Raw genomic sequence first — 54963 nt, forward strand, 5'->3', positions numbered from 1 at the left:
GGTGAGAGAAAACGCCGGAGAGGGAGAACGAGTGGGCGTGAGGCCTCTGCGAAGGCACGAAGGACGCGGGGGGGGGTCGGCAGGAGGGGGGGCCCCCACCCCTGTGGGGGGCCGTCCCACGCCCTTTTGCTATTCGAGCTCCGGGTGGAGCCGGTGGGGGCCGGCGGCCGGGTCGGCGCGGAGCTTGTCCTGGAGGTACCGGCTCGTCTCGGTGAGCCTCGGGGGGCCGCTCAGCGGCGGGACGCCGGAGACGCTGGCGCCGGGGGCGACCGGGGGCTCGTAATGGTCCGGGGCGGTGACGGTGGTGTACCCCGTCGAGGCGGCGATGACCGCGGTCAGGACGAGCGCGGCCCGCGCCAGCCGCCGGGCCCGGTGTTCGCTGACCGCGCGGACGGTTGCCGCGGGGCGCGGCTCCAGGGACACGGCGGGCCGCACCGCGCCGAGCCGCTCGCGCAGCATGGCCGACCGCCGTTCGGGCGTCACCCCGGCCAGCAGGGGGATCCGGCGGGCGAGTTCGGCGTGCGCGCGCAGCAGGCGGTGCCCGGTGGCCGGGGTGCTGGCCTCGGTCTCGGCGGCGGTGTCGGGCAGGTCGAGGCCGACGCCGTCGTAGAGCAGCACCGTCCGGCGGTGTACGGGCGGCAGCGCGAGGAGGGCCTCCAGCAGGATCCGGTCGGCGGTGTCGGCCGGGGGCTTGTCGGGGCGGCGGTGGGCCCGGCGGAACCGGTGCCAGGGGGAGAGGGCGTACTCGTGCGAGGCCGAGCGCACCCAGCCGACGGGGTCCCGGTCGGTGGCCACCTCGGGCCAGCGGCCCCAGGCCTGGCGGAACGCCACCTCGACGGAGTGCAGGGCGAGGGAACGGCGGCCGGTGAGCAGGTAGGCCTGGCGGACGAGCGCGGCCGCGGCGTGGGCGTAGAGGGCGTCGAAGGCTTCGACGGCGTCCCGCGGGGGTCTCGGACGGGGCCCGTACGGCCGTCCCGGCGGGGCGGCGGGCTCCTCCGTCGGGGCAGGGGGGTGCGCCGCGGCCTGCCGAAACGGTTCATCGGGGCTGGCTGCGGGGTGCCCGTCGGGGGCCGGAGCGGCCTGAAGAAACGGTTCCTCATGGGCGGGGTCGAGGGCGGGGGCCTGGGCGGCGGGGGTTCCGCCGGGGTCCGCGGGCGTGTCGGGGGTCGGCTCGGGCTCCGTCCGGGCGGGATCCGGGGCGGCGGGCCCGGTGGCGCGGGGTGCGGGGGTTTCGCCGGGGTCCTCGGGGGCGGTGGCCGGGGAGGCCGGGGCTTCGGTGTCGCGGCCGGGGGCCGGGTGGGGGCGGCCGGGGGGTTCGCCGTGGGCGGTGGCGTCCGTGACGGGCCGCCCGGCCGCCCGGACCGTGGTGGCGCCGTCGCCCGGCGCCGGACCGGCGGGGGCGCCCGGGCGGAACGGGTCGCCCGGGAGCCGCCTGCCCGGGGCCGGGCCGTCCGGGGCGGAGTTGCCCGGGGCCGGGTCGCCCGCGGCGGTGGCGGGTGCCGCGGCGGGGGAGGCGTGGAGGGGGGCCGGCTCGGCCGGGGGCGGGGGTGCCGGTTTCGCGGAGCGCTTGGCGGTGGTCCGGGGTCGGTGGGTGGGCGGGCCCGCCGCCACTGGCCGTACCGGCGCGGCGGACCCGGCGGCCGCGAGCCGGTCCAGCAGTGCCGCGTACGCCTCGCGCGTGCGCCCGCGGGGCTCGGTGCGGCCGCACTCCCAGGAGCGGACGGTGGTCGCGGTCACGCCGACCTCCGCCGCGACCTCCTCGTACGTCAGCCCGCCCGACTCGCGCAGCCACCGGCGCTCCTTGGGGGACGGGAGGCCCAGCTCCGAACCGGAGGACGCTTCGACGTCTTGTGTCATGCCACTCTCCCCGCGACACGGCTGCTCTGGGCAATAAAGTACATAAACGTATCTTGGACGACACAGCGGATAATCGGTCGTTACCGGGACATAGCGCGTGTCGAGGGCACCATGGCCACGTGACCCAAGTGACCGAACGCGGGACGCCGTTGCAGGACTCCCCGCGGCACGCGGCCCCGCGGCGCCGTTCACCGGCGGCCGCCGCCTGCGTGCTGGGCGGCGCCGTCGCCGCCGGACTGGGGCTCGGCTTCCTCGCCGTGCTCGTGATCGTGCTGTGGATCAGTTCCCCCTACCCCGACAGCGGACCCGGCGGCGCGCTGCACCTCGCCGCCGGGCTGTGGCTGATGGCCCACGGCACCGAACTCGTCCGCTACGAGACCCTCTCCGGGGTGCCCGCCCCCGTCGGCCTGGTCCCGCTGCTGCTCGTGGCGCTGCCCGTGCTGCTCATGCGGCGCGCGGCCCGGCTGGGCAGTGCCTCGGGGGACGCCGCCGGGGCCGAGGGGGACGAGGTGCTGCCGGCCGGCGCCGTGTTCTCCGCAGTGACCTGCGGCTACCTGACGGTCGGCGCGTTCGCCACCGTGTACGCGGCCGGCGGGCCGATGCCGGCGGACCCGCTCAGCGCGGCCTGGCACGTGCCGCTGGTGGCCGTGCTCGCCGCCGCCGGCGGGGTGTGGGCGGCCAAGGGCAAGCAGTCGGGGCCTCTGCCGGAGTGGGTTCCGGGGAGCGTACGCCGGGCCGTGGCCCGCCCCCGTTACGCGCTGGCGCTGCGCTCCGGCGCGGCCGGGGTGCTCGTCCTGCTGGGCGGCGGAGCCCTGCTCGTCGGGATCTCGCTGGCCTGGCACGGGCCGGAGGTGCAGAACTCCTTCCTGGCGCTGACCGGGGTGTGGTCGGGGCGGTTCGCGGTGCTGCTCCTCGCGCTGGCGCTGATCCCGAACGCCATGGTGTGGGGTGCGGCGTACGGGCTCGGCCCCGGGTTCGTGCTCGGCGCCGGGGCGGTGGCCACCCCGCTCGGGCTGGAGGGGCACGCGGCGCTGCCGAGGTTCCCGCTGCTGGCGGCGCTGCCGGCGCCGGGGCCGGGGAGCCCGCTGACGTGGGCGGCGCTGGGGCTGCCGGTGGCGGCGGGGCTGGTGGTGGGGTGGTTCGCGGTGCGGCGGGCGCGGGAGGTCTCGTACGGGGAGACCGCGCTGACGGCGGCACTGGGCGCGCTGGTGTGCGGGCTGGCGATGGCCGGCCTCGCGGCGGCTTCGGCGGGGCCGCTGGGGTCGCGGATGCTGGCGGGCGTCGGGCCGGTGTGGTGGGCGGTGGGTGCTGCGGCGGCGGGGTGGACGCTGGTGCTGGCGGTGCCGTTGGCGGTGGGGGTGCAGGTGTGGCGGACCCGGCCGGTCCGCTCCGCGGCGGGCGGGGTGGAGGGGGACGCGTGGCACGACTCGGGGGTGCGGGAGCTTCGGTGGGAGGCGTTGCGGAGGGCGGCCGAGCCGTTGGTTGCTCCCGCGGTGGAGGTGCCGGTGGCTCCGCCGGTGGTTGTTGCTCCGGTGGAGCCGGTGCCGGTGCTGCCCGTGGCGGTGGTGGGGGCCCGGGTGCTCGCGCGGCGGCGTCCGGAGTCCTGACGGGGGCGCCGCTGCGCGGGGCGGGTCCCCTACCCGCCCTTCACCCGTTCTCGCCTCAAAGGCCGGCGGGGCTGAAAGAGCCGGGCGCTGCGCGCCCGGTGCGCTCAAACGCCGCGCGGGCTGGATGTATCCAGCCTCGCCGGCGTTTGAGGCGCGGGGGTCTGGGGGCGGAGCCCCCAGGGGGTCCGGGGCAGCGCCCCGGGGAACGGGCGAAGGGTGGGGCGGGGAGTAGCCCGCGCAGCGGTCGGCCGCGCCCCCCCGGGAGGGGTCAGCGTTGGACTCGGAGGATCTTGCCGATCGTGTTGTCCGGGAGGAGGGTGTTGCACTTCAGTTCCGCCGTGCGGGTCAGCGCGTCGTCGCGGCAGACGTAGAAGTCCTTGTACGCCAGCTGCAGCGCGTACGACCCCGCCGCCAGCATCAGCGCCAGCGTGGCCGTGACCAGGCCGCCCACCGCCGCCGCGCGCTGGGGGCGGGCCGCCGGGCCGAGGGCGGACAGGCCGCCGGGGTCCGCGCCGGACGCCGGGCGGCCGCGGAGGGCGCTGATGCCCCAGTACATGGCCAGCGCGCCCAGCAGCAGCCCGACCGACGGGATGCCGAAGATGCCGAAGAAGAAGCCCCACATGCCCGAGAGGAGCGCGTAGCGGGCGCGCCGCTGGACCGGGTCCATGGGGTCCCAGCGGGCCGGGCCGCCCTCGCCGGGGTCGCCCGGGCCGCCGCCCGGGCCGCCCGAACCGCCGCCGTCCTGCGGCCGCTGCGGCTGCCGGGGCTGCCACGGCTGGTCGGGCCGGTCCTCCGGCGGTGCCGCGAAGGGGTTGTCGTCGGTCGAGGGGTCGGGCTGGCGGCGGTCCGGCATCGAGTGTGTGACTTCCCCTGTGTCGTGCGCGGGCGCGCCCCGCGTACGAGGGCGCGTTCCGCGGCGTTCGCGGCTTGTACGCCAGACGCTACCGCCCGGCCGTCCCCCCGTCCCTCGGGGGCGGTCCGGTGTGCCGGTATCGTTGCAGGCGGTCGGTGGCTTCGTATGGTTCCCCGTATATCGGTACCCCGAAGTTTCGTATGACCGCACAAGACGAATGTCGCAAATCCTGTGAGAAAGGGCCTCCCATGGCCGCCTCCCGCCTGGTCGTGCTGGTTTCCGGCTCCGGCACCAACCTCCAGGCCCTGCTCGACGCCATCGAGGCCCACCCCGGCGGAGCCGAGGGTTTCGGGGCCGAGGTCGTCGCCGTCGGCGCCGACCGCGACAACATCGCCGGTCTGGAGCGGGCGGAGAAGGCGGGGATCCCCACCTTCGTGTGTCCGGTGAAGGCCTACGCCAGCCGTGAGGAGTGGGACGCCGCGCTCACCGAGGCGACCGATGCCCACGCGCCGGACCTGGTGGTCTCCGCCGGCTTCATGAAGATCGTCGGGAAGAGCTTCATCGACCGCTTCGGCGGCCGGTTCGTCAACACCCACCCCGCCCTCCTCCCGGCCTTCCCCGGAGCGCACGGGGTGCGCGACGCCCTCGCGTACGGGGCGAAGGTCACCGGCTGCACGGTCCACTTCGTGGACAGCGGCGTGGACACCGGTCCGATCATCGCCCAGGGTGTCGTGGAGATCCGGGACGGGGAGGACGAAGCCGCGCTCCATGAGCGCATCAAGGAAGTCGAGCGCCAGCTGCTCGTCGACGTCGTGGGGCGCCTGGCCCGGCACGGCTACCGCATTGAGGGACGAAAGGTAACAATCCAGTGACCGCCAACGAAACGACGACGGCTACGACCCAGCGGCCGATCCGCCGCGCGCTCGTGAGTGTCTACGACAAGACGGGACTGGAAGAGCTGGCCCGCGGCCTGCACGAGGCGGGCGTCGCGCTCGTCTCGACGGGCTCCACCGCCTCGAAGATCGCCGCCGCCGGGGTCCCCGTCACCAAGGTCGAGGAGCTCACCGGCTTCCCCGAGTGCCTCGACGGCCGCGTCAAGACCCTCCACCCCCGCGTGCACGCCGGCATCCTCGCCGACCTGCGCCTGGAGGACCACCGCAACCAGCTCGCCGAGCTGGGCGTGGAGCCCTTCGACCTGGTGATCGTCAACCTGTACCCGTTCCGGGAGACCGTCGCCTCCGGCGCCACCCCCGACGAGTGCGTCGAGCAGATCGACATCGGCGGTCCCTCGATGGTCCGCGCCGCCGCCAAGAACCACCCCTCGGTCGCGGTCGTCACCAGCCCGGCCCGCTACGCCGACGTCCTCGCGGCCGCCCAGGGCGGCGGCTTCGACCTGGCCGCCCGCAAGCGGCTCGCGGCCGAGGCCTTCCAGCACACCGCCGCCTACGACGTGGCCGTGGCCTCCTGGTTCGCCGACGACTACGCCGCCGCGGACGACTCCGGCTTCCCCGACTTCCTGGGCGCCACGTACGCGCGGAAGAACGTGCTGCGCTACGGCGAGAACCCGCACCAGGGCGCGGCGCTCTACGTCGACGGCACCGGAGGCCTGGCCGAGGCGGAGCAGCTGCACGGCAAGGAGATGTCGTACAACAACTTCACGGACACCGACGCCGCGCGCCGGGCCGCGTACGACCACGCCGACCCCTGCGTCGCGATCATCAAGCACGCCAACCCGTGCGGCATCGCGACCGGTGCCGACGTCGCCGAGGCGCACCGCAAGGCGCACGCCTGCGACCCGCTCTCCGCGTTCGGCGGCGTCATCGCCGTCAACCGCCCGGTGACGGTGGAGCTGGCCGAGCAGGTCGCGGAGATCTTCACCGAGGTCATCGTGGCCCCGGCGTACGAGGACGGCGCCGTCGAGGTGCTGGCCCGCAAGAAGAACATCCGCGTGCTGCGCGCCGAGGGCGCCCCGGCCAACCCGGTCGAGGTCAAGCCGATCGACGGCGGTGCGCTGCTCCAGGTCACCGACCGCCTCCAGGCCGAGGGCGACGACCCGGCGAACTGGACGCTGGCCACCGGCGAGGCGCTGTCCGCCGGGGAGCTCGCCGAGCTCGCCTTCGCGTGGAAGGCCTGCCGCGCCGTCAAGTCCAACGCGATCCTCCTCGCGAAGGACGGCGCCTCGGTCGGCGTCGGCATGGGCCAGGTCAACCGCGTCGACTCGGCGAAGCTCGCCGTCGAGCGGGCGGGCGCCGAGCGCGCGCAGGGCTCGTACGCGGCCTCGGACGCCTTCTTCCCCTTCCCCGACGGGCTGGAGATCCTGACCGCCGCCGGTGTCAAGGCCGTGGTCCAGCCGGGCGGTTCGGTCCGCGACGAGCAGGTCGTCGAGGCGGCGAAGAAGGCCGGCGTGACGATGTACTTCACCGGTACCCGCCACTTCTTCCACTGAGCCGTAGGGCAGCAACGGCGAAGGCCGCGTCCCGCAGTGCGGGACGCGGCCTTCGCCGTGAGCGGTGTGTACTGCCTGCTGCTTACTTCTTGACGACGATCGTGCCGGCGGCACGGTCGTGCCAGCCCTGGAGCTTGCCCGAGTTGTCGAAGAAGGGGGAGAGGTAGACCAGGAGCTGGCCGATGCCGCAGAGGACGGAGCCGACCATCGGGATGATCCAGCGGATGAAGCCGCCGCCGATGCCGGGGACCTGGCCCGTGTTCTCCTTGACGACCTTCAGGCCGAGGGCCATCTTGCCGACGGTGGCGCCGACGAAGGCGATCATCAGCCATTCGTAGAGCAGGGTGGCGAGGCCGAGGATCAGCAGACCGCCGAAGAAGGCCGCGAAGATGCCGCCCGCGGCCTCGCCGGCCTGGGCCGACGCCTCGTTGAGGCAGGTGCTGTACTCGGGGGACAGCGGGTCGATGCCCGAGCAGTCCTTGATGTCGCTGGCCGCACCGAAGGCGCCCGCGAACACGACGGAGCTCAGGATGAAGTACAGGACACCGATGATCAGACCGTCGATCACGCGGGCGCCGAAGCGGCGGCCCATCGTGGCGACCTGGACGGTGCCGAGGCCCGCGACGTTGATGTAGCCGTTGTTGGCCTGGAGGGTACCCGGCGCCTGGGGCGGGACACCGTAGGGCTGCTGGCCCTGCTGCGGGTAGCCGTAACCGGGCTGGCCCTGCGGCGGGACGCCCTGCGGGGCCTGCTGCGGGTAGCCGTAGCCGGGCTGGCCCTGCGGCGGCTGCTGAGGCTGCTGCCCGTAGGGGTTGTTCGGGTCGCCGAAGCTCATCTGGGTCTTTCCTCCGTGAAGTGCGGGGACGCACGGCACGCTGGAGGACACTTGCTTCTGCGGTACGCCCCCCGGCACTGCCCGCGGCACTCTTTCCGATCGTCTTGCTGCCCGTCATCGTGGTGGGCCCGTACCGGGCTTGTCCAGCCAGTTGCCGGGGCGGGCCAGACTTGTTGTGCAAGTGCAATCAAGAGCGCGATCCGGCCGAGGTCCGATTGGAACCCGGGTCGCCCCATCCGGGAGGATGCCCCCATGACCGCCCAGATTCTCGATGGCAAGGCCACCGCGGCCGCGATCAAATCCGAACTGAAGGCCCGCGTGGAGCAGCTGAAGGCCCGGGGCGTCACCCCCGGCCTCGGCACCCTCCTGGTCGGTGACGACCCGGGCAGCCGCTGGTACGTCAACGGCAAGCACAAGGACTGCGCCGAGGTCGGCATCACCTCCATCCGCCGCGAACTGCCCGCCACGGCCTCCCAGGAGGACATCGAGGCGGTCGTGCGCGAGCTGAACGAGGACCCCGACTGCACGGGCTACATCGTCCAACTCCCGCTCCCCAAGGGAATCGACACCAACCGCGTCCTGGAGCTGATGGATCCGGCCAAGGACGCCGACGGCCTGCACCCGATGTCGCTGGGCCGGCTGGTCCTGAACGAGCAGGGCCCGCTGCCCTGTACCCCGTACGGGATCGTCGAGCTGCTGCGCCACCACGGGGTCGAGATCAACGGCGCGCACGTCGTCGTACTCGGACGGGGCATCACCGTCGGCCGCTCCATCGGGCTGCTGCTCACCCGCAAGTCCGAGAACGCCACCGTGACGCTGTGCCACACCGGTACGCGCGACCTGGCCGGGCTGCTGCGCCAGGCGGACGTCGTCGTCGCGGCGGCGGGCGTCCCGCACCTGGTGAAGCCGGAGGACGTCAAGCCGGGCGCGGCGGTGCTCGACGTCGGCGTCAGCCGCGACGAGGACGGCAAGATCGTCGGGGACGTCCACCCGGGCGTCGCCGAGGTGGCGGGCTGGCTCTCCCCGAACCCGGGCGGTGTCGGCCCGATGACGCGGGCGCAGCTGCTGGTGAACGTCGTCGAGGCGGCGGAGCGGACCACCAGTGCGGGCTGAGCACGACGTGAGCGGTACGGGCGGGGCACCCGGCGAGGCGCCCCGCCCGCAGGACGGGGCTCCGGGCTCCGGCGCGGCGTCGGGTGCCGGCGAGAAGCCCGGTCCCGGCGAGGCGTCGGGCCCCGGTAAGGCCGCCGGTCCCGGGCAGGCGGCGGCGGAGCGGCCCGCGGCGCCGGCGGTCGCGCGGTCGCGGCGGTTCCCCACCGTCACCCAGGACACGGCCCGCCCCGAGGGCGGCGGCCGCGCGATCCCGGGGGCGGTGTCCACGCCGGCCCGTCAGTGGCCGATGCTCAGCGTCCTCGCCGCCACCGCGGTGGGGCTGCTGACCACGGCGATGGGACAGGCGCGGGTCGGCTGCCTGGTGATCGGCGTCGCGCTGATCGCGGCGGCGGTGATGCGGCGCGTCCTGCCCTCGGTGGGCATGCTCGCGGTGCGCTCCCGCTTCACGGACATGATCACGTACGGGGTGCTGGGCGTGGCCATCACGCTGCTCGCGCTGGTCATGGAACCCTCGCCGTGGCTGAAGATCCCGTTCCTGGAGAGCGCCGTCCGCTTCACCGTCCGCTGACGACCTCCCGCAGGGCGCCCAGGGCCGCGGCGACCGCCGGCCGGGTCTCCGTGCCGGCCCGGACCAGCGCCTGGAGGATCCGCCCCCGGCCCGGCAGCTCCACCACCGCCGTGCCGGGCGGCGGCGCGTCGCACAGCAGCTTCGGCAGCACCGACGCGGCCCGCCCGGCGGCGACCAGCCACAGCCCGGCCCGCAGGTCGGAGCACTCGTGCGCGATGCGCGGGGTGAACCCGGCGTTGCGGCAGGTGTGCACGAGCATCTCCCGGCAGCTGCTCGGGGCGGGCGCCGAGACCCAGTCGGCCTCGCGCAGCGCCGCCGGCCCCTCCCGCTCGTAGGCCGGCAGCAGCGCCTCGGGCAGCGCCAGGCACAGCGAGTCGTCGAACAGGGGGACGGCGGTGGTCCCGCTCGCGGGCGCGGCGCCGAGCAGCGGGTACGCGTACGTCACCGCGAGGTCCAGGCGCCGCCCGCGCAGCTGCGGCACGGCCTCCTCGGGGTCGGCCTGGACCACGCGCGGCCGCAGCCCGGGATGGCGCCGGGCCAGCAGGGCGACGAGCGGCGCGGCCACCGTCGCCAGGGCGCTCGGGGCGCAGCCGACGTACAGCTCGCCGGCCGGGCCGGTGTCCAGGGCCCGTACCGCCCCCTCGGCCCGCTCCAGGGCGGCCAGCACCGGTTCGCAGGCGGCCGCCAGGGCCGCACCGGCCGGGGTGAGCCGCAGGCCGCGCCCCTCCCGCTCGACGAGGGCGGCCCCGGCCTCGGCCTCCAGGGCGCGCAGCTGCTGGGAGACCGCGGAGGGGGTCACCCGGTGCAGCTCGGCGACCGCGGTCACCCTCCCGTGCTCGGCGAGGTCCCGCAGGATGACCATCCGCTTCACATCAAGCATGAGCTCAGCTTAACGATGGGTGTAGCCGAAGTAGCTGGACTTCACGATGGGGCGCGGCGGATGCTCCTCGTATGAACGCTCCCCTGAAGGTGCTCCTGGTCGGAGCCAACGGAACCCTCGGCAGCGCGGTCCGCACGGCCCTGCGCGAGCGCGGCCACGAGGTGGTCACCGCCTCCCGCAAGGGCGCGGACGTGTACGTGGACATCACCGACCCCGAGTCCATCCGGGCGATGTACGACGCGGCCGGCCCCGTCGACGCGGTGGCGAGCGCCGCCGGCAGCGTCCCGTGGCGCCCGCTGTCCGAGCTGAGCACCGCCGACGTCCGCGAGGGCCTGGAGGGCAAGGCCGTCAGCCAGGTCGAACTGGTCCGCCAGGGCGCCCCCCGGCTCCCCGCGCACGCCTCCTTCACCCTGGTCACCGGCATCCTCGCGCGTGAACCTCTGCTCACCGGCTCGGTCGCCGCCCTCGCCAACGGCGCAGTCGAGGCCTTCGTACGGGCCGCCGCCATCGAACTCCCCGGCCGCCAGCGGATCAACGCCGTCAGCCCGACCGTCTTCACCGAGTCCCTCGACGCGTACGGGGACGCCTTCGCCGGATTCGACCCGGTACCGGTCGCCCGCGCCGCGAACGCCTACGTCAAGTCCGTCGAGGGACACCGGACGGGCGAGGTCTTCCGGGTGGAGTGACGGCCGGGAACGGGGGCGTACACCCGTCCGGACCTTCGAAACCTCCGCACCCGGGTACCCGTGTGCCGTGGACCACAGGGTCCGGGGGATTGGGGGCCCCGCGGGTCGGATAGCCTGACCGCGGATGTCTCTTCACGTCAAGATTCACAGGACAGGGAAGCGGCGTCCTCCCCAGTCATTGGGGTCCAGCACATGGGGCGGGGACGCCCCACCGCCAGCTGTCTAACGGAGAAGGCCATGACCCGCACTCCCGTGAATGTCACTGTCACCGGCGCCGCCGGCCAGATCGGCTACGCGCTGCTCTTCCGCATCGCGTCCGGCCACCTGCTCGGCGCGGACGTGCCGGTCAAGCTCCGCCTCCTGGAGATCCCCCAGGGCATGAAGGCCGCCGAGGGCACCGCCATGGAGCTCGACGACTGCGCCTTCCCGCTGCTCAAGGGCATCGACATCTTCGACGACCCGAACAAGGGCTTCGAGGGCGCCAACGTCGCGCTGCTCGTGGGCGCCCGCCCGCGCACGGCCGGCATGGAGCGCGGTGACCTGCTCTCCGCCAACGGCGGCATCTTCAAGCCGCAGGGCAAGGCCATCAACGACCACGCCGCGGACGACATCAAGGTCCTGGTCGTGGGCAACCCGGCCAACACCAACGCGCTCATCGCGCAGGCCGCCGCCCCGGACGTACCGGCCGAGCGCTTCACCGCGATGACCCGCCTGGACCACAACCGCGCGCTCACGCAGCTGGCCAAGAAGACCGGCTCGGACGTCACCGACATCAAGCGCCTCACCATCTGGGGCAACCACTCGGCGACCCAGTACCCGGACATCTTCCACGCGGAGATCGCCGGCAAGAACGCCGCCGAGGTCGTCAACGACGAGGTGTGGCTCGCCGACACCTTCATCCCGACCGTCGCCAAGCGCGGCGCCGCGATCATCGACGCCCGTGGCGCCTCCTCGGCCGCCTCGGCCGCCAACGCCGCCATCGACCACGTGCACACCTGGGTCAACGGCACCGCCGCGGGCGACTGGGCCTCGATGGGCATCCCGTCGGACGGCTCCTACGGCGTCCCGGAGGGCATCATCTCCTCCTTCCCCGTCACCACCAAGGACGGCAAGTACGAGATCGTCCAGGGCCTGGACATCAACGAGTTCTCCCGTGCGCGCATCGACGCGTCCGTGAAGGAGCTCGTCGAGGAGCGCGACGCCGTCCGCGCCCTCGGCCTGATCTGATCCACCCGTCCTGAGCAGGCCCTTCACCCGAAGGCCTGACCGGTACGAATTCCGAAGCGCCCCGTCCAAACCCGGCCGGGGCGCTTTGGCGTGAAAGCACCTGTCCAACCATGTAGGTGGAAAATAAGGTCGCCCGGTGACCGACCACCTGATTCCCCCTCAGTCCGGCGGCGGTGACGCCGGAGCGGACCCGCACGGCGGCCGTCCGCCGGTACACCCCTCCGTCAGCGAAGCCGGCCGCCTCCTGTGCGCCGGGACCTACCTCGACTCCGCGTACCGCGATCGGGTGATCGACGAGCTCTTCGTCCACGAGGAGCGCATCGCCGCCCCCTCCTACGGCTTCGACGCCTCCCGCGTCCTCGCCCACGCGCTGCGCGCCCGCCGCATCGAGCTCGCCTGGGCCGCCGGGGTCATCGGCGCCTGGTTCGTCGGATCCCTGCTGACCGGCTGGCAGCTCACCCTGCTGCTCATCCCCTTCCTCCAGCTGAGCCTCGCCAACTGGCTGGGCGCCCGGCGCAACCGGGTGGTCCGCTTCCTGGGCCTGGTCCTGCGCATCTACACCTGGGTGTGGCTGGTCTTCATCGTCCTGGCGGTCTGGACGGCCATGACCGGCAGCTTCACCGCGCTCGCCGCGCTCCTCGACGTCTTCTCCTTCTTCTCCGACGCCGCCGCCTACGCCGCCGCCGACCTGTCGAGGCCCGGCACGAGCGGTTCCCTGAGGGCGTGGCTGATGCCGCTCGTCTTCGCGGCCCTCGTCACCGTCGTCGGCCTCCAGCGCGGCCACGCCGCCCGCATCGTCCTGCGGGAACTCTCCCCGTCCCGGTACGCCGACCACGCGGGCGACCCCGCCGAGTCCTCGCAGAGCCCCCGCTTCGCCCGGGTCCGCGCCCGGATCCGGCGCGAACAGCACGCCCCGCTGGTCATGTACGGCATCAACGCCCCGTTCACCGGGGCGGGCGAGGCCTTCCGGCCCTGGCAGCTCTCCGTGGAACTGCGCCCCCGCGACGACCTCGGCCCCGGCCGCAAGCCGCAGCCCGTCACCAACGCGCACATCGTCGGACGCATCACCCCGCTGCTGCACGCCCTGCGCGTGCCCTCCCCGCACGGCTCCCGGGAGGCCCAGGAAGCCGTACTGGACCGGCTGCGCGAGCTGGCCGTCGACGAGTGCGTGTTCCTGCCCGCCGTCGGCCTCCCGCACCGCGACGCGGCCCCGCTCTCCCCCGAGCAGTTCGCCGGGCACCGCCTCGGAGCCGTGGAGGAGGGCGGCGAGCGGCGCCGGCACTTCCTGCGCATCCGGGTCGGCGGCTGGGACGAGAACCTCGTCGTCACCGTCTTCGTACGGGTCCACACCCAGGGCGGCATGCTGATGCTGGAAGTGGCCCCGCACGTGCTGCTCCCCGTACGCGCCGGGTTCCAGAACGCCGACGCGGCCGCCCAGCGGCTGCTGAACAACAACTGGCTCGGCAAGGCCGCCGACGCGCTCACCGCGACCCCCGGCTCGTTCGCCGCGTCCGTCGCCACCCTGGGCCGCGGATACCTCAGCTGGAGCCGGATCGCCACCGGCGGCCACGGCGGCGCCCGCCCCGAGGGGCCGGGGCTGTCGGTGCGGGAACTCGCATCGATGGACGACGGCTCCCTCTTCCACCTCATGGACCTCGACCGGTATCTGAAAACGATTCAGGACAGGGTGGTCGGCGGGGTTACCGTCGCCCTGCACGAAGCGGGCTGGCACACCGAGGAGTTCGCACGGCGCGCGGTCACCGTCGCCGAGGGCGGGGTCTACATCCAGTCGATGAACAACAGCGCGGCCAGCTTCGGCGGCAACAACAACACCAACACCATCGGTACGAGCGGCAAGGGGAGCAGCGGTGGCAAGTAACGACGACGCGCGCGGGATCCGGATCGGCGACGTCCACGGCAGCGCCTTCAGCATCGGCGGCAGCAACAACACCAACACCGTCCACAACGGAGGCGGTGCGCAGGACCGGGCGCCCAGCGCCGAGGAGCTGCTGGAAGGCGTACGCGAACTGCGCGCCGCCCTCGTACGGCTGCCCCGCAGCCCCGAGCGCGCGCAGCTCGACGCCGAACTCGACGAGGCGGCCGGGGAGCTGGAGGAGGCCGAGGAGATCCGGCCCGGCCTGCCCGCGCGGCTGCGCGGGGCACTGGAGCGGTGGGCGCCGCTGGTGGAGACGCTGAGCGCGGCCACCGCGCTGGGCGGGCTGCTCGCCTCGCTGGGAGGCTGACCGGTGTCCTCGTCCGACGGCGCCCGCTGGGACCCGCAGTCGCAGCGGTGGGAGTGGGGGCCGGCTCCGGCGCGGGGGGCGGGGCAGCCGTCCCCGCCGCCCGCGCAGCCCCCGGCCTCCCCGCCCCCGGCCTCCCCGCAGCCGCCGACCGCGCCGCCGACCGCGGCGTCCCCGCTGCCCGCGACGCCCCCGCCGACCGCCCCCGGGTACCACGAGCCCTGGCCCCCGATGCCGTCCGCGCCCCTGCCCCCGCCTCCGCCGCCACCCCCGTCGGGCGGCGGGCAGCAGTGGCGTACCCCGGTGCTGGTCGGGCTGGCGGCGGCCGTCGTGGGCGGCGCCGCCGTCGCGGCGTGGATGCTGCTCGGCGCCGAGGACGGTACGGGCGGGGACGCACGGCCGCCCGCGTCCCCCTCGGGGCAGCAGACGGCCCCGGAGCCCGGCCCCTCCTCGCCCGGGCCGACGAGCCCGTCGCCGACGCCGACGACGCCGAGCCCGTCGCCGAGCACCGGCGGCGACCACACCGTGGTGCACAACGAGAAGGGCTTCTCCGTCGCGGTCCCCAAGGGCTGGGAGCCCAGCACCGACGAGACGGGCAGCGGCTCCTTCTACCGCCGGCCCGGGGACCGCAGCGCCCTGCTCCAGATCTTCCGGGTCACGGAGAGCAGCTCCATGGGCTCGTGCACCCTGCTCCAGCTCTCCTCGGACCAGCTGAAGGCGAACCCCGGCTACCGCCAGGTCTCCATCGACCCGACCGCGGGGACCGGCTGCGAGCTGGTCTACGAGTACGACAGCTCGGAGTCCAACGGCCGCCGCCGGGGCATCGAGCGGATCGTCACCACCCCGGGCGGCGGGCGCTGGGCGCTGCTGGCGGCCGGACCGGCCGCCGACGCCGCGACGACCCGCGCGAACCTGACGGCGGCCCTGGAGTCCTTCCGGCCGGACTGATCAGGCCTTCTTGGCCGTCGGCGGGGTGTAGTGGCCCGGGACCATGCGGGTGGTGACGCCGATCCGGTTCCAGACGTTGATCGTCGCGATGACGGCGATCAGCTGGGCCAGCTCGGCCTCCTCGAAGTGCTTCGCGGCCCGCGCGTACACCTCGTCCGGCACGAAGCCGTCCGTAAGGACGGTGACGGCCTCGGTCAGCTCGATCGCGGCGAGCTCCTTCTCGGTGTAGAAGTGCCGCGACTCCTCCCAGGCGCCCAGCAGCAGGATCCGCTCGACGCTCTCACCGGCGGCGAGCGCGTCCTTGCTGTGCATGTCCATGCAGAAGGCGCAGTGGTTGAGCTGCGAGGCGCGGAGCTTGACGAGTTCGACGAGGCTCGGGTCCAGGCCCTTCTTCGCCGCGATCTCCAGCCCGATGACGGCCTTGTAGACCTCGGGGGCGACCTTGGCGTACTGCATGCGGGGCGCGTGCTCGGCGGCGAGTTCGGCGGTGTGGGCGTGGGTGCCGGTCTGGTTGCTCATGTGTCCAACGTAGGGGCGGGGCGGCCCGCCGGTATGGTCCATTTGCATGACCGGTTCGTGGGCCACTTTCGGAGCCGACCTGCACGTGGACCTCGCCGCGGCGGCGGGCGGCCGGGGCCTGCGGGCCGCGCTGACGGAGGCGCTGCGGGAGGCCGCGCGCAGCGGGCGGCTCGCGCCCGGGACCCGGCTGCCGTCCTCGCGGTCCTTCGCCGCCGACCTGGGGATCGCCCGCAACACCGTCGCGGAGGCGTACGCGGAGCTCGTCGCCGAGGGCTGGCTGACGGCCCGGCAGGGCTCGGGCACCCGGGTCGCGGAGCGGGCCGCGGTACGCCGGGCCGCGGGTGCCCCGCCGGTACGCCGCCCCGCGCGCCGGGGGCCCGCGTACAGCCTGGTCCCCGGCACCCCTGACCTGGGCGGCTTCCCGCGCGGGGCGTGGCTGGCGGCGGCCCGCCGGGCCCTGACCGCCGCCCCGAACGAGGCCTTCGGGTACGCGGTGGACGTGCGCGGCCGGGTGGAGCTGCGGGAGGCGCTCGCCGGGTACCTGGCGCGGGCCCGCGGGGTGTACGCGGACCCGGACCGGATCGTGCTGTGCGCCGGCTTCGCGCACGCGCTCCAGCTCCTCGGGCGGGTGCTGAAGGAGCGCCGCGTGCGGGAGGTGGCGGTGGAGGGATACAGCCTCGACGTGCACCGGGACCTGCTGGCCGGGGCCGGGCTGACCACCCGCCCGCTGTGGGTGGACGGGGCCGGGGCCCGCACCCCGGACCTGGCCGGGCTGGGCCCCCGCACGGGTGCGGTGCTGCTGACGCCGGCGCACCAGTTCCCGACGGGCGCGGCCCTCACCCCCGAGCGGCGGGCGGCGGCCGTGGACTGGGCGCGGAGCACGGGCGGGCTGATCCTGGAGGACGACTACGACGGGGAGTTCCGCTACGACCGCCAGCCGGTCGGGGCGCTCCAGGGGCTGGACCCGGACCGGGTGGTGTACGTGGGCACCGCCAGCAAGTCCCTGGCCCCGGGGCTGCGGATGGGCTGGATGGTGCTCCCGCCGGACCTGCTGGAGGAGGTCCTGGCGGCGAAGGGCGAGGTCGACTGGACGTCCAGCGCGCTGGACCAGCTGACCCTGGCGGAGTTCATCACCTCCGGGGCGTACGACCGCCACGTGCGCGGCATGCGCCTGCGGTACCGGCGCCGCCGGGACGAGCTGGTCGCCGCGGTGGCGGGACGCGTCCCGGTGTCCGGCATCGCGGCCGGGCTGCACGCCGTACTGGACCTCCCGCCGGGCACGGAGCGGTCCATCGTCCAGGCCGCCGCCTGGCAGGACCTCGCCCTGGAGGGCCTGGCCCGCTTCCGCCACCCGGACTCGGAGATGCCGCCGCGCGAAGCCCTGGTCGTCGGCTACGGCACCCCGCCGAGCGGCGCCTGGACCCCCGCCCTGGCGGCGCTCACGGCCGCCCTGCCGTAGCGGCCGCCGGCCGCCGCCGCTTGGCCACCTCGGCCCAGACGGTCTTGCCGACCACCCGCCCGGTGACGCCCCAGGCGTCGCAGAGCTCGTCGACGATCCGCAGCCCGTAGCCGTGGCCGTCCCCGGCGGGTCGGAGGTCGGGCCGCTTCCCGGCGTGCGCGTCGGACACCTCCACCCGCAGCACCCCGTCCAGCTCCCGCAGCCGCAGCTCGAAGTCCCGCCCCGGCACGCAGCCGTGGGTCACGGCGTTGGCCGCCAGCTCGGCGACGACCTGCGCGACCCGCCCGGACTCCTCCCCGCCGAGCGGGAAGTCCCACCGGCACAGCTCGAGCTCGGCCAGATGCCGGGCGAGGCGGGCGCCCCGTCGGGTGCTGCTGAACCGCTGCCGCCATTCGTTTCCCGCGTTGGGCATGACACCGCTCCGCTCCGTAACCGTTCCGCTACTGGGGAGGTTCAGGGTGACCGCTGGCAGGGAAGCATTCAACGTGCCAGGGGAGGACAGGAAGTTGGTGGGAGCCCTGTGAACATCAAGGAGCTGAACCCGGAGAGTTCGCCGCAGGCCGCGTTCGGTGCGCGCTTGCGCAGCTTGCGGGTGACGCGCGGCTGGCGGCAGGACGAGCTGGGCGAGCGGATGGGGTATTCGAGCACCCATGTATCGGGCGTGGAAACTGGTCGCAAAGTGCCGACCTTGCCGTTCGCGCGTAACGCGGACAGGGCGCTCGGCACCGGAGACGTGTTCGAGCGGGAGTGGCGGGAAATGCGGCAGGGGAGCCTGCTGGAGGGGTTCCCGGAGTTCGTGGAGTACGAGAGTCGGGCGGCGGAGATCCGGTTGTACGAGGTCGGAGTCATCCCGGGGCTGTTGCAGACGCCGGAGTACGCGACGGTCCTCGCCGAATCGGCCGTCCGGCGTGGTGCGATCACGCCGGACCAGGCGGCCGAGCGGATCGCGCTGGTGGCGGAACGGCAGTCCTCCCTCGTGCGGCGCCTGCTGCCCCTGGTCTTCGTGGTGCTGGACGAGAGCTGCCTGCGCAGGCCGATCGGCGGATCCGCCGTCATGGACGCGCAGTTGGAGCGGCTGACCGAGTTCGCGGACCTGCCGAACACCGTGCTCCAGGTCGCGCCGTTCGACATGGGGGAGCGGCGGCCGTTTGACCTGCCGGTGACCGTCCTCACCCAGCCGGACCGCACGCTTATGTCGTATGCCGAGTCCGCCCAACGGGGCTATCTTGAGCGGGAAAGCACTGCGGTGCTGCCGATCTTGACGGCCTATCATCAGCTCCAGGCAGAGGCGCTGTCCCAGGCGGCTTCCGTGGCCATGATCAGCACGTTGCGAAAGGGCACCCCGTGACGACCTCGACCGAATCCCCTCGTTGGTTCACGTCCTCCTACAGCAACAACGGCGGCCAGTGCGTGGAAGTCGCCCTCAACCTGCCCGGCACCGTCCCCGTCCGGGACTCGAAGACCCCCGGCGGCCCGGTGCTGAACTTCCAGGCCCCGGCATTCGCCACGTTCGTGGCGGGTATCAAGGCACCGTGACGACCTCCAACGACGCACCCCGCTGGCGCAAGTCCTCCTACAGCGCCAACGGCGGTGACTGCGTCGAGGTCGCCACCAACCTGCCTGGCATCGTCCCCGTCCGGGACTCGAAGACCCCCGGCGGCCCGGTACTGGAGCTCAGCGCCCCGGCGTTCGCGGCGTTCCTGGACGGGGTCAAGGCGGCCGGCTAGGCCTCCGGTTCGCCAAAGCGGGACAGGGCCAGGGAGCCGGCCACCGCCACCGCGAAGCCGGCCACCGCCAGCCAGGTCAGGCCCTCGCGGGTGCGGTCGCCGAGCCAGGCCACGCCCACCGCCGCCGGGCCGATCGTCTCGCCCAGGACCAGGCCCGCCGTCGCCGCCGTCACCGAGCCGCGCTGCAGGGCGGAGGTGAGCAGCAGGAACGCCGCCGCCCCGCCCAGCAGTAGCGCGTACAGCGCCGGGTTGCGCAGCTCCCTCAGCGAGACGGAGTCGACGAGGCGGACGGCCACCTCCACCACCCCGAAGCCCGTCCCCGCCGCCAGCCCCAGCACCAGCGCGCGCGAGCCGTCCGGCAGCCGCCCCGCCGCCGCGCCGACGAGCAGCACCAACCCCACCACCGCGAGCAGACCCCACGCCAGCGCGAGCGACCCGGTTCCCGAGCCCTCCTCGCCGGAGGCCAGCCCGAGCATCAGCAGCCCCGCGCACACCACCCCCACCGCACCCCATTCCAGCCGCGACAGCCGCACCCGCAGCAGCCGGGCGGCGACCACCGCCGTCACCGCCAGGCTCGCGGCCAGCGCGGCCCCCACCACGTAGATCGGGACGTGCCGCAGGGCGATGATCTGGAGCACGAAACCGACCGCGTCCAGCCCGAGCCCCGCCAGGTACCGCCACTGCCGCACCGCCCTCAGGAACAGCGCCGCGTCCACCCCCGAAGCATCGCCCGGCCCCGCCGCGGCCCGGGCCGCCACGGCCTGGAGCACGGTCGCCGTACCGAAACAGACCGCCGCACCCAGCGCGCAAACCATCCCAATCAGCACGAAGCGACTGTAAGTCACCCGTCGTGACAAGGGTGTGACGACGGCCGGATTCCATCCCCCCGCGCCCCCGCTCTAGGGTGCAGGCCATGGATACCGGCAACACGACCAGACGACGCATGCGCTCCGGCGCGGTCGCCCTCGGCGGCATGGGCCTGCTCGCCGCCACCCTGGTGGCGTGCGGGAGCAGCGACGAGCCCGACAAGCGCTGCGCCTCCCGCTCGACGCTGGACCACCTGAACATGAAGGAGTGCAAGAGCGGCGGCACCGGCTCGTACTACTACGGCGGCAGGGTCAGCAACGGCAAGGTGACCGGCGGCAGCTTCGACAAGTCGGCCGTCACCCGCGGCGGCATCGGCGGCCACAGCAGCTCCGGCTCCTCCGGCGGCTGAGCGCACATGCAGCGGCACACCATCGAACCGCGCCCCGACTGGCAGAAGACCGTCGAGGAGCAGGGGCTGATCTACCCCCTCACCCGCTACCCCGACGACTCCCTGCGCCCCTACTGGGACGAGAGCGCGTACTACTCCTTCTCGCTCCCCGAGGTCGAGGCGCTGGAGGAGGTCGTCGAGGAGCTGCACGCCATGTGCCTGGCCGCGGCCGCGCACATCGTCGACAACGACCGCTTCGAGGACCTCGGCATCACCGACGCGAAGCTGGCCGCGCGGATCGCCGAGTCCTGGCGCCGGCGCGCCGAACAGCCCTCCCTCTACGGCCGGTTCGACCTGCGCTACGACGGCGCCGGCGAGCCCGCCAAGCTGCTGGAGTACAACGCCGACACGCCCACCTCCCTGGTGGAGGCCGCGAGCCCGCAGTGGTTCTGGATGGAGGAACGCTTCCCCGGCGCCGACCAGTGGAACTCCCTCCACGAGCGGCTCGTCGAGGCCTGGCGCCGCCAGGCCGAGCTGCTGCCGCCCGGCCCGGTGCACTTCGCGCACTCCGAGACCGACGAGCTCGGCGAGGACCTGATGACGGTCGCCTACCTCCAGGAGACCGCCGAGCAGGCCGGACTGGAGACGCACGCGCTGTCGGTGGAGACGATCGGCTGGGACAGCCTCTCGGGCCGGTTCGTGGACGAGAAGCTCCGCTTCATCCGCAGCTGCTTCAAGCTCTACCCGTGGGAGTGGCTGGCCACCGACGAGTTCGGCCCGCAGGTGCTGGGCACCTACGACCACGGCGGCGGCTCGGGCACCACCGCCTGGATCGAGCCGCTGTGGAAGATGCTCCTCGCGAACAAGGCGCTGCTGGCGATCCTGTGGGAGCTCTTCCCCGAGCACCCCAACCTGCTGCCCGCCTACCTCGACGGTCCCCGCGAGCTGGCCGACACCGGCGGGTACGTGGCCAAGCCGCTGCTGGGCCGCGAGGGCGCCGGGGTCACGCTGCACGAGGCGGGCGAGGGCGGCGAGCCCTTCGTCCCGGCCGAGGGGGAGACGTACGTCTTCCAGGCGCTGGCCCCGCTGCCCGACTTCGACGGCAACCGCGTGGTGCTCGGGGCATGGGTCGTCGAGGAGGAGGCGGCGGGGCTGGGCATCCGGGAGTCGGCGGGGCCGGTCACGGACGAGTACGCCCGCTTCCTGCCCCACGTCATCCTGTAGAGCCGAGCGGTCCGCCGTCGGAGCCGACCGGGCCGCCGTCCGAGCTGTCGTAGCACCACTTGTCGAAGGCGGCCTGGGCGCCGGCCGTCCAGCCGTTCCAGTAGGACTCGGAGCGCTGCTTGCTCTTGTCCGGCTGGGCCGGTTCGTCGCAGTCCGTGCGGGCCGCCTTGCGGCCGGCCCACAGGCCCTCCCGGTAACCCTTGTCGTAGTCCTTCTTGTTGACGCCGGTCCCGGGCTTCTGGCCGGTCGCGTCCGTGCAGTTCTTGAAGGGGAAGTTCTGGCCCTCCTTGGCCGCCAGGACGACGTAGTCGGCGTTCTTCGGCCGTTCCACCCGGAACGTGCCGTCGGCGTTGATGGTCAGGGGCACGGTGGTCTGGCCGTCGTTGAGGTTGCGCGGGGCGGTGAAGCCCTCGCCGGTGATGACGACCCCCTCGCCCGTCGGGTTCTTGGTGACGGTGCAGCTGGTGGCGGGCACCGCCGTCGGCGCGGCCGCCGCGGCCGGTACGGCGAGGGCGGCGCCGCCGAGGGCGACGGAGGACGCCAGGGCGGCGCACAGCAGGGTGTGTCGGTTGCGTCGGTGCATGGGGGGACTCCCATCGGAGGGTCGGCCCGGGAAGACCGGGGACGCGCACCCGTACGGGTCCTCCCATCGTCCGGCGGCCCCCTCCCCGTGTCCACCGCAGCGGCGGGCACGGCCGGGAAGCGGCCGCACCCGCCTCCGGGACCGCTACGCGGAGAGGACCGACCGCAGCTGGTCGAGCCCCCAGTCCAGGTCCTCCTTGGAGATCACCAGCGGCGGCGCGATCCGGATCGTCGACCCGTGGGTGTCCTTCACCAGGACGCCGAGCTCCATCAGCTTCTCGGAGACCTCGCGGCCCGTCCCGAGCGCCGGGGCGACGTCCACGCCCGCCCACAGCCCGCGCCCGCGCACGGCGGTCACCGCGCCGCCGCCGACCAGCAGGTTCAGCTCCCGGTGCAGGTGGTCGCCGAGTTCCGCGGCCCGCTGCTGGTACTCGCCGGTGCGCAGCATCGCGATCACCTCCAGCGCGACGGCGCAGGCGAGCGGGTTCCCGCCGAAGGTGGAGCCGTGCTCGCCGGGGCGGAACACCCCGAGCACGTCCCGGTCGGCGACCACGGCCGACACGGGCACGACCCCGCCGCCGAGCGCCTTGCCGAGGATGTACACGTCGGGCACGACGCCCTCGTGCTCGCACGCGAAGGTCCGGCCGGTGCGGCCCAGGCCCGACTGGATCTCGTCCGCCATGAACAGCACGTTCCGCCGGCGCGTCAGTTCCCGTACGCCCGCCAGGTATCCGGCCGGCGGGACGAGCACCCCGGCCTCTCCCTGGACGGGCTCCAGCAGCACGGCCACGGTGTTGGCGGTGACGGCGGCGTCGAGGGCGGTCAGGTCCCCGTACGGGACGATCTCGAAGCCGGGCGTGTAGGGGCCGTAGTGGTCGCGGGCCTCGTGGTCGGTGGAGAAGGACACGATGGTCGTCGTACGGCCGTGGAAGTTGTTCGCGGCGACGACGATCTTGGCCTGGCCGTCCGGGACGCCCTTGACCTCGTACCCCCACTTGCGGGCCGTCTTGACCGCCGTCTCCACCGCCTCCGCGCCCGTGTTCATGGGCAGCACCATCTCCTTGCCGCACAGCGCCGCGAGTTCGGTGCAGAAGTCGGCGAAGCGGTCGTGGTGGAAGGCGCGGGAGGTGAGGGTGACCCGCTCCAGCTGCGCGCGTGCGGCGTCGATCAGCCTGCGGTTGCCGTGGCCGAAGTTGAGCGCCGAGTACCCGGCGAGCATGTCGAGGTACCGGCGGCCCTCCACGTCGGTCATCCACGCCCCTTCCGCCGACGCGACGACGACCGGCAGGGGGTGGTAGTTGTGCGCGCTGTGTTCGTCGGCGGAGCGGATGGCATCAGCAGTTCTCGACACGGGGTCTCCGATCGTCCGTCTGGCTGGTGGCGCGGGTGACGTGGGTGACGTCATTTGTATCGTCGCTCGGATCGTGGAACCGGAAACCTCCCCGGTGCCGCGCCCGCTATGGTGTTCGGTACGCACGGCGACTGGCGTACGGAGAACCAACTCCGGGGGAGTCGTGCGCGCACGACCGCACACAGGGCCGCTCGCCTGGGCCTCGCGGGGACGAGATCCGATCATCGACCCCGGAGGAGCCGCGATGACCGCGCACCACCGCCAGCCCGCCCTGTACGCCACCGACCCCGAGCTCGCCTCGCTCGTGACCGCCGAGGAGACCCTCCAGGCGGAGACCCTGCGGCTGATCCCCAGCGAGAACTACGTCTCCGCGGCCGTGCTGGAGGCCTCCGGCACCGTCCTGCAGAACAAGTACAGCGAGGGCTACCCGGGCCGCCGCTACTACGAGGGCCAGCAGAACATCGACCGCGTCGAGGCCCTCGCGATCGAGCGGGCCAAGGGCCTGTTCGGGGTGGACCACGCCAACGTCCAGCCGTACTCCGGCTCCCCGGCCAACCTGGCCGTCTACCTGGCCTTCGCCAAGCCCGGCGACACGGTGATGGGCATGGCCCTGCCGATGGGCGGGCACCTGACGCACGGCTGGGGCGTCTCGGCCACGGGCTCCTGGTTCCGCGGCGTCCAGTACGGGGTCCAGCCCGACACCGGCCTCATCGACTACGACGCGGTGCGGGCGCTGGCCCTGGCCGAACGCCCGAAGATCATCTTCTGTGGCGGCACGGCCCTGCCCCGCACCATCGACTTCGAGGCCTTCGCCTCCATCGCCGAGGAGGCCGGCTCGGTCCTCGTCGCGGACGTGGCCCACATCGCCGGCCTGATCGCGGGCGGGGCCCACCCCTCCCCGGCGGGCCACGTGGACGTGATCTCCACGACCACCCACAAGACCCTGCGCGGCCCGCGCGGCGCGATGCTGATGTGCAAGGAGGAGCACGCGAAGGCCATCGACAAGGCGGTCTTCCCGGGCCTCCAGGGCGGCCCGCACAACCAGACGACGGCGGGCATCGCGGTGGCCCTCCACGAGGCCGCGCAGCCGTCCTTCGTCTCGTACGCGCACGCGGTCGTGGCCAACGCGAAGGCGCTGGCCGCGGCGCTGCTGGAGCGGGGCTTCGACCTGGTCTCGGGCGGCACGGACAACCACCTGATCCTGATGGACCTCACCTCGCGGGACGTCCCGGGCAAGGTCGCGGCGAAGGCGCTGGACCGGGCGGGGATCGTGGTCAACTACAACACGGTGCCGTTCGACCCGCGCAAGCCGTTCGACCCGTCGGGGATCCGCATCGGCACGCCGTCGCTGACCTCGCGCGGGCTGGGCGTCGCCCACATGCCGGTGGTCGCGGACTGGATCTCCCGCGCGGTGGACGCCGCCGCCAAGGCCGACGAGGCGGCCCTCGCCGTGATCCGCTCCGAGGTCGCGGACCTGATGGCCGCCTTCCCCGCGCCGGGGCTCCCGCTGGCCTGACGGACCCCGTCCGGCGGGGCCGGTGGGTCGGGTGCGGGTGGGTGGGCCGCTGCGCGGTGCGGGTCCCCTACCCGCCCTTCCACCGTTCCCAGGGGCTCCGCCCCTGACCCCGTTGCGCTCAAACGCCGCGCGGGCTGGAATTTCGCTGCGCGAAATCCAGCCCCGCCGGCGTTCGGCAACTCCAGCCCCGTCGGCGTTTGAGGCGCGGGGGTCTGGGGGCGGAGCCCCCAGGAAGGGGTCCGGGGCGGAGCCCCGGGTGGGGGCACCTCCCAGCGGTAGCTGGGGGAGGGCGAAGGGTGGGGCGGGGAGCGGGCCACGCAGGTGGAAGAATGGGGGCATGGCTTCTGACCGTCCTCGCGCGCTCTCCGGCATCCAGCCCACCTCCGGCTCGTTCCACCTCGGGAACTACCTCGGAGCGATCCGCCAGTACGTCGCCCTCCAGGAGACGCACGACGCCTTCTACATGGTCGTCGACCTCCACGCGATCACCATGCCGCAGGATCCGAAGGACCTCCGCGCGAACACCCGGCTGTCCGCCGCGCAGCTCCTCGCCGCCGGCCTGGACCCCGAGCGGTGCACGCTCTTCATCCAGAGCCACGTCCCGGAGCACGCGCAGCTCGGCTGGGTCATGAACTGCATCACCGGCTTCGGCGAGGCCAGCCGGATGACCCAGTTCAAGGACAAGTCCGCCAAGGGCGGGGTCAACAGCGCCAGCGTCGGCCTGTTCACGTACCCGATCCTCCAGGTCGCCGACATCCTCCTCTACCAGGCGAACGCCGTCCCGGTCGGCGAGGACCAGCGCCAGCACATCGAGCTGACCCGCGACCTGGCCGAGCGCTTCAACCAGCGCTTCGGCCAGACCTTCACCCTTCCCGCCGCGCACATCGTCAAGGAGGTCGCGAAGATCTACGACCTCCAGGACCCGGCGATCAAGATGTCGAAGTCCGCGTCGTCCCCCAAGGGCCTGATCAACCTCCTCGACGAGCCCAAGGTCACCGAGAAGAAGATCAAGAGCGCGGTCACCGACACGGACACCGTGATCCGCTTCGACACCGAGAACAAGCCCGGCGTCAGCAATCTGCTCACCATCCTGTCCACCCTCACGGGCGAGTCGATCACCGCTCTGGAGGCCTCGTACGAGGGCAAGGGCTACGGTGCGCTCAAGACCGACCTCGCCGGCGTGATGGTCGATTTCGTCACACCCTTCCGGCAGCGCACCCAGGAGTTCCTGGACGACCCGGAGACCCTGGACTCCCTGCTGGCCAAGGGCGCGGAGAAGGCCCGGGCGGTCGCCGCCGAGACCCTGGCACAGGCCTACGACCACCTCGGTTTCCTGCCCGCCAAGCACTGACGGACCTCAGGCCCCTGGCGGCAGAGGGGGTGCTGCCGCCACACTGAGCGGCAGCACCTCGTACACACACCAAGGAGACACACGTGGGGACCGTAACGCTCGGCGTTTCGATCGCGGTCCCGGAGCCGTACGGCCGCCAGCTCCAGGAGCTGCGCGCCGGCTTCGGGGACGCCGCCGCGCACGGCATCCCCACGCACGTCACCCTCGTACCGCCCACCGAGGTGGAGACGGACCGGCTGCCCGCGATCCGCGCCCACCTGGCCGAGGTCGCGCGGGCCTTCCCGGCCTTCCCGATGCGGCTGGAGGGGACGGGTACCTTCCGGCCCCTCTCGCCGGTCGTCTTCGTCCGGCTCGCCGAGGGCGCCCCGGGCTGCACCCGCCTCCAGGGGGAGGTGCGCGACCCGGAGGGGCCGCTCGCCCGCGAGCTGGCCTTCCCGTACCACCCGCACGTCACGGTCGCCCACGGGATCTCCGAGGAGGCGATGGACCGGGCCTACACCGAGCTCGCCGACTACGCCGCCGGCTGGCTGTGCGAGGGCTTCGCGCTCTACGAGCAGGGCTCGGACGGGGTCTGGCGCAAGCTGCGCGAGTACCCCTTCGGCACCGGCGCCGTCGGCGTCCCCGCACAGCCCGCTCCGCCGGCCGACGCGGCCGTGCCGCGCCCCTGACGCAGCAGCCGCGGGGCGGCCCGGCGCACGCGGAAGCGGAAACCCCGCAGCAGCAGGGCATGGAACGGGTGGGCCTGGGGACGATCCGTAGGGCGAAAAGTCACAATCGACGACCGTAGCGCCCGAAACCGGCAATCCCCGCTATTTCGCGCGGCTCATTTACGGTGGCCCCCATGGACTGGCTGAAGAAACTCCCGGTGGTCGGACCGGCGGCCTCCGCCGTCATGCGGACCCACGCCTGGCGTTCGTACGAGCGCCTCGACCGCGTGCACTGGAACCGGCTGGCCGCCGCGATCACCTTCATCAGCTTCCTCGCGCTCTTCCCGCTGATCACCGTCGCGGCCGCCGTCGGTGCCGCCCTGCTCAGCCAGGAGCAGCTGGACAAGCTGCAGAAGAACCTCGCCGAACAGGTCCCCGGCATCTCCGACCAGCTCGACCTGGAAGGGCTCGTCGCCAACGCCGGCACCGTCGGCCTCGTCGCGGGCGCCGTCCTCCTCTTCACCGGCATCGGCTGGATCGGATCGATGCGCGACTGTCTGCGCGCCGTCTGGGAGAAGGACGACGAGGACGAGGGCAACCCCGTCCTGCGCAAGGGCAAGGACGGCCTGGTCCTCCTCGGCCTCGGCGGCGCGGCCCTCGCCTCGGCCGCCGCCTCGGTCGTCGGGGCCAGCGCGGTCGGCAAGTCCGCCGAGCTCCTGGGCATCCCGCGCGACGGCGCGGGCGGGGCGCTGCTGCGCGCCGCGGCCTTCGGCGTCGGCGTGGTGGCGGCCTTCCTGCTGCTGCTGTACCTGCTGACCCTGCTGCCCGGGGTCGAGCCGCCGCGCGGCCGCCTGGTCCAGGCGGCGCTCATCGGCGCGGCGGGCTTCGAACTGCTGAAGCTGCTGCTCAGCGGCTATATGCGGGAGGTGGCCGGCAAGAGCATGTACGGGGCCTTCGGCGTGCCGATCGCCCTGCTGCTGTGGATCAGCTTCTCGGCGAAGCTGCTGCTCTTCTGCGCGGCCTGGACGGCGACCCGCGACGACGAGGAGCAGGAGCAGGAGCAGGAGCAGGAGGAGGAGGTCTAGGCGTCGGCGCCGCCGCCCGGGCCGCGGCGGCCGTGCGGCCAGCGGCGGTTGACCACGAAGGCCCCGCCGGCCAGGAGCACCAGCGCCCCGCCCGCGACGCCGAGCGCGGTCCCGAGCCCGCCACCGCCGCCGGAGGCCTCGCCGCCCGCCGCGGGCCCGCCCTTCTCGTGCGAGGTGGCGGGGGAGCCGAGCGGGGTGGCGTCCGCGCTCTTCGGGGGCACGAGCTCGCCCACCGGCTTGACCTTCCCGGCCGCCGCGAAGCCCCAGTCGAAGAGCTCGGCCGTCTCCTCGTAGACCGAGTTGAGCCCGCCGTTGTCCGGGTTCATCACGGTCACCAGCAGCTTCTTGTCGCCGCGCTGGGCGGCGCCGGTGAAGGTCGAGCCGGCCATGGTGGTGTTGCCGTTCTTCACCCCGGCGATGCCCTTGTACGGGGTGATGCCCCCGGCGCCGGTCATCAGCCGGTTGGTGTTCTGGATCTCGAAGTACTCGCGCGGCCTGCCCGCCTCCTGCCTGCCGGGGAACTTGGCCTCCACCGTCCCGCAGTACTCGCGGAAGTCCTGCTTCTGCAGCCCGGAGCGGGCGATGAGGGTGAGGTCGTACGCGCTCGACACCTGCTCGGGGGCGTCGTAGCCGTCCGGGGACACCACGTGGGTGTCCAGTGCCTGGAGCTCCTCGGCGTGGGCCTGCATGTCCTTGACGGTCTTGTCGATGCCGCCGTTCATGGCCGAGAGCACGTGCACCGCGTCGTTCCCGGAGCGCAGGAACACGCCGAGCCACAGGTCGTGGACGGAGTAGTCGTGGTCCTCCTTGACCCCCACCAGGCTGCTGCCGGGGCCGACGCCGTCCATGTCCTGGTCGGTGACGTGGTGCACCTGGTCCTTGGGGAGGCCGGGCAGGACGGTGTCGGCGAAGAGCATCTTCATGGTGGAGGCCGGGGGCAGCCGCCAGTGGGCGTTGTGCGCGGCGAGCACCTCGCCGGTCTCGGCGTCCGCCACGATCCAGGACCGCCCGCTGAGGTTGGCGGGCAGGGCGGGCGCGCCGGGCAGCGGGTTGACCTGGGTCCCGGGCTGCCCGAGGCGGGCGCCGCCGACGGTGGACATCGAGGGGGGTGGCGCGGGGGCGTTCGGTGCCTTCGGGGGCTGCCCCTTCCCGTCGGCCGCCGGGGGCGGCGTGGGCGCGGCGTGTACAGGCGCGCTCGCGGATGCCATGAGCACGGCTGGAGCCAGCAGCGCGGCGGAAAGGACCGTCAGCGCGGTCTTCTTGGCAGACACGCAGGTGAACGTACATCCCGATGGACTGCCCGACGTCCGGGACCGGCCAACGGGGCCCAACCACCCCCGGTACGGCCCACCCCGGCGCGTCCGTACTGGGGACGAATCCGATACTGGGGACATGAAACTCAGCCGCACCGCGTCCTGGTTCCTCGCAGCGTTCGGAGCTTGGTCCTGGGTGATCTGGTCCACGTTCGTCAAGAACCTCTTCAATGACGCCAGCGGTCTGGCATTCGATGACGGTCAGCCCACGGCCTACTTCTGGGTCCACCTTCTCCTGGCGGTCACGTCCTTTCTCCTGGGGACCGCCGTTGGTGTGATCGGGTTGCGCAGCGTCCTGGTTCTGCGGCGGGAAGCGCGATGACCGTGTTTATGGCGATTGTGGCGATTGTGGCGGTGGTCGCGGTACTGGCGCTGCTTGCGTTGGTCCACCGGTGGCTGTGGGTCCGGCTGGTCCGCGACACGACGCGCGCGGGCGGGGCGGCCCGGAGGGCGGGCACGGTCCTGGCCTTCGCGCTGCCGCTGCTCGCGCTGGCCGCGCTGACGGCGGGGCGGGCGGGCGCGCCGTTCTGGCTGGAGCGGCTGGTGGCGTGGCCGGGGTACATGTGGCTCGCGGTGCTGCTGTATCTCACGATGGCGATGGCGGTGGCGGAACCGATCCGCCGCCTGTGGCTCCGCCGGCTCCCCGCACCCCCGGCCCCTCAATCGCCGGAGGGGCTTGATCTGGTGCCGACCGTCCCCGGCGGGGCGCAGCCCCGGACCCCGGCGGAGCCGGGTGGGGTGGTCGGGGCCGAGCCGGCTGCGCCGGGCGGTGTGGCCGCGGGCCCCGCTCCTCAATCGCCGGAGGGGCTTGATTTGGTGCCCGCCGTGCCCGGAGGGGCGCAGGCCCAGACCCCGGTGGCCTCTGGTGGTGACCCGGTTGCGGTGTCCGCCGCGGGCGGGGTGGTCGGGGTCGAGCCGGCTGTGCCGGGTGGTGTGGCTGCGGGCCCCGCACCTCAATCGCCGGAGGGGCTTGATTTGGTGCCCGCCGCTTCCGGGGCGGAGCCGGGTGGGGCATCCGGGGCGGAGCCCCGGGCGGGGGCTGGGGCGGAGCCCCAGTTGCGGGAAGGGGCGGGTAGGGGAACGGTCCCGCAGGGCCCGGACACCGCCGACCGGCCGATCGACGTCCCCGCCCCCACCGCGGCCGGTACGGCCGCCGGCGGTGCCACCCCGGCCGGGACGGCCGCCGCTGAGGCCCCCCAGCCCCCCGCCGGGGTCGGGCGGCGGGTGTTCGTGGCGCGGGTGCTCGGTGGGGCGGCTGCGGTCGCCGCAGCCGGGGTCGTCGGCAACGGGACGTACGGCGTGCTCCGCGGCCCCCGCGTGAAGCGCGTGCAGGTGCCGCTCGCCCGGCTGCCCCGCGCCGCGCACGGGTTCCGGATCGCCGTCGTGAGCGACGTCCACCTCGGGCCGGTGCTCGGCCGCGCCCACACCCGCCGCATCGTCGACACCGTCAACCGCACCCAGCCCGACCTCATCGCCATCGTCGGCGACCTTGTGGACGGCGACGTCCGCGACCTCGGCCCCGCCGCCGAGCCGCTGCGCGAACTCCGCGCCCGCCTCGGCAGCTTCTTCGTCACCGGCAACCACGAGTACTTCTCCGGCGCCCAGCAGTGGGTGGACCACGTCCGCGAGCTCGGCCTCACCCCCCTGGAGAACGCCCGCCGCGAGCTGCCCCACTTCGACCTCGCCGGGGTCAACGACGTCCAGGGGGAGAAGGAGGGCAAGGGCCCCGACTTCCAGGCGGCCCTCGGGGACCGCGACCGGGCCCGTGCCTCCGTGCTCCTCGCCCACCAGCCGATCGTGATCGACGAAGCCGTGCGCCACGGCGTGGACCTCCAGCTCTCCGGGCACACCCACGGCGGCCAGCTGTGGCCCGGCAAGTACCTGGCCGACCTGGCGAACCCGACCGTCGCGGGCCTGGAGCGCTACGGCGACACCCAGCTGTACGTGTCCCGCGGCGCGGGTGCGTGGGGGCCGCCGGTGCGGGTCGGGGCGCCGTCCGACATCACTGTCGTCGAACTCGCCTCATACCAGGCCTGACCTGCTTTCGCGGGAGGCTGTCACCGGCTCCCGGGCTCAACTGGCCGTAGGGGGCGTGAGGGTGTCCCCGTGCGCGAGCAGCAGGGTGCGCAGGGGGCCGGCCAGCGCGTCGCAGGTCGCCCGGTCCAGCGGGGCCAGCAGGCGTGCGTAGTGCCCCAGGTGTTCCTCCATGACCGTGTCGGCCAGGGTGGCGCCCGCCTCGGTCAGCCGGATGCGTACCGAGCGGCGGTCGGCCCCGTCGCGGACCCGCTCGACCAGGCCCTTGGCCTCCATCCGGTCGATCCGGTTGGTGATGGCGCCCGAGGTGACCATGGCTGCCGGGATCAGCGCGCCGGCGGTCAGCGCGTACGGGGGGCCTGACCGGCGCAGGCTGACCAGTACGTCGAACTCGCCCACCTCCAGGCCGTGTTCGGCGGTGAAGGTCTTGAGGTACTTGTCGATGATCCGGTTCATGCGCTGGATCCGGGCCAGGACGTCGACGGGCCAGAGCGCCTCCGCGAGGTCGGGGCGCTCCGTCCGCCACTCGCCGACGATCGTGGCCACGACGTCCTGGTCGTCGCCGTCCCTCTGTGTGCCGTCCGTCTCCATGTCCGTCTCCATGCCCGAAGAATACCTCAACGTTAAGACACTTGACGTTGAGGGAGTCTCTCTGTTTTTATCTCAACGTTGAGATTGTCAAGGTTGAGATGTGAAGGGGAGTGGGTCACCCATGACGGTCACCACCACCACCGGCAGGAGCGAGGCGCCGGCAGCCGGCGCCACCCGGGCGCCCGTCCCGGTCTTCTGGCTCGCCCTGCTGGCCACCCCCATCGCCGCCGGGGCCAACGCGCCGGTGCTGATCCTCCCGGACATGGCCCGCTCGCTCGGCGTCGCCGACGCCACCGCCGCCTGGCTGCTCACCGCCTTCGGCTGGGCCATGGCCACCGGCACCCCGCTGATGGCCGGACTCCTGCGCCGCCGGGGCCTGGCCGCGGTGCTCCGCCTGGCCCCCGCCCTCGTCCTGGGCGGCACCCTGCTGGTCGCCGCCTCCCCCTGGCTCCCGCTCACCCTCCTCGGCCGCTGCGCCCAGGCCGCCGGCGGCGCCGGGCTGGTGGCGGCGGCGATGAGCCTCGCCGGCACCGCCCGCCGGATGGGCGTCATCAGCGCCGGCTTCGGCATGCTCGGCGCGGCCGGGCCGCTGCTCGGCCGGACCCTCGCGGACGGCGCCTCCTGGCGGCTCGCCCTCGCCGTGCAGGCCCTCGCGCTGCTGGCGGTGCCCGCGGTGCTGCGGCACGCCGGGCGCGGGGCGGCTCCCGCCCCCGCGGGCCGCTTCGACGGGCGCGGCGCCGCCCTGCTGACCGCTCTCGCCACCGCCCTGGTGCTGCTGCCGACCCAGCCCCTCGCCGCCGTCGCCGGTGCCCTCGTCGCCGCCGTCCTGCTCGCCTGGCACGTGCGCCGCCGCCCCGACGGGTTCGTGCCCGCCGTGCTGCTGGGCCGGCCCGTGTTCGTGGTCTCGGCACTGCTCGCGCTGGTGCTGTCGACCTCCTACTTCACCCTGCTCTTCTCGGTGCCCCGGCTGCTCGCCGACCGGGCCGGCTGGGACGCGGCCTCCGCCGGGACCGGGCAGCTCTTCGCGCTGCTGGCCGGGGCGGCCCTGTCCTGGCTGCTCGCCGCCGCCTCGGCCCGGATGGGCCGCGGGGCCGTCCGCGCGGTGCTCGTCACGGCCGGTGCCGCCGCCGCGCTCATCGGGGTCTTCGCCGGCTCCGGCCCGCTGCTGGTCCTCGCCACCGGGGTCGGCGTGTTCACCGCCAGCGCCGCGAACGCGGTCCTGTCGACCCACGCCGTGTCCGCCGCCCCCGGCGAGGCCCACCGGCCCAGCGCCATCGGCCTGTTCACCCTCTGCTACCAGCTCGGCGGCGCCTTCGGTCCGGCGCTGGCCACCCTGCTCGTCCTGGGCTGAGCCGGCCCCGCCTCCCGGACCCTCACTCCTCGCCGGGGTGGGGGTCCGAGGCGCGCTTCCCGCCCCGCGCGGCCGCCGTCTGGGCCATGCCCGGCAGGAAGTCCGCGAAGAGCTCGTGCACCTCGCGCACCAGCGGCCGCAGCACCCGGAACCGGGCCAGGACGATGCCCCGCGTGGTCAGCTGCGCACCGCGGTCGGCGAGCCGCCGCGTCTTCTCGCTGCCGGGCGAGCGGTCGAAGACCCAGTACAGGACCAGGCCCATCTGCGAGAGCCACATCAGCTCCGGCAGTACGTCGGCCAGTTCGGCCGGCACCTTGGTCTTCGCCCCGGCCAGCACCTCGCGGTGGATGTCGATGGCCGCCTTGCGCGCCGGCTCCGACTCCGCCGAGAAGGGGCTGAGCGGACTCTCCGGATCCGCCGCGTTCTTGAAGAACTGCGAGGCGAACTCGTGGTAGGGCTCCGCGATGTCCAGCCAGCTCGTCAGCACGCCGGCGAGCCGCTTCTGGAGATCGGTCTCCTGGTCCAGGATCGGCCGCACCGCCGCCTGGTGGGCCGCCCCGATCCGGTCGTAGAAGCCCTGGACGAGGTGCTCCTTCGACTCGAAGTAGTAGTACGCGTTGCCGACCGAGACCCCCGCCTCCTTGGCGATGCCCCGCATGGTCGTCTTGTCGAACCCGCGCTCCTGGAAGAGCCGGAGCGCGGTTTCGAGGATGAGCGTGCGGGTCTGCTCGCTCTTGGGCGCCTTCTGATCTGTCACGGTGTCCGACCTTATCGGGGCGCGGAGCAGTGCTCGTCACAGGCCGGTTCTCCGGACTCCGCTTCGGAATTGGTCCGTACCGCGTGCCGGACGGCGGCGGCCGTGTTCATGGCCGCCCGGGCGAACGGGCGGCCCGCCGGGGTGGCGAGCCATTCGGCCTTCGAGCGGTGCTCCGCCAGCGCCCACAGGCAGACGACGAAGGCGTCCGTCCCCCGCCACACCTGGCCCGCGTCCCCGACGACGGTGATCTCGCGCAGCGTCTCGGCGTGCGCCAGCCGCGGGAACAGCCGCCAGGCCTCGGCGGAGGCGGCCGGCACCAGCCGCAGCGGGACCAGCTGCCGTTGCCCGGTCAGCCAGTTCCGGATGCGGGTGCACACGGGACAGTCGGCGTCGTAGAGGACGGTCAGGTACCGGACGCCGGGCCCGGCGTCCCGCGCCACTGGTCAGGCTCCGGCCGGCGCGGTCCACCCCTGGGGGGCGACCGGCGGCACGGGCGGCAGCTGCGCGGCCTGCCGCTCCATGATCCCGCGGCGGCGCATCCGGCTCAGCACCCACACGTTGCCGAGGTGCATGACGCCGAGGACCAGCAGGACGACGCCGAGCTTGACCGACAGCGCCTCGAAGAGGCCGCGGGCTTCGAGGATCGTCTCGCCCGAGCGCAGGTACAGGGTCACGAAGCCGACGTTGACGAGGTAGAAGCCGACCACCAGGAGGTGGTTGACGGCGTCCGCGAGCTTCTCGTTCCCCTGGAGGACGTCGGCGATGAAGATGCGGCCGTTGCGGCTGAGCGTACGGGCGACCCAGACGGTCAGCCCGATGCTGATGAGCAGGTAGATGACGTACGCGACCACCGTGAGGTCCATCGCCCCAACCCCCTTGAACGTGTTCAACTCTCTGGCAGGGTCGACTGTAGACCTGTTTTTGAACAGGTTCAAGCCTTCTTTCCGGGTCGCTCAGCAGGGCGGCCGGAAGCCCCCGGGGGTGGCGGGCGGCCGGTCCGCCGCGACGAGGGCCGCCTCCGGCCGGGGCATCGGCGAGCCGTCCGACAGCAGGTAGGGGCCCGGCTCCAGGACGGTGCCGACATCGGCGCCCAGCCGGGCCGCGTTCGCCGCCGTCACCCGGTTCAGGGGTGCGGGAGCGAGCGTCTGCCGCTCCCGCACGTACGCGACGAAGCTCTCGAAGTCGCGCTGGTGGCGGTACGGGGCCTGGAAGCCGCGCAGCGCGCCGAAGCCGTCGTACGCCAGGAACGTGTACGAGGGGGCCGCGAGCCGGTAGCTCCGGGCCGGGTCGAGCGGGACGCCGTCGACGAACACGTCCGCCGGGCTGACCCGGTCGCCGACCGGGCCCCGGGCGTCGAACGTGTAGCGGACGTTCCCGGAGACGGCCAGCGGCGCGAACAGCAGCTCGCCGCTCGCCGCCGTCGTCCACTGCTGCTCCAGGGCGTCGTGGATCTGCTGCCCCGTCACCGTCGCGCTGACGACCGGGTCGCCGAAGCCCACGGCCCGCCACGCCCGGCCGAAGGTGACGGCCCCGCCCGAGGCCGCGTCGCGCGGCAGGTCGCCCGCGATGACGGCCTGCCCCACCCGGGGCGCGGCGGCGACCAGCGCGAGCTGGGCCGGCACGTTGGGGTGGACGTTGGCGTCGTTCTCCGGGTCGGCAGGCCTGCGGCCCGCCCACAGCGCCCAGTCGGCGACCAGGTCGCCCATGGTGGACTCGCCCGCAGTGTTGCGCGTACGCGAGAACGAGCCGGTCTGCCGGCCGATCCGGGCGGCGTTGCGCGCGGAGGCCTGCCCGGCCCAGTAGTCGACGACCTCCTTGAGGGCCGGATCGGGGGCGATGTCACGGGTGTTGGGATGGTTGACGGACACGGTCAGCTCCCGGACCACCCTGCCGGTCGCCGGGTCGAGGCGGAGGCTGATCTCGTTGATCAGCTGGCCGTGGCAGCCCGCCTCGACGAAGGGGCGGGGCACGCCGTCGGGGTCGGGGACCATCATGTTGAACCGGGTGTGCCAGTGCCCGGTGACGATGGCGTCGATGTCGGGGGAGACCCGCAGCGCCAGGTCCAGGGCCGGGCCGGAGGGGTCGGCTCCGCTGTTGAAGTCGGCCCCGGCCACCGCCCCGTCGTGGACGCTGAGCACGATGGCGCCCACGCCCTGGGCCTTGAGCAGGGCCGCGTACCGGTCGGCCGTGGCGACCTCGTCGAGGGTGGCCAGACCCGGCTGGTAGGAGCCGGGCATCAGCTCCGTGCCGAGGGCGGTCAGGTGGATGAAGCCGATCCGCAGCTCCTGGCCGGCGGCGGTGCGGACCGTCTCGACGTTGTACGCGGGCAGCACCGTGCGCCCGTCGGAGCCCCAGACCAGGTTGGCGCTGTGGTAGCGGAAGTCGGCGCCGTGGAAGCGGGCCCCGGAGGAGTCGGTGAAGGAGGCGTCCCGGCCCTCGACGGGGAACGGCACGCCCTGCTCCATGTGCCGCCGCAGCATGGCCGGGGACTTGTCGAGCTCGTGGTTCCCGGCGGTCGCGAAGTCGAGCCCCATCCGGTTGAGGGCCTCGATGGTGGGCTCGTCGGCGAACGCGGCGGCGTCGAACTCCCAGCCGGCGAAGGCGTCCCCGGGGGTGAAGAAGAACGAGTTGGCCCGCCCGTCCCGCAGCCGGGCCAGGTGGGCCGCCATGTACGCGACCCCGCCGACGGTGTACGTACGGCCGCCGTTGCCGCTGATCACGGCGTTGCCGCCGGGGGCGGCCTGGAGGTAGCCGTGCAGGTCGGTGATGTTGAGGAGCTGCACGTCCACGTACTCGGCGGCGGTGGCGGCGTCCCGCGCGTGCCCGGTGGCGTGGGCGGGGATCCCGGTGGCGTAGGTGGCGGCGACGGTCCCCAGCGCGGTGAGGAACGTCCGCCGCCCGAGGTGGTGTGAACTCCGGTCCGGACATGCGGTCTTGGCGAGCCTCGTCACATCCGCCCATGCTCCCGCGCCGGGCCTCCCGTGTCGATGCGCCGTGGCGCGGCTTCACTCCTCCGGGGAGGACTCCTCCGTGGCGGGCTCCTGCTCCTGCGGGGCGGCCTTCTTCGGCTGGGGCCGGCCGGCGGCCAGGATCTCCTCCACGTCGAGCGTGACCTTGGCGCCGAGGCTGTCGGGCAGGGTGGCCAGCTCGCCCGGCGCGTAGACGCGGTGGCTCGTGTACTCGCCGTCGGAGGGGTCGGTGAGGACGTGCAGTCGCTGGTGCCTGCGGTCGACGATCACGTAGACGGGAATCCCGGCGATGCCGTAGGCGGTGACCTTGCCGCGCGGGTCGTTCTCGTAGTTGCTCGACGTCACTTCGAGGACGAGCCGGAAGACGGATGCCTCGTAGCAGTTGTTCTCGACGAGGTGATCGTCTGCGTCGGCATCGATGATGCACAGGTCGGGGATGGCGAAGTCCGAGGGGCCGGAAGGCAGCCAGAGTCCGATGCCCTGGTGCACCTCGGACTCGCCCTCGTCCAGACCTGCGGCCAGGAAAGGGCGGTCGAGCTTCTTGATGGCCCTGGAATGGGGCAGGTCCGCCGGCGGAGTCACGACGATCACGCCTCCGATGATCTCGACGCGGCAGTCTGGGTTCCGCTCCATGAGGCGGTTGGCCTCATCGAGCAGAGACCGGTCGCCATGAGGGTGCTCAGCGGGTGCTGTGGACATCACGTGCCTCCCGTGGGCTGCTGTCGAGAGCATCATCGTAGGACGGCGCGGCCCGCCGGTTCGGTAGCCCGGCGGTTCACCGGAACGGGTGCGGCGGGCCGGGGGATCAGAAGGCCGCGGCGGCGATCTTCTTGATGTGGGCCAGCTCCGTCAGGCCGTCCTCCGGCTTCTGGGGGCGGCGGTTCGTCGGGTTGAGGGAGTAGACCAGGACCCGGCTGCGGTCTTCGTTGACGAAGACGCCGCTGGTGTAGCCGTTGTACGAGCCGGTCTTGCCCCAGACCCAGGTGTCCGGGCCGAGCTCGATGTGCTGGAGGCCGCCCCGGCTGTAGGTGCCGTTCCCCTCGGAGCCCGGGACCGGCTCGGTGAGCAGCTTCTGCTGTGCGGGCGGCAGCAGCCGGCCGTTCATCAGGGCGGTGAAGAACCGGTCCAGCTCGGGGGCGTTGGAGATCATCCCGCCCTCCGCCCAGGCCCAGGGGCTCTGCCGGGAGTTGTCGACGAGCTCGCCCGTGCCGGTCCCGGAGGCGTCCCACAGGGCCCGGGTGTGCGGGGCCGGGAGGGAGTGGTCGTCGGCGGCGGGGACGTAGGTGTGGCGCAGCCCCAGCGGCCTGGCGATGCGGCGCTGCACCTCCTCGGCGTACGTACGGCCGGTCGTCTTCTCGATCACCATGCCGAGCAGGAAGTGGTTCAGGCCGTTGTACTGCTGCCGGGAGCCCGGTACGGGCTTCGGGGCGCCCGCCTCGGCGGCGGCCCGCACCGCGTCGGCGACGGCCGAGGCGGGGGTGGTGCCGGGGACGGGCGGCTGCGGCTTGGGCAGGTCGCTGGTGTGGCTCAGCAGCTGCCCGATCGTCATCGGGGCCCAGTCGGCGGGCAGGGTGCCCGGCAGGACCTGCTGGACGGGGGTGTCCAGCGTCAGGCGGCCCTCCGCGACCAGCTGGAGCGTCACCGTCGAGGTGAACACCTTGGTGACGCTGCCGATCCGGAAGTTCGCGTCGGCCGACGGCACCGTGGGCCCGGCCGCGCCGCTCCAGCGGCCGTCCCGGCCGCTCACCCGGGCCAGTGCGCCGTTCACGGCCACGTCCGGGAGCCCGTCGAGGGAGGCCTGGAGGGCGGCGCGGTCCAGCGGCTCGCGGGTGTGCACGATCCCGGTGACCGCGGCGGCCGGCCGCTCGGCGGCGGAGGCCACGGCGGGCAGGGTACCGGCGCCGATGGCGGCGAGGGCCACGCCGGCGGCGATCGTGGTCGCCCAACGGGCCTTGCGGGAAGCGGAGTTCGCGGGGTTCGTCATGCCCGTAAGCCTGCCGTGAGGAAGATCCCCGGACCATGGGGATCACCCCTGACCCGACCCTGACCCGCCCCCGAGTACGCGTAAGGCCCCGCCCCCGGAGGATGTCCGGGTGCGGGGCCTCGACGGCGTCGAAAGGATCAGAAGCGGCGCGTGATCAGCGCGCGCTTGACTTCCTGGATCGCCTTCGTGACCTCGATGCCACGCGGGCACGCGTCGGTGCAGTTGAAGGTCGTGCGGCAGCGCCACACGCCGTCCTTGTCGTTCAGGATCTCCAGCCGCTGCTCGCCGGCCTCGTCGCGCGAGTCGAAGATGAAGCGGTGGGCGTTGACGATCGCCGCCGGGCCGAAGTACTGGCCGTCGTTCCAGAACACCGGGCACGAGGACGTGCACGCGGCGCACAGGATGCACTTGGTGGTGTCGTCGAAGCGCTCGCGGTCCTCGGCGGACTGCAGGCGCTCACGCGTCGGCTCGTTGCCCTTGGTGACCAGGAACGGCATGACGTCGCGGTACGCCTGGAAGAAGGGCTCCATGTCGACCACGAGGTCCTTCATCACCGTGAGGCCCTTGATGGCCTCGACGGTGATCGGCTTCTCCGGGTTGATGTCCTTGATCAGCGTCTTGCAGGCGAGCCTGTTCTTGCCGTTGATCCGCATCGCGTCGGAGCCGCAGATGCCGTGCGCGCACGAGCGGCGGAAGGTCAGCGTGCCGTCGAGGTCCCACTTGATCTTGTGGAGACCGTCGAGCACGCGCTCCTTCGGGTCGATCTCGATCTGGAAGTCCTGCCACTCCGCCTCGGCCGAGACCTCGGGGTTGAAGCGGCGGATCCGGAAGGTGACCGTGATGTTGTGCGAGGCCGCGGCCTCGGCCTCGACCTTGTCCAGGGTGGGGGTGGCCATCAGTACTTACGCTCCATCGGCTGGTAGCGGGTGACGACGACGGGCTTGTAGTCCAGGCGCACGGAGTCCTGGCCGTCGGCGCCGACCTCGCGGTACGCCATGGTGTGGCGCATGAAGTTGACGTCGTCGCGGTTCGGGTAGTCCTCGCGGTAGTGACCACCGCGGGACTCCTTGCGCGCCAGCGCGGACACGGCCATGACCTCGGCCAGGTCGAGCAGGTTGCCCAGCTCGATGGCCTCCAGCAGGTCCGTGTTGAAGCGCTTGCCCTTGTCCTGGACGGACACGTTCTTGTAGCGCTCGCGCAGCTCCGCGATCTTCTCGACCGCGGTCTTGATGGTCTGCTCCGTACGGAACACCATCACGTTCGCGTCCATCGTCTCCTGGAGCTCCAGGCGCAGGTCCGCGACCCGCTCCTTGCCCGTGGAGTTGCGCAGCTGCTCGACCAGGTCGGCGACCTGCTGCGCCGGGTTCTCCGGCAGCTCGACGTAGTCGTTCTCGGCGGCGTACTTGGCCGCGGCGATGCCGGAGCGCTTGCCGAAGACGTTGATGTCGAGCAGCGAGTTGGTGCCCAGGCGGTTGGCGCCGTGCACCGACACGCACGCGACCTCGCCGGCCGCGTACAGGCCGGGGACGACGGTGGTGTTGTCCGACAGGACCTCACCCTCGACGTTGGTCGGGATGCCGCCCATGGCGTAGTGCGCGGTGGGCTGGATCGGGATCGGGTCCGTGTAGGGCTCGATGCCGAGGTAGGTGCGCGCGAACTCCGTGATGTCCGGGAGCTTCGCGTCGAGCTGCTCCGGCGGGAGGTGCGTCAGGTCCAGGTACACGTGGTCGCCGGCGGGGCCGCAGCCGCGGCCCTCGCGGATCTCCGTGTAGATGGAGCGCGAGACGACGTCACGGGACGCGAGGTCCTTCATGACCGGCGCGTACTTCTCCATGAAGCGCTCGCCGTCCTTGTTGCGGAGGATGCCGCCCTCACCGCGGGCGCCCTCCGTCAGCAGGATGCCCATGCGCCAGATGCCCGTCGGGTGGAACTGGAAGAACTCCATGTCCTCCAGCGGCAGGCCGCGGCGGTAGCAGGCCGCCTGGCCGTCACCCGTGAGGGTGTGCGCGTTGGAGGTCACCTTGAAGAACTTGCCGGTGCCGCCGGAGGCGTAGATGACGGCCTTGGCCTGGAACACGTGGATCTCGCCGGTGGCGAGCTCGTACGCGACCACACCGGCCGACTTCTTGACGCCGTCCTCCTCGACCAGGAGCTGGTCCAGGACGTAGAACTCGTTGAAGAACTCCACGCCCTCCTTGACGCAGTTCTGGTACAGCGTCTGGAGGATCATGTGGCCCGTGCGGTCCGCGGCGTAGCAGGACCGGCGGACCGGCGCCTCGCCGTGGTTGCGGGAGTGGCCGCCGAAGCGGCGCTGGTCGATGGTGCCGTCCGGGGTGCGGTTGAACGGCAGGCCCATCTTCTCCAGGTCGAGGACCGCGTCGATGGCCTCCTTCGCCAGGATCTCGGCGGCGTCCTGGTCGACCAGGTAGTCACCGCCCTTGACCGTGTCGAAGGTGTGCCACTCCCAGTTGTCGTCCTCCACGTTGGCCAGCGCGGCGGCCATGCCGCCCTGCGCGGCGCCCGTGTGGGAGCGGGTGGGGTAGAGCTTCGTCAGCACGGCGGTGCGGCTGCGCTTCGTCGCCTCGATGGCGGCGCGCATGCCCGCGCCACCGGCGCCGACGATGACGGTGTCGTACTTGTGGATCTTCATCTGTTTCGCCTCAGCCCCGTTGCCTAGCGGATGTTCGGGTCGAAGGTGAAGATCACCAGCGTGCCCAGAAGGATGGTGAACACCGTGGCGGTGTAGAGCAGGCCCTTCAGCCACAGCCGCGTGTTGGCGCGCTCCGCGTAGTCGTTGATGACGGTACGCAGGCCGTTGGAGCCGTGCAGCATGGCCAGCCACAGCATCAGCAGGTCCCAGACCTGCCAGAACGGGGACGCCCAGCGGCCGGCCACGAAGGCGAAGCCGATCTTGGAGACGCCGCCGTCCAGCACCAGCTGGATGACGAGGTGGCCGATGACGAGGACGACGAGCACGATGCCCGAGAGGCGCATGAAGAGCCACGCGGCCATCTCGAAGTTGCCGCGGGTCGAGCGCGGGGTCTTCCCCGTGCGCTTGCGCGGGGCCTCGATGTACGGCGCCGGGTTGTCGGTGTCGTAGAGGGAAACGCCCTCCACGTCACCGATCGCCTTGGCGGAAGAAGTGTCAGAAGACATGCGTGTCACTTCCCGAACAGTTCGAGGTAGGCGTGGCCGAGAACGGGGTACAGGGCCCCGCCCATCAGCAGGACCCAGATAGCCACGACCCACCAGAGCATCGTCTTCTGGTGACGCGGGCCCTTGGACCAGAAGTCCACGGCGATGACACGGAGACCGTTGAGCGCGTGGAACAGGATTGCGGCGACGAGGCCGTACTCCAGCAGCGCGACGATCGGAGTCTTGTAGGTAGCCACGACATCGTCGTACGCCTCGGGGGAGACGCGGACGAGAGCGGTGTCGAGGACGTGTACGAACAGGAAGAAGAAAATGAGGACGCCGGTGACTCGATGAGCCACCCAGGACCACATTCCTTCCCGGCCGCGGTACAACGTTCCAGCCGGCACGGAAAACCCTCCGGAAGCGGGGCGGGGGCCAGCCGGCTTCTTTGTCGGTCGGGCCCGGCCGGGTACGGTCCACCGGCCCCGGACATCGTAGCGACGCTTCGTCGGTTCCCTCGCCCGGGGTCCCCCGGTGTGATCAAACAGGCACGGACGGGCTATCCCACAGGGGCAAACAGCCCGAAATCGGCAGCAGACAGACCGTCGTCCGGGTCCCCGGGCCGCGCACCGGCGAGTCGCTCCAGCAGCCGGACCGCCCGGGAGCGGGCCACCAGGCGCAGTTCCTCGGCGGAGATCGAGCGCTCCTCGTCGATCTCGTGAGCCATCCTGCGGCGGATCGCGGCCAGCAGCTGGTCCACCTGCTCCTCCGGCGGGTGCCCGTCCAGGCAGATCACGAAGGCGTGCCCGAAGGTCCGCTCGTACTCCGCCCGCGCCGCGTCGAGCGCGAGGAGCGCGGCGTACGGGGCGCCCTGGCCCAGTTCCGCCGAGGACTCCCGGGCCAGCGCCTCGGAGAGGTCGCGCTGGGAGAGGTCGTACGAGGCCTCCTCGCAGGCCGCCAGCAGGGCGGCGGTGTCCGGGTAGGGGCGGTGGGCGGCCACCCGGTGGGCCCAGCGCCCGCTGCCGCAGCAGCGCAGCAGGACCGCGCGGGCGGTCTCGGGCGGCAGGGAGTTGAATCGCGCCAGTCCGGCGCCGGGGGCGGAGGCCGGACCGCGGACCTGTGCCGGAAGGTGGCTGGACAGCGGAGTACTCCTCGGGGCGGGGCGCGGGTGTACCGCCACGCTAGCGATCTCGGAGTGGCCGTGCCCTGCCCGAACGGGGATTTCACCCGGAAGTGAGCCGAAAGGATGAGGCCGGGGAGGTTTGACCCGACTGGAGAGGGGAGGACGACCGAGGCCGCCACCCCCCACAGGAGAGGCCCCGGTCGCCATCCGTCACGGACTCGTGCGACAAGCCCGTATTCATGTCAGCGTATGGAGTGCGTTTTCTGTCACACCCCGCTCCGCGCAGGGTTGGTTGCTGGTTGTACAACTCGTGGACGAGAGGTACGTGAAAGCCGTAACGTGCGGATTTGCGCCACACGTACAGGACGTTGAACGGGTTGGGGACTTTGCTGGGGGACGACGCGGAGCTGACCGCCGCGGTGCTCGCGGCACAGGACGGCGACGAGAGCGCGTTCCGGACTGTGTACCGCGCCGTGCACCCGCGCCTGCTCGGATACGTACGCACGCTCGTCGGCGACGCCGACGCCGAGGACGTGACCTCCGAGGCCTGGCTGCAGATCGCCCGCGACCTCGGCTCCTTCACCGGCGACGCCGACCGCTTCCGCGGCTGGGCCGCCCGCATCGCCCGCAACCGTGCCCTCGACCACATCCGCATGCGCGGCCGCCGTCCCGCCGTTGGCGGCGACGAGACCGAGCTGACCGGCCGGGCCGCGGACTCCGACACGTACGGCGAGGCCATGGAGGCCCTGTCCACCGGACGGACCATGAAGCTGATAGCCCAGCTGCCGCAGGACCAGGCCGAGGCCGTCGTCCTGCGCGTGGTCGTCGGCCTCGACGCCAAGAGCGCCGCCGAGACCCTCGGCAAGCGCCCCGGCGCGGTCCGCACGGCCGCGCACCGGGGACTGAAGAAGCTCGCGGAACTCCTCAGCGCGGAGTTCGGGCCCGCCGGTGCGGCGGGCGGGACGGAAAACGAAACGGAATCCGGCGCCCGGGTCGGCCATAATGCCGGGGACCAGGCGCGCGAGCGTGATCTCGACGCGGTGCCCGCGCAGCGCGGCCGGGCGGGGGACCTGGTGGAGCGAACCGGTGTGACGCATTCACGTTGGCGGACGCAGAAGGACATGTGATGGCCGACGAGCACAACGCGTGGCTGGACAGGGCCACGGCGGACGAGCTGCTGCGCGGAGGAACACCCGGCCCGGACGGATCCGGAGCCGACCCGCGCGCCCGGGCGGAGGCGGCCCGGATGCGCGCCGCCCTCGACGCCCTGACCCCCCGCTCAGCAGGGGGAGAACTGCCCGGTGAGGAAGCCGCCCTGGCCGCGTTCCGCGCGGCCCGCGCCGGGGCTCCCGCGCCCGCGGCGGCGGTGGCCCCCGCGGCGGCCGCCGCCCAGGCCGGACCCGGCGTGCCCGGGGCGGACCGCGAACCCGTGGTCGACCTGGCGCCGATACCCCCCGTACGGATACCCGCGCAGCGGCGTCCCGTCACGGCCGCGCGCTTCGGGCTGGCGGCCGCGCTGGCCTCGGTCGCCGTCGGCGGGATCGCCGCCGTCGCCGGCACCGGCCTGCTGGACCGCGCCGCGCACCTGACGGCGGGCCCCGCCCCGGCGGTCTCGGTCAGCGCCGACTCCGACCCGGCGCCCGCCGGGGACACCGCGGGCGCCACCCTCGTACCGCAGCTGCGCCCGACCCCGTCCCTGGGCGTCGACGGCTTCTCGCGCGGCCCGGACGCCACGGGGACCCCGGGCACGGGGACGCGTACGCTCCCCGACGTCGCGCCGAGCCTTTCGGTGCCGCCCGGCACGGCCGCCTCGGGCGGCGGGGCCGGTGGCGGCGGCGGTGGCGGAGCGGCGGGCACCGACGGCACCCGCGACTCGTTCGCCGGCGGCGGCGCCACCGCGGAGAGCGGGAAGAACCAGGGCATCGAGGCGGAGAAGCCGCGCCCCGAGGACCTGTGCCGGGACAACAAGGCGAAGAAGCTCGCCGACGACCGGCGCGAGTACCTCTCCAAGCTCGCCGGCGGGGCCGCGAAGGTCCAGCGCTTCTGCGCGACCCTGCTGGACGGGGCCACCAAGGGCACGGTCCCGCGCAGCGGCGCCGACCAGGGCAGCGCCCCGCTGCCGCTGCCGTCCATGACCCCGCTGACCAGCGGCGGGCTGGGTTTCCGAACGCGCTGAACCAGCCCGCTGAAACCTTTTTTCAGGCTTCGCGCACGGGGGCTGTAACACTTTTCGAACCGCTGACGCAGTACGTAACGAGCCGACTGGTCATCGGCCGCGCACGAGCCGGGGTTCCCCCCGTACCCCTGGGCTCGGCGCACCCGGCGCGGGCGGGGCACGTTCCCCCGGCCCTGCCCGCGCCCCCTCTCTTCTCCGGGATCACCAGTACCGGGATCACCAGTAGACGACGACCTTGTCGCCCACCTTCACCTGGTCGAACAGCTCCGACAGCTTCTTCTTGTCCCGGACGTTCACGCAGCCGTGCGAGGCGCCGTCGTAGCCGCGGGCCGCGAAGTCGGACGAGTAGTGCACCGCCTGGCCCTGGCTGAAGAACATCGAGTACGGCATCGACGTGTGGTAGATCGTCGACGTCCACTCCTTCGCCTTCCACTCCACCTGGAACAGGCCCTCGCGGGTCGGCGTGTTCTCCGAGCCGAAGCGCACGTCCATCGTGGAGACGACCTTGCCGTCGATCATCCAGGCCAGGGTGCGGCTCTCCTTGCTGATGCACATCACCCGGCCCTGCATGCAGCGCGGGTCCGGGGCGTCCACCTCGTTGGTGGTCGGCGGCCGCAGCTCGTCATCGGTCGGCTTCTTCGACAGGCCCAGCACCTTCTGCCAGGTGGCCTCGTCCACCGAACCGGTCGCGGGCAGCCCGTGCTGCGACTGGAAGGTCTTGACCGCGGCGGTGGTCTTCGAGCCGTAGAACGCGGTGGGCGCCGTCGACACCAGCTTGAGCTGGCGCAGCCGCGCCTGGAGCTCGCGGACCTGCTCGCTCTCGTCGCCGTTGGCCATGAGCGGCTTGGCCCCCGGGGCGGCCGACCCCGACGGGGCGGACGAGGGCGAGGCCGAGGGGGAGCCGGCCTTGTCGTCCTGCTTGGACGGGGAGGCCGAGGGGGAGCCGCCGGCCGGCGCGGAGGGGGCGGCCGGACCGGCACCCGCACCCTGCGGACCGCAGGCGGTCGCGGCGAACGCCACGGCGGCGGCGAGGCCGAGCGTACGGATGAATGCTTTCTGTCGGTGCATGGCGGTTCCCCCGAGTTCAATGTCGTGTATCTAGGTGATGCTTCAAGGGCGTGGACAGTTGCGGACGAACGCGCGATGTTGCCTCCTTGTGACCAGGCCGTCGCGGGCTCGGTGCGGTTGTACCAGCCCCGGGGGGCCCGTCGGCTCCACGGACACGGAGGCTCCACCCCATGGCCCGTCCCACGGCGCACACCGAGAGCGGGATCCCCGTCGAACCGGTCTACGGCCCCGACGACCTGACGGGCTGGGACCCGCGGGCCAGCCTCGGCAGTCCGGGCGAGTACCCCTACACCCGCGGGATCCACCCCACGATGTACACCGGACGGCCCTGGACCATGCGCCAGTACGCCGGCTTCGGCACCGCCGCCGAGTCCAACGCCCGCTACCGGGCGCTCATCGCGGGCGGCGGGACCGGCCTGTCCGTGGCCTTCGACCTGCCCACGCAGATGGGCCACGACTCCGACGCCCCGCTCGCGCACGGGGAGGTCGGCAAGGTCGGCGTCGCCGTCGACTCCGTCGAGGACATGCGGGTGCTCCTCGCCGGGATCCCCCTCGACCGGGTGTCCACCTCGATGACCATCAACGCCCCGGCCGCCCTGCTGCTCCTGATGTACCAGCTCGTCGCCGAGGAGCAGGGCATCACGGGCGGGCAGCTGACGGGCACCGTACAGAACGATGTTCTGAAGGAGTACATCGCGCGCGGCACGTACATCTTCCCGCCCGGCCCCTCCCTGCGGCTGACCGCCGACACCTTCCGCTACTGCCGCGAGCAGATCCCCCGGTGGAACACCATCTCCGTCTCCGGCTACCACATGGCCGAAGCCGGAGCCTCGCCCGTGCAGGAGATCGCCTTCACCCTCGCCGACGCCATCGCCTACGTCCGCACCGCGCTCGCCGCCGGGATGGCCGTCGACGAGTTCGCGCCCCGCCTCTCCTTCTTCTTCGTCGCCCGGACCACCCTGCTGGAGGAGGTGGCCAAGTTCCGGGCCGCCCGCCGCATCTGGGCCCGCGTGATGCGCGAGGAGTTCGGGGCCCGTAACCCCAGGTCGCTGATGCTGCGCTTCCACACCCAGACGGCCGGGGTGCAGCTGACGGCGCAGCAGCCCGAGCTGAACCTCGTACGCGTGGGCGTGCAGGCGCTGGCCGCCGTACTGGGCGGCACCCAGTCGCTGCACACCAACTCCTTCGACGAGGCCATCGCGCTGCCCACGGAGAAGGCGGCCCGCCTCGCGCTGCGCACCCAGCAGGTGCTGGCGTACGAGACGGACGTGCCGCTGACCGTCGACCCCTTCGCCGGGTCCTACGCGGTGGAGCGGATGACGGACGAGGTGGAGGCGGCCGCGCTCGCGCTGATGCGGCGGATCGAGGACATGGGCGGGGCGGTCGCCGCGATCGAGGCCGGGTTCCAGAAGGAGGAGATCGAGGCCAGCGCCTACCGGATCGCCCGCGAGCAGGAGAGCGGGGAGCGGATCGTGGTCGGCGTCAACCGGTTCGCGCTGGAGCGGGAGGAGCCGTACGAGCCGCTGCGGGTCGACCCGGCGATCGAGGCCCGCCAGTGCGCCGCGCTGGCCCGGCTGCGGGCGGAGCGGGACGCCGGCGCCGTCTCGGCGGCGCTCGCGGCGCTGCGGGCGGCGGCGGACGGGACGCGGGAGAACGTCCTGCCGCCGATGAAGGAGGCCCTGCGGGCGCGGGCCACGGTGGGGGAGGTGTGCGGGGTGCTGCGGGAGGCCTGGGGCAGTTACGAACCGTCCCGTTCCACGCACTGAAATGGACTGGCGCGACAGGTGTGTCCTCGTGGGACACTCCTGCTCATGCTGGGTGTGACAGACCTTCCTACGTACCTCGCCGCCGTCGTGCTGATCGTGCTGCTGCCGGGGCCCAATTCGCTCTACGTGCTCTCCGTCGCCTCACGGCGCGGGATCAGGGAGGGCTACAAGGCCGCCTGCGGGGTGTTCACCGGGGACACCGTGCTCATGGTGCTCGCGGCGGTCGGCGCGGGCGCGCTGCTCCAGGCCAGCCCGGTGCTGTTCACCGTGGTCAAGGTGCTCGGCGCCGGCTACCTCGGCTGGCTGGCCGTGGGCATGATGCGGGCCGCCTGGGGCATGTGGCGCACCCGCCGGGACCGGCAGGAGGAGCTCCTGACCGGGGAGGAGCCGGCCGGCGCGGCCGAGCACCCCTACCGGCGGGCGCTGCTGGTCAGTCTGCTCAACCCGAAGGCCATCCTCTTCCTGCTGTCCTTCTTCGTGCAGTTCGTCGACCCCGGGTACGCCTACCCGGCGCTGTCGTTCCTGCTGCTCGGCACGGTCTCGCAGCTGGTCAGCTTCCTCTACCTGTCCACGCTGATATTCGCCGGCACCCGCCTGTCCGCCGCCTTCCGCCGCCGCAAGCGGCTGTCGGCCGGCGCGACCTCGGCGGCCGGCGTGATCTTCCTCGGCTTCGCCGCGAAGCTCGCCGTCAGCTGATCCCGCCCAGCCGTCCGCCCAGCTTCCTGCGCAGCCGGTGCACCGTCCGCCGGACGGCCGGGCTCCGCGGCAGGAACGACAGCTGCGCCGGGATCCCGCCCGGCAGCCCCAGCGTGGTCAGCCGGCGGCGGCCGAAGTAGCGCCGGCTGTGCGGGGTCAGGTGCCGGGCGAGGTGGGCCTCCGCCTCCGCCCGGCGCCCGGCCAGCACCTTGGGCTGCATCGTGAACCCCACCGCCGCGACCAGCCCGGCCAGGTCCGCCGGCGGGTCCTGCGCCGGCCCGTGCAGGTCCGGGACCAGCGCGTCCACCAGCGTCAGCGGGATCCGGTTGCTGTTCTGGTACGGGGCCAGGCGCGCCAGCAGCGCCCCCGTCCCGGTACGCGCCACCGGGATCCCGTACAGCGCCCGCGCCGTCAGCAGCCCGGTCGAGAAGCAGCCCGCCACCAGGGCCGGGCGCAGCCGCTGGTACAGGATCTCGGCAGGCAGCGGCGCGTCCAGCACCGTCAGCCGCGCCCCGAGCCGCTCGGCCTCGGCCCGCGCCCGCCGCCAGTACGCCGCCGGGGCGCTCGGATGCGGCTTGAACACCAGCTCCCGGTGGCCCCACTCGAAGGCGCCGCGCACCATGTCGGCGTGCAGCTCCTCCTCCTCGTCGGGGGACATCAGCTCCAGCGCCGACAGGTACTGGCCCAGCAGCAGCGCCGGCGGCTCCTCCTCGCGGGGCTCGTAGCCGGTGTCCGAGGCCTCGGGCAGGTCCGCGAGCTCCGCCAGGACCTTCAGCAGCGCGGGCGCCGGGACCACCTCCCCCCGCACCCCGAACTCCGTCAGCAGCAGCGGCTCCAGCCCCGGGACCAGGTCCGGGTGCAGGACCCGGCGCACCCGCATGCCGATCTGCGGGTCGAGCCGGAAGCGGGTGGGCCCGTACGACATCAGCCCGTCGGCGTACACGTCGACGGCCGCCCCCGGGAACAGCCGGCACAGGCTCTGCGCGGGCGGCACCTGGAGGGACTCCACGACCAGTTCGACCCGGTCCCCGCCCAGCCCCCACAGCGCGCGCAGCTGCCGCTCCCACATCGGCACGTCCTCCGGGCGCGGGGCCCAGCCGCTCGGGTGCTGCGGGGCGATCACCGCGTTCCAGTCGAGCACCTCGTCGAAGCGGGTGCGCAGCGCGCCGAACCCGGGCATCGCGTCGAGCCCGGGGGTGATCTCGGGGGTGAGCGAGTGGTTGCTGGTCAGCAGGATCCGCCGGCCGGCCGGCGGGAAGGCGCCCGAGTCGAGGGCGGCGGCGAGGGTGGCCGTCCCGTAGAGGGTGGAGGCGAGGAAGATCTGGGTGACGCGGGTGACGTTCACGAGGCCGCCCCCGCCGCGTGCGCCCCCGCGGCCCGCCGCCGGCGGCGCAGGCCCCGCAGCAGGGCGGAGCGTTCGGCGTCCATCGAGGCGATGACCCGGTCCAGTACCGGCGCGGGCATGCGGCCGAGGGCGGCCGCGCTCATGAAACGGAGTTTTTTCGCCACGGCCGGTTCGTACCTCTCGCTGGAACCGATGTGATGCGCGATGATCGCGCAATATGTTCGAACGGCCTTGGGGATCAACAGTTCGTATTCCCGGTCGGTCGCCACGTCCGCGAGGACCTGGTCGAATGCGCGAATGAAATCGAGTTGGCGTTCGTCGCCGATCTGCGTCAACGACGTGGAAACGCCCCGCCGGTAGAACACCCCCGGCAGTCCCACCGCGGCGAAGGAGGCGGCCTCCCGGTGCAGCCGCCAGATCCACGGCCGGTCCTCCGCCGTCCGCAGCCCGTCGGCGAAGTGCAGCAGCCCCCGGTCCAGCAGCCGCCGGTGGTACATCCCCGCCCAGGCGTACGGATAGTCCACCGCCGTGGCCCGCGAGGCCGGCAGGATCCCGCCCCGCGGATCGCCCACCACCATCTCCGGCCCGTACGGCACCCGCTGCACGGCCCGGGACCGGCCCGTCACCTGGACGTGGTCGGTCCGTACGAAATCGCAGCCCAGCGCCTCGATGGCGGCCAGGGTGCGGGCCAGGTGGCCCGGCGCCAGCCAGTCGTCACCGTCCAGGAAGGCGATGTACTCCCCGCGCGCCGCGTCCAGCCCCGTGTTGCGGGCCGTGGCCAGCCCGCCGTTGCGGTCCCGTCTGAGGTGCACCGCCCCCGGCACCCCGCCGGCCGCCGCGCGCTCCAGCAGCTCGGGAGTCCCGTCCGTGGAACGGTCGTCGACCAGCAGGAACTCGAAATCCCCGCGGGCGTTCAGTTCGAGACTCTTCAGGGCGTCCGGCGCGTATGTCTGCACGTTGAAGAACGGCACGACAACAGAGAGCTTGAGCACCCGCGAGACAATAGGACGCACCCCGGCATTCACCGTGGCCCGGACGCGGATTCCACGTGAACGAAACGGGGCGGGCGCGTTAACCCGGCCGCTTTCGCATTTCGTCGACGGGTTGTTAACCCGCCGTTGCGCACTCGTTGGGCCGGACACCGGAAATGCGGAATAACTTCTGCCGGGTGCCAGTGCCATTCAGAAGCAGTCCGGCCGGTCCACGTATCGCCGTACTCGCCGACTCCGACACACGCTGGAAATGGGGCGCCCTCACCGCCCGCCGCCTCGCCCCCGGAGACCACCGCGTCACCGGCTACCTGCTGCGCGGCCGGGCCACCCCCACCGCCCGCCAGCTCGGCGAGGCGGGCGTCGCGGCGGACGCCGCGCCGGCGGAGGTGACCTGCGCCGAGTTCCTCGCGGAGCTCGCGGGCGGACGCGAACGCCACGACGTGGTCGTGCTGGCCCTCGTCGGCGGCGCCGTCCAGGCCGTACTGCACGGGGCCCGCGCCCTGTGGCCGGAGCCCGCGGCCCGGCCGGTGTTCGTCACCGGATACGTCGGCGTCGTCTACGAGAAGCTCGCCGACGGACTGCTGCTGCGGCACGGCGCCGACCTGGTCCTCGCCAACTCCCGCCACGACGCCGCCCGCTTCCGCGCCGTGTACGAGGGGGCGGGCGCCGACCCGGCCGCCGTCACCGAGACCGCCCTCCCCTTCCTGGACGGGGCGCCGTACGAACCCGCCGGGAGCCGCACCCACCGGGTGGTCTTCGCGGTGCAGCCCTCCGTACCGGAGGGCCGCGCCGACCGCGCCTACCTGCTGGGCCGCGCCGCAGGCCACGCACGGCTGCACCCCGACCGGGAGGTGCTGGTCAAACTCCGCAGCCGGCCGGGGGAGCACACCACCCACCTGGAGGAGCACCCCTACCAGCGCCTCGCCGAGCGCCTCCCCGGCGGCCTCCCGCCCAACTGCCGGCTGGTCTACGGGCACATGGGCGAGGTGCTGGACACCACCGACCTGCTGGTCACGGTCTCCTCCACGGCCGCCCTGGAGTCGATGCACCGGGGCATCCCGACGGCCGTCCTGACCGACCTCGGCATCCGCGAGGCCCTGGGCAACCAGCACTTCCTCGGCTCGGGCTGCCTCACCTCGTGGGACGAACTGGACGCCGGGCTGCTGCCGAAGGCCGACCCCGCCTGGACGTCCGCCCACGGCGTCCCGGCCCCCGGCCGGCCCGCCGCCCGGGCGGAGGCCGTGCCGGAACCCGCTGTCCGGGCGGACGCCGCGCCGGACCACGACGTCCGGGTCTGCCTCAGCCGGGCGGACGCTGCGCCGGGGTTGGCCGTGCCGGAACCCGCCGGCCGGGCGGAGGCCGTGCCGGACCCGGGCGCCGGGGGCCCCGCCGACCCGTACGCCACCGCGCGGCAGCGCCTCGGCGGCCTGCTCGCGGCCGACCGGCTGCCGCCCGTGGACCCGTACTACACGCTCCGCACCGCCCCCGGGTACCTGCCCGGGATCCTGGCCCGCCAGCACCTCGCCCCCGACGGGACCCCGCTCCCCGGCGCCGTCCGGCCGGGCGGGTCCGCCGCCCGCCGCTGGCTGCGGGCGCACCTGCGCGAAGCCGCCCGGGGGGCCTACCGGCACGGGGTCCAGCGCGTGGCCCCGGTCATCCGCCGGCTGGGCGAGCTGTGAGCCCCCGGGTGCCCGCCGGCGGAACCCCCCGCCGGGTCCTGGCCGTGATCCCGGCGCGCGGCGGGTCCAAGGGGGTGCCGGGGAAGAACACCGCTCCCGTCGGCGGGGTCCCGCTCGTCGCCCGTGCCGTGCGGGCCTGCCGCGACGCGCCCACCGTCACCGACGTGGTGGTCTCCACCGACTCCGGCTCCGTGGCCGCCGCCGCCCGCGCCGCCGGGGCCCACGTGATCTCCCGGCCCGCCGCGCTCTCCGGGGACACCGCGAGCAGCGAGGCCGCCGTACTGCACGCCCTGGACGCCTTCGAGGAACTCAACTCCCTCACCGTGGACGTGGTCCTCCTGGTCCAGTGCACCAGCCCCTTCCTCACCGCCCGGGACGTCGAGTCCGTCGCCGCCGCCGTGGCCTCCGGCGACGCCGACTCCGCCCTGACCGCCGCCCCCTTCCACGGTTTCCTCTGGCGCTGCGCCGCCGACGGCACCGGCACCGGCGTCAACCACGAGGCCTCGTACCGCCCCCGCCGCCAGGACCGCCCCGAGGAACTGCTGGAGACCGGCGCGGCCTACGCCATGACCGCCGCCGGCTTCCGCGCCGCCCGGCACCGCTTCTTCGGCCGCACCCTGCCCGTCCCCGCCGACCCGGCGCGGGTCCTGGAGGTCGACGACCCCCACGACCTCGCCCGGGCGCGCCTCCTCGCGCCCCTGTTCGACACCCCGCAAGACACCCCGCAGAACACCCCGCAGAGCACTCCGCACGACACCCCACGCACCGAGCGAAGGACACCACCCGCCATGACGGTCGCCACCACCGAACCCCGCCTCCGCACCTTCGGCCCCCGCGTCGCCGGCCCCGGCCGCCCCGTCTACGTCGTCGGCGAGATCGGCATCAACCACAACGGCGACCTCGGCACCGCCTTCGCCCTGATCGACGCCGCCGTCGAAGCCGGATGCGACGCCGTCAAGTTCCAGAAGCGCACCCCCGAGATCTGCACCCCCCGCGACCAGTGGGACGTCGAACGCGACACCCCCTGGGGCCGGATGACCTACATCGACTACCGCCACCGCGTCGAGTTCGGCGAGGCCGACTACCTCGCCATCGACGAGCACTGCGCCAAGCGCGGCATCGCCTGGTTCGCCTCCCCCTGGGACACCGAGGCCGTCGCCTTCCTGGAGAAGTTCGACCCGCCCGCCCACAAGGTGGCCTCCGCCTGCCTCACCGACGACGAACTCCTGCGCGCCCTGCGCGCCACCGGCCGCACCGTCGTCCTCTCCACCGGCATGTCCACCCCCCGGCAGATCCGGCACGCCGTCGAGGTGCTCGGCAGCGACAGCATCCTGCTCTGCCACGCCACCTCCACCTACCCGGCCAAGGCCGAGGAGCTCAACCTGCGCGTCATCAACACGCTCCAGGAGGAGTACCCCAACGTCCCGATCGGCTACTCCGGCCACGAGACCGGCCTGCAGACCACCCTCGCCGCCGTCGCCCTCGGCGCCGCCTTCGTCGAACGGCACATCACCCTCGACCGCGCCATGTGGGGCTCCGACCAGGCCGCCTCCGTCGAACCGGGCGGCCTGGCCCGCCTGGTCCGCGACATCCGCACCATCGAGACCGCCCTCGGCGACGGCGTCAAGCGCGTCTACCCCTCCGAACTCGGCCCCATGAAGAAGCTCCGCCGCGTCCAGACCCCCCTCCCCGCCCCGGCCGCGATCTGACCCGTCCGGCCCCACCCCTTCCCCTCCCCCCGAGCGGAGTACGCGGTGAACCCTTCCGCCCCCACCCTGGCCCTCGTGGAGAGCCCGGTCCAGCTCCTCAACGTGCTGGAGTGGGCACACACCCGGTGGGGGCGCGAGCCCCTGCTGACCGCCGTCCCGGCCCAGCCCGGCCCGCTCGCCGGGCGCCGCCGCCCCGACCCGCGCACCGTCGCCGACCGGCTGCGGATCGTCGTCCTGCCGCCCACCGACCCCCTGTCCCGCGGCCAGCTGCGCCGCATCGCCGGGATCGCCCGCGACGAGGGGTACGCCGTCCACTGGCAGGAGGCCCGAGGCGGCTCCGGCGCCCCCCTGCGGGCCGC

General features: G+C 73.3%; 55 protein-coding genes, 1 pseudogene and 1 riboswitch (1 of these 57 cut by a window edge). Of the genes and pseudogenes, 31 read left to right on the forward strand and 25 right to left on the reverse strand.

Going from position 1 to position 54963, the window contains the following annotated elements:
• Nucleotides 1-129 precede the first annotated feature (129 nt).
• Nucleotides 130-1857, reverse strand: a complete 1728-nt coding sequence (locus AC07A6_RS28240; RefSeq protein WP_478779025.1) for a helix-turn-helix domain-containing protein — start codon at nucleotides 1855-1857, stop codon at nucleotides 130-132.
• A gap of 119 nt (nucleotides 1858-1976) precedes the next feature.
• Between AC07A6_RS28240 and AC07A6_RS28245 the strand changes: the two genes are divergently transcribed.
• Entirely contained in the window at nucleotides 1977-3464 is a 1488-nt protein-coding gene (locus tag AC07A6_RS28245) for a cell division protein PerM (RefSeq protein ID WP_478779026.1), read from the forward strand.
• A 268-nt stretch (nucleotides 3465-3732) separates the two neighbouring features.
• Here the strand turns inward: AC07A6_RS28245 and AC07A6_RS28250 are convergent, their stop codons facing one another.
• Entirely contained in the window at nucleotides 3733-4317 is a 585-nt protein-coding gene (locus AC07A6_RS28250; protein ID WP_478779027.1) for a hypothetical protein, read from the reverse strand.
• Nucleotides 4318-4565: 248 nt separating this feature from the next.
• Here AC07A6_RS28250 and purN point away from each other — a divergent pair, with 248 nt between their 5' ends.
• Nucleotides 4566-5189 carry a phosphoribosylglycinamide formyltransferase gene (purN, locus tag AC07A6_RS28255; RefSeq protein ID WP_385771808.1) on the forward strand — a complete coding sequence of 208 codons (624 nt, stop codon included), beginning with the start codon at nucleotides 4566-4568 and terminating at the stop codon, nucleotides 5187-5189.
• Nucleotides 5186-6763: a bifunctional phosphoribosylaminoimidazolecarboxamide formyltransferase/IMP cyclohydrolase gene (gene purH / locus AC07A6_RS28260; protein ID WP_385771809.1), complete on the forward strand. Its 1578-nt coding sequence runs from the start codon at nucleotides 5186-5188 to the stop codon at nucleotides 6761-6763. Before purN ends, purH begins: the two co-directional genes overlap by 4 nt.
• 82 nt (nucleotides 6764-6845) lie before the next feature.
• On the opposite strand, the gene AC07A6_RS28265 is transcribed toward purH, so the two are convergent.
• Nucleotides 6846-7598, reverse strand: a complete 753-nt coding sequence (locus tag AC07A6_RS28265; RefSeq protein ID WP_007266003.1) for an RDD family protein — start codon at nucleotides 7596-7598, stop codon at nucleotides 6846-6848.
• A gap of 252 nt (nucleotides 7599-7850) precedes the next feature.
• On the opposite strand from AC07A6_RS28265, the gene AC07A6_RS28270 reads away from it, so the two are divergent.
• On the forward strand, nucleotides 7851-8711 hold the full coding sequence (locus AC07A6_RS28270) for a bifunctional methylenetetrahydrofolate dehydrogenase/methenyltetrahydrofolate cyclohydrolase (protein WP_478779028.1): 861 nt from the start codon (nucleotides 7851-7853) through the stop codon (nucleotides 8709-8711).
• A gap of 7 nt (nucleotides 8712-8718) precedes the next feature.
• On the forward strand, nucleotides 8719-9279 hold the full coding sequence (locus AC07A6_RS28275; protein ID WP_478779029.1) for a DUF3017 domain-containing protein: 561 nt from the start codon (nucleotides 8719-8721) through the stop codon (nucleotides 9277-9279).
• Here the strand turns inward: AC07A6_RS28275 and AC07A6_RS28280 are convergent.
• Entirely contained in the window at nucleotides 9266-10159 is an 894-nt protein-coding gene (locus tag AC07A6_RS28280; RefSeq protein WP_478779030.1) for a LysR substrate-binding domain-containing protein, read from the reverse strand. The two genes, AC07A6_RS28275 and AC07A6_RS28280, sit on opposite strands and share 14 nt — an antisense overlap.
• Before the next feature lie 71 nt (nucleotides 10160-10230).
• Between AC07A6_RS28280 and AC07A6_RS28285 the strand changes: the two genes are divergently transcribed.
• From AC07A6_RS28285 to AC07A6_RS28305, 5 genes are all read left to right on the forward strand, one after another.
• Nucleotides 10231-10845 (forward strand): short chain dehydrogenase, encoded by a 615-nt coding sequence (locus tag AC07A6_RS28285; protein ID WP_478779031.1) that lies wholly within the window; start codon nucleotides 10231-10233, stop codon nucleotides 10843-10845.
• A 237-nt stretch (nucleotides 10846-11082) separates the two neighbouring features.
• The gene (locus AC07A6_RS28290; protein WP_362471885.1) at nucleotides 11083-12072 is read left to right on the forward strand and encodes a malate dehydrogenase; all 990 of its coding nucleotides are present in this window, start codon (nucleotides 11083-11085) and stop codon (nucleotides 12070-12072) included.
• A 136-nt stretch (nucleotides 12073-12208) separates the two neighbouring features.
• Nucleotides 12209-13951, forward strand: a complete 1743-nt coding sequence (locus tag AC07A6_RS28295; protein WP_478779032.1) for a hypothetical protein — start codon at nucleotides 12209-12211, stop codon at nucleotides 13949-13951.
• A complete protein-coding gene (locus AC07A6_RS28300; RefSeq protein ID WP_362471879.1) occupies nucleotides 13941-14315 on the forward strand; it encodes a hypothetical protein in 375 nt (124 codons plus the stop codon). The genes AC07A6_RS28295 and AC07A6_RS28300 overlap by 11 nt, the downstream gene beginning before the upstream one ends.
• 3 nt (nucleotides 14316-14318) lie before the next feature.
• Nucleotides 14319-15260: a hypothetical protein gene (locus AC07A6_RS28305; protein WP_478779033.1), complete on the forward strand. Its 942-nt coding sequence runs from the start codon at nucleotides 14319-14321 to the stop codon at nucleotides 15258-15260.
• On the opposite strand, the gene AC07A6_RS28310 is transcribed toward AC07A6_RS28305, so the two are convergent.
• Nucleotides 15261-15779 carry a carboxymuconolactone decarboxylase family protein gene (locus tag AC07A6_RS28310; protein ID WP_478779034.1) on the reverse strand — a complete coding sequence of 173 codons (519 nt, stop codon included), beginning with the start codon at nucleotides 15777-15779 and terminating at the stop codon, nucleotides 15261-15263.
• Between the two features lie 46 nt (nucleotides 15780-15825).
• Here AC07A6_RS28310 and pdxR point away from each other — a divergent pair, with 46 nt between their 5' ends.
• Nucleotides 15826-17238, forward strand: coding sequence for a MocR-like pyridoxine biosynthesis transcription factor PdxR (gene pdxR / locus AC07A6_RS28315; protein ID WP_478779035.1), 1413 nt, complete (start codon nucleotides 15826-15828; stop codon nucleotides 17236-17238).
• Here the strand turns inward: pdxR and AC07A6_RS28320 are convergent.
• A complete protein-coding gene (locus AC07A6_RS28320; protein WP_478779036.1) occupies nucleotides 17219-17650 on the reverse strand; it encodes an ATP-binding protein in 432 nt (143 codons plus the stop codon). The genes pdxR and AC07A6_RS28320 overlap by 20 nt on opposite strands.
• A 108-nt stretch (nucleotides 17651-17758) precedes the next feature.
• Between AC07A6_RS28320 and AC07A6_RS28325 the strand changes: the two genes are divergently transcribed.
• The 3 genes from AC07A6_RS28325 to AC07A6_RS28335 are packed head-to-tail and all read left to right on the forward strand — an operon-like array spanning nucleotide 17759 to nucleotide 18965.
• Nucleotides 17759-18586 (forward strand): helix-turn-helix domain-containing protein, encoded by an 828-nt coding sequence (locus tag AC07A6_RS28325; RefSeq protein WP_478779037.1) that lies wholly within the window; start codon nucleotides 17759-17761, stop codon nucleotides 18584-18586.
• Complete coding sequence (locus AC07A6_RS28330) at nucleotides 18583-18774, forward strand: DUF397 domain-containing protein (RefSeq protein ID WP_478779038.1); 192 nt, start codon at nucleotides 18583-18585, stop codon at nucleotides 18772-18774. The genes AC07A6_RS28325 and AC07A6_RS28330 overlap by 4 nt, the downstream gene beginning before the upstream one ends.
• Nucleotides 18771-18965, forward strand: coding sequence for a DUF397 domain-containing protein (locus AC07A6_RS28335; protein ID WP_478779039.1), 195 nt, complete (start codon nucleotides 18771-18773; stop codon nucleotides 18963-18965). The genes AC07A6_RS28330 and AC07A6_RS28335 overlap by 4 nt, the downstream gene beginning before the upstream one ends.
• Here the strand turns inward: AC07A6_RS28335 and AC07A6_RS28340 are convergent.
• Nucleotides 18962-19780 carry a DMT family protein gene (locus AC07A6_RS28340; protein WP_478779061.1) on the reverse strand — a complete coding sequence of 273 codons (819 nt, stop codon included), beginning with the start codon at nucleotides 19778-19780 and terminating at the stop codon, nucleotides 18962-18964. The genes AC07A6_RS28335 and AC07A6_RS28340 overlap by 4 nt on opposite strands.
• 98 nt (nucleotides 19781-19878) lie before the next feature.
• On the opposite strand from AC07A6_RS28340, the gene AC07A6_RS28345 reads away from it, so the two are divergent.
• Together AC07A6_RS28345 and AC07A6_RS28350 are read left to right on the forward strand one after the other, a co-directional pair.
• The gene (locus tag AC07A6_RS28345) at nucleotides 19879-20181 is read left to right on the forward strand and encodes a hypothetical protein (protein ID WP_362471857.1); all 303 of its coding nucleotides are present in this window, start codon (nucleotides 19879-19881) and stop codon (nucleotides 20179-20181) included.
• A 6-nt stretch (nucleotides 20182-20187) separates the two neighbouring features.
• Nucleotides 20188-21384, forward strand: coding sequence for a glutathionylspermidine synthase family protein (locus AC07A6_RS28350; RefSeq protein ID WP_478779040.1), 1197 nt, complete (start codon nucleotides 20188-20190; stop codon nucleotides 21382-21384).
• Here AC07A6_RS28350 and AC07A6_RS28355 read toward each other — a convergent pair.
• Nucleotides 21374-21967 (reverse strand): hypothetical protein, encoded by a 594-nt coding sequence (locus AC07A6_RS28355; RefSeq protein ID WP_478779041.1) that lies wholly within the window; start codon nucleotides 21965-21967, stop codon nucleotides 21374-21376. The genes AC07A6_RS28350 and AC07A6_RS28355 overlap by 11 nt on opposite strands.
• Before the next feature lie 144 nt (nucleotides 21968-22111).
• Nucleotides 22112-23317, reverse strand: coding sequence for an ornithine--oxo-acid transaminase (rocD, locus tag AC07A6_RS28360; RefSeq protein WP_478779042.1), 1206 nt, complete (start codon nucleotides 23315-23317; stop codon nucleotides 22112-22114).
• 117 nt (nucleotides 23318-23434) lie between these two features.
• Nucleotides 23435-23525: riboswitch (ZMP/ZTP riboswitch) on the forward strand.
• Between the two features lie 36 nt (nucleotides 23526-23561).
• On the opposite strand from rocD, the gene AC07A6_RS28365 reads away from it, so the two are divergent.
• From AC07A6_RS28365 to AC07A6_RS28380, 4 genes are all read left to right on the forward strand, one after another.
• Nucleotides 23562-24833 (forward strand): serine hydroxymethyltransferase, encoded by a 1272-nt coding sequence (locus AC07A6_RS28365; protein ID WP_386274040.1) that lies wholly within the window; start codon nucleotides 23562-23564, stop codon nucleotides 24831-24833.
• A gap of 337 nt (nucleotides 24834-25170) precedes the next feature.
• Nucleotides 25171-26184, forward strand: a complete 1014-nt coding sequence (trpS, locus tag AC07A6_RS28370; RefSeq protein WP_362474921.1) for a tryptophan--tRNA ligase — start codon at nucleotides 25171-25173, stop codon at nucleotides 26182-26184.
• Nucleotides 26185-26267: 83 nt separating this feature from the next.
• Nucleotides 26268-26852 (forward strand): 2'-5' RNA ligase family protein, encoded by a 585-nt coding sequence (locus tag AC07A6_RS28375; RefSeq protein ID WP_362474924.1) that lies wholly within the window; start codon nucleotides 26268-26270, stop codon nucleotides 26850-26852.
• A 173-nt stretch (nucleotides 26853-27025) separates the two neighbouring features.
• Nucleotides 27026-27916 carry a YhjD/YihY/BrkB family envelope integrity protein gene (locus AC07A6_RS28380; RefSeq protein WP_478779043.1) on the forward strand — a complete coding sequence of 297 codons (891 nt, stop codon included), beginning with the start codon at nucleotides 27026-27028 and terminating at the stop codon, nucleotides 27914-27916.
• Here AC07A6_RS28380 and AC07A6_RS28385 read toward each other — a convergent pair.
• The gene (locus AC07A6_RS28385) at nucleotides 27913-29124 is read right to left on the reverse strand and encodes a D-alanyl-D-alanine carboxypeptidase family protein (protein WP_478779062.1); all 1212 of its coding nucleotides are present in this window, start codon (nucleotides 29122-29124) and stop codon (nucleotides 27913-27915) included. The two genes, AC07A6_RS28380 and AC07A6_RS28385, sit on opposite strands and share 4 nt — an antisense overlap.
• A gap of 184 nt (nucleotides 29125-29308) precedes the next feature.
• Here AC07A6_RS28385 and AC07A6_RS28390 point away from each other — a divergent pair, with 184 nt between their 5' ends.
• Nucleotides 29309-29551 carry an SCO4848 family membrane protein gene (locus tag AC07A6_RS28390; RefSeq protein ID WP_478779044.1) on the forward strand — a complete coding sequence of 81 codons (243 nt, stop codon included), beginning with the start codon at nucleotides 29309-29311 and terminating at the stop codon, nucleotides 29549-29551.
• A gap of 8 nt (nucleotides 29552-29559) precedes the next feature.
• Nucleotides 29560-31266: a metallophosphoesterase gene (locus tag AC07A6_RS28395; RefSeq protein ID WP_478779045.1), complete on the forward strand. Its 1707-nt coding sequence runs from the start codon at nucleotides 29560-29562 to the stop codon at nucleotides 31264-31266.
• Nucleotides 31267-31302: 36 nt separating this feature from the next.
• On the opposite strand, the gene AC07A6_RS28400 is transcribed toward AC07A6_RS28395, so the two are convergent.
• Nucleotides 31303-31866, reverse strand: coding sequence for a MarR family winged helix-turn-helix transcriptional regulator (locus AC07A6_RS28400; protein WP_478779046.1), 564 nt, complete (start codon nucleotides 31864-31866; stop codon nucleotides 31303-31305).
• 109 nt (nucleotides 31867-31975) lie between these two features.
• On the opposite strand from AC07A6_RS28400, the gene AC07A6_RS28405 reads away from it, so the two are divergent.
• Nucleotides 31976-33205: an MFS transporter gene (locus tag AC07A6_RS28405; protein ID WP_478779047.1), complete on the forward strand. Its 1230-nt coding sequence runs from the start codon at nucleotides 31976-31978 to the stop codon at nucleotides 33203-33205.
• A 22-nt stretch (nucleotides 33206-33227) separates the two neighbouring features.
• On the opposite strand, the gene AC07A6_RS28410 is transcribed toward AC07A6_RS28405, so the two are convergent.
• The 11 genes from AC07A6_RS28410 to AC07A6_RS28460 form a co-directional block, all read right to left on the reverse strand.
• Entirely contained in the window at nucleotides 33228-33962 is a 735-nt protein-coding gene (locus tag AC07A6_RS28410) for a TetR/AcrR family transcriptional regulator (RefSeq protein WP_362468941.1), read from the reverse strand.
• 11 nt (nucleotides 33963-33973) lie between these two features.
• Nucleotides 33974-34402, reverse strand: coding sequence for a thiol-disulfide oxidoreductase DCC family protein (locus AC07A6_RS28415; RefSeq protein ID WP_386272232.1), 429 nt, complete (start codon nucleotides 34400-34402; stop codon nucleotides 33974-33976).
• Nucleotides 34403-34405: 3 nt separating this feature from the next.
• Entirely contained in the window at nucleotides 34406-34825 is a 420-nt protein-coding gene (locus AC07A6_RS28420; RefSeq protein ID WP_362468937.1) for a hypothetical protein, read from the reverse strand.
• Between the two features lie 90 nt (nucleotides 34826-34915).
• A complete protein-coding gene (locus AC07A6_RS28425; protein ID WP_478779048.1) occupies nucleotides 34916-36913 on the reverse strand; it encodes a bifunctional metallophosphatase/5'-nucleotidase in 1998 nt (665 codons plus the stop codon).
• A 54-nt stretch (nucleotides 36914-36967) separates the two neighbouring features.
• The gene (locus AC07A6_RS28430; protein ID WP_478779049.1) at nucleotides 36968-37630 is read right to left on the reverse strand and encodes a Uma2 family endonuclease; all 663 of its coding nucleotides are present in this window, start codon (nucleotides 37628-37630) and stop codon (nucleotides 36968-36970) included.
• Nucleotides 37631-37736: 106 nt separating this feature from the next.
• On the reverse strand, nucleotides 37737-38915 hold the full coding sequence (locus tag AC07A6_RS28435) for a serine hydrolase domain-containing protein (RefSeq protein WP_478779050.1): 1179 nt from the start codon (nucleotides 38913-38915) through the stop codon (nucleotides 37737-37739).
• 137 nt (nucleotides 38916-39052) lie between these two features.
• A complete protein-coding gene (locus AC07A6_RS28440) occupies nucleotides 39053-39811 on the reverse strand; it encodes a succinate dehydrogenase iron-sulfur subunit (protein ID WP_125818876.1) in 759 nt (252 codons plus the stop codon).
• Nucleotides 39811-41565: a succinate dehydrogenase flavoprotein subunit gene (gene sdhA / locus AC07A6_RS28445; RefSeq protein ID WP_362468929.1), complete on the reverse strand. Its 1755-nt coding sequence runs from the start codon at nucleotides 41563-41565 to the stop codon at nucleotides 39811-39813. The genes AC07A6_RS28440 and sdhA overlap by 1 nt, the downstream gene beginning before the upstream one ends.
• A gap of 23 nt (nucleotides 41566-41588) precedes the next feature.
• Nucleotides 41589-42071, reverse strand: coding sequence for a succinate dehydrogenase hydrophobic membrane anchor subunit (locus AC07A6_RS28450; protein ID WP_007266037.1), 483 nt, complete (start codon nucleotides 42069-42071; stop codon nucleotides 41589-41591).
• Between the two features lie 5 nt (nucleotides 42072-42076).
• Nucleotides 42077-42457, reverse strand: a complete 381-nt coding sequence (gene sdhC, locus AC07A6_RS28455; protein WP_478779051.1) for a succinate dehydrogenase, cytochrome b556 subunit — start codon at nucleotides 42455-42457, stop codon at nucleotides 42077-42079.
• Nucleotides 42458-42609: 152 nt separating this feature from the next.
• Nucleotides 42610-43230, reverse strand: coding sequence for a 2-oxo-4-hydroxy-4-carboxy-5-ureidoimidazoline decarboxylase (locus AC07A6_RS28460; RefSeq protein ID WP_478779052.1), 621 nt, complete (start codon nucleotides 43228-43230; stop codon nucleotides 42610-42612).
• Between the two features lie 329 nt (nucleotides 43231-43559).
• Here AC07A6_RS28460 and AC07A6_RS28465 point away from each other — a divergent pair, with 329 nt between their 5' ends.
• Together AC07A6_RS28465 and AC07A6_RS28470 are read left to right on the forward strand one after the other, a co-directional pair.
• Nucleotides 43560-44300 (forward strand): RNA polymerase sigma factor, encoded by a 741-nt coding sequence (locus tag AC07A6_RS28465; RefSeq protein ID WP_478779063.1) that lies wholly within the window; start codon nucleotides 43560-43562, stop codon nucleotides 44298-44300.
• Nucleotides 44300-45349: a hypothetical protein gene (locus AC07A6_RS28470; RefSeq protein WP_478779053.1), complete on the forward strand. Its 1050-nt coding sequence runs from the start codon at nucleotides 44300-44302 to the stop codon at nucleotides 45347-45349. Before AC07A6_RS28465 ends, AC07A6_RS28470 begins: the two co-directional genes overlap by 1 nt.
• A gap of 216 nt (nucleotides 45350-45565) precedes the next feature.
• Here the strand turns inward: AC07A6_RS28470 and AC07A6_RS28475 are convergent, their stop codons facing one another.
• The gene (locus tag AC07A6_RS28475; protein WP_478779054.1) at nucleotides 45566-46417 is read right to left on the reverse strand and encodes a L,D-transpeptidase family protein; all 852 of its coding nucleotides are present in this window, start codon (nucleotides 46415-46417) and stop codon (nucleotides 45566-45568) included.
• A gap of 170 nt (nucleotides 46418-46587) precedes the next feature.
• Between AC07A6_RS28475 and AC07A6_RS28480 the strand changes: the two genes are divergently transcribed.
• Together AC07A6_RS28480 and leuE are read left to right on the forward strand one after the other, a co-directional pair.
• Nucleotides 46588-48183 (forward strand): acyl-CoA mutase large subunit family protein, encoded by a 1596-nt coding sequence (locus AC07A6_RS28480; RefSeq protein ID WP_478779055.1) that lies wholly within the window; start codon nucleotides 46588-46590, stop codon nucleotides 48181-48183.
• Between the two features lie 45 nt (nucleotides 48184-48228).
• The gene (gene leuE, locus AC07A6_RS28485) at nucleotides 48229-48879 is read left to right on the forward strand and encodes a leucine efflux protein LeuE (protein ID WP_478779056.1); all 651 of its coding nucleotides are present in this window, start codon (nucleotides 48229-48231) and stop codon (nucleotides 48877-48879) included.
• On the opposite strand, the gene AC07A6_RS28490 is transcribed toward leuE, so the two are convergent.
• Nucleotides 48872-50224, reverse strand: a complete 1353-nt coding sequence (locus AC07A6_RS28490; protein ID WP_478779057.1) for a polysialyltransferase family glycosyltransferase — start codon at nucleotides 50222-50224, stop codon at nucleotides 48872-48874. The two genes, leuE and AC07A6_RS28490, sit on opposite strands and share 8 nt — an antisense overlap.
• Entirely contained in the window at nucleotides 50221-51216 is a 996-nt protein-coding gene (locus AC07A6_RS28495; RefSeq protein ID WP_362468915.1) for a glycosyltransferase family 2 protein, read from the reverse strand. Before AC07A6_RS28495 ends, AC07A6_RS28490 begins: the two co-directional genes overlap by 4 nt.
• Before the next feature lie 155 nt (nucleotides 51217-51371).
• Here AC07A6_RS28495 and AC07A6_RS28500 point away from each other — a divergent pair, with 155 nt between their 5' ends.
• The 4 genes and pseudogenes from AC07A6_RS28500 to AC07A6_RS28515 form a co-directional block, all read left to right on the forward strand.
• The gene (locus tag AC07A6_RS28500) at nucleotides 51372-52895 is read left to right on the forward strand and encodes a DUF6716 putative glycosyltransferase (RefSeq protein ID WP_478779058.1); all 1524 of its coding nucleotides are present in this window, start codon (nucleotides 51372-51374) and stop codon (nucleotides 52893-52895) included.
• Between the two features lie 44 nt (nucleotides 52896-52939).
• Nucleotides 52940-53302: pseudogene (locus AC07A6_RS28505) on the forward strand (acylneuraminate cytidylyltransferase family protein); the annotation flags it as partial.
• A gap of 381 nt (nucleotides 53303-53683) precedes the next feature.
• Entirely contained in the window at nucleotides 53684-54604 is a 921-nt protein-coding gene (locus tag AC07A6_RS28510) for an N-acetylneuraminate synthase family protein (protein ID WP_362468955.1), read from the forward strand.
• A gap of 45 nt (nucleotides 54605-54649) precedes the next feature.
• A protein-coding gene (locus AC07A6_RS28515; RefSeq protein ID WP_478779059.1) for a hypothetical protein crosses the window boundary here: on the forward strand, nucleotides 54650-54963 show its beginning. Its footprint extends 826 nt past the window's final position; the window shows 314 of its 1140 coding nt (coding positions 1-314); it begins with the start codon at nucleotides 54650-54652; its stop codon lies beyond the right edge, outside the window.

This window comes from Streptomyces sp. NPDC044002, from assembly GCF_056434525.1.

Coding starts and splice junctions, on each gene's coding strand:
- AC07A6_RS28365 (WP_386274040.1), top strand. CDS start 23,562: ATGACCGCGCACCACCGCCAGCCCGCCCTGTACGCCACCGACCCCGAG.
- trpS (WP_362474921.1), top strand. CDS start 25,171: ATGGCTTCTGACCGTCCTCGCGCGCTCTCCGGCATCCAGCCCACCTCC.
- leuE (WP_478779056.1), top strand. CDS start 48,229: ATGCTGGGTGTGACAGACCTTCCTACGTACCTCGCCGCCGTCGTGCTG.
- purN (WP_385771808.1), top strand. CDS start 4,566: ATGGCCGCCTCCCGCCTGGTCGTGCTGGTTTCCGGCTCCGGCACCAAC.
- AC07A6_RS28395 (WP_478779045.1), top strand. CDS start 29,560: ATGGCGATTGTGGCGATTGTGGCGGTGGTCGCGGTACTGGCGCTGCTT.
- AC07A6_RS28285 (WP_478779031.1), top strand. CDS start 10,231: ATGAACGCTCCCCTGAAGGTGCTCCTGGTCGGAGCCAACGGAACCCTC.
- AC07A6_RS28440 (WP_125818876.1), bottom strand. CDS start 39,811: ATGGCCACCCCCACCCTGGACAAGGTCGAGGCCGAGGCCGCGGCCTCG.
- AC07A6_RS28380 (WP_478779043.1), top strand. CDS start 27,026: ATGGACTGGCTGAAGAAACTCCCGGTGGTCGGACCGGCGGCCTCCGCC.
- sdhA (WP_362468929.1), bottom strand. CDS start 41,565: ATGAAGATCCACAAGTACGACACCGTCATCGTCGGCGCCGGTGGCGCG.
- AC07A6_RS28420 (WP_362468937.1), bottom strand. CDS start 34,825: ATGGACCTCACGGTGGTCGCGTACGTCATCTACCTGCTCATCAGCATC.
- AC07A6_RS28250 (WP_478779027.1), bottom strand. CDS start 4,317: ATGCCGGACCGCCGCCAGCCCGACCCCTCGACCGACGACAACCCCTTC.
- AC07A6_RS28480 (WP_478779055.1), top strand. CDS start 46,588: ATGGCCCGTCCCACGGCGCACACCGAGAGCGGGATCCCCGTCGAACCG.
- AC07A6_RS28345 (WP_362471857.1), top strand. CDS start 19,879: ATGGATACCGGCAACACGACCAGACGACGCATGCGCTCCGGCGCGGTC.
- AC07A6_RS28290 (WP_362471885.1), top strand. CDS start 11,083: ATGACCCGCACTCCCGTGAATGTCACTGTCACCGGCGCCGCCGGCCAG.
- AC07A6_RS28475 (WP_478779054.1), bottom strand. CDS start 46,417: ATGCACCGACAGAAAGCATTCATCCGTACGCTCGGCCTCGCCGCCGCC.
- AC07A6_RS28320 (WP_478779036.1), bottom strand. CDS start 17,650: ATGCCCAACGCGGGAAACGAATGGCGGCAGCGGTTCAGCAGCACCCGA.
- pdxR (WP_478779035.1), top strand. CDS start 15,826: ATGACCGGTTCGTGGGCCACTTTCGGAGCCGACCTGCACGTGGACCTC.
- AC07A6_RS28340 (WP_478779061.1), bottom strand. CDS start 19,780: ATGGTTTGCGCGCTGGGTGCGGCGGTCTGTTTCGGTACGGCGACCGTG.
- AC07A6_RS28435 (WP_478779050.1), bottom strand. CDS start 38,915: ATGACGAACCCCGCGAACTCCGCTTCCCGCAAGGCCCGTTGGGCGACC.
- AC07A6_RS28510 (WP_362468955.1), top strand. CDS start 53,684: ATGACGGTCGCCACCACCGAACCCCGCCTCCGCACCTTCGGCCCCCGC.
- AC07A6_RS28400 (WP_478779046.1), bottom strand. CDS start 31,866: ATGGAGACGGACATGGAGACGGACGGCACACAGAGGGACGGCGACGAC.
- AC07A6_RS28240 (WP_478779025.1), bottom strand. CDS start 1,857: ATGACACAAGACGTCGAAGCGTCCTCCGGTTCGGAGCTGGGCCTCCCG.
- AC07A6_RS28355 (WP_478779041.1), bottom strand. CDS start 21,967: ATGCACCGACGCAACCGACACACCCTGCTGTGCGCCGCCCTGGCGTCC.
- AC07A6_RS28390 (WP_478779044.1), top strand. CDS start 29,309: ATGAAACTCAGCCGCACCGCGTCCTGGTTCCTCGCAGCGTTCGGAGCT.
- AC07A6_RS28430 (WP_478779049.1), bottom strand. CDS start 37,630: ATGTCCACAGCACCCGCTGAGCACCCTCATGGCGACCGGTCTCTGCTC.
- AC07A6_RS28310 (WP_478779034.1), bottom strand. CDS start 15,779: ATGAGCAACCAGACCGGCACCCACGCCCACACCGCCGAACTCGCCGCC.
- AC07A6_RS28270 (WP_478779028.1), top strand. CDS start 7,851: ATGACCGCCCAGATTCTCGATGGCAAGGCCACCGCGGCCGCGATCAAA.
- AC07A6_RS28450 (WP_007266037.1), bottom strand. CDS start 42,071: ATGTCTTCTGACACTTCTTCCGCCAAGGCGATCGGTGACGTGGAGGGC.
- AC07A6_RS28350 (WP_478779040.1), top strand. CDS start 20,188: ATGCAGCGGCACACCATCGAACCGCGCCCCGACTGGCAGAAGACCGTC.
- AC07A6_RS28385 (WP_478779062.1), bottom strand. CDS start 29,124: ATGGCATCCGCGAGCGCGCCTGTACACGCCGCGCCCACGCCGCCCCCG.
- AC07A6_RS28405 (WP_478779047.1), top strand. CDS start 31,976: ATGACGGTCACCACCACCACCGGCAGGAGCGAGGCGCCGGCAGCCGGC.
- AC07A6_RS28500 (WP_478779058.1), top strand. CDS start 51,372: ATGCGGAATAACTTCTGCCGGGTGCCAGTGCCATTCAGAAGCAGTCCG.
- AC07A6_RS28265 (WP_007266003.1), bottom strand. CDS start 7,598: ATGAGCTTCGGCGACCCGAACAACCCCTACGGGCAGCAGCCTCAGCAG.
- AC07A6_RS28470 (WP_478779053.1), top strand. CDS start 44,300: ATGGCCGACGAGCACAACGCGTGGCTGGACAGGGCCACGGCGGACGAG.
- AC07A6_RS28280 (WP_478779030.1), bottom strand. CDS start 10,159: ATGCTTGATGTGAAGCGGATGGTCATCCTGCGGGACCTCGCCGAGCAC.